This window comes from Variovorax sp. FG153, assembly GCF_057809595.1.
The window spans coordinates 1-56493 of sequence record NZ_JBMDKG010000044.1; the positions used below are offsets into that span (position 1 = coordinate 1).

Consider the following 56493-nt stretch of genomic DNA (forward strand, 5'->3'; position numbering starts at 1 on the left):
CCGCCGGTGGCGGGTGCCGGCGCGCCGGTCGCGCTGGTCGCCGGTGCGGAGGAAGCGGCGCTCGGCGCGGGCGCGGCGGATGCGGCCGCCGGCGCCGGCGCCTGCAAACCGCCCACCACCGCGGCGCCCACGCGCAGCTTCGCGACCTCCTGCAGCCCGGGCCCGTCGCGGTGGATCGAGGTGTCGGCCGCGTCGGGCCGCCACAGCACCGTGATCGCGCCCGGCGCGATGCCGCGGTTGGCCAGTGCCGAGGTCACGGCGGCGATGCGCTGGTCGGTGAGCTCGTCGCGCTTGCGCGCGTCCCAGTTCTCGGTGTCGCGCGCCACCAGCACGATGTCGGTGGCGCCCTTCTTCGCGGCCGCCGCCACCTGGTCGATCTGCGCCAGCGCGCTGCCGCCGAGCGTGGTGGCGCCGAAGTCGAAGGCCACCTGCAGCGCCGCGCCGGTCAGCCGCGCGCCGCCCGAGCCCGCGGCATTGACGGCCACGCCGGGGCTCGCCTGCACCACCGGCGGCGCGGCGCCGGCACCGGTGCTCGCGTCGGCCGGGTTCTGCACCTTGCGCAGCTGCTCGGCCGGCACCAGCGGGATCTGCTCGCCGCCACCGGGGCGCAGGGTCATGCAGGGCCGGTGGTCGACCTGCGTGACCGCGGCCATGAGCCGCACCACGCCTTCCTCGAGCGCGGCGCGCACGCCCATCTGCACCGGCTCCTGGCCCTTCGCGCCGATGTCGACGTCGTAGAGCCGGCTGCCGAAGAAGCGGAACACGTTGAGCCCGACCTCGTAGCCGTTGAACTGCTTGGTGAGGCTCACGGTGCGCACCACCATCAGCGAGCGCGTGTCGACGATGCGCAGGTCCACGCCCACCGACTGGGTGAAGGTGCGCGCCTTCACGCCGACCTGGTTCACCGCCACCTCGGCGCCGCCCGAGTTGATGTTGTAGTTGAGCTCGGTGATGCCGCCCACGATGAAGTAATCGGACTTGTTGATCGTGCCGCCGAAGTACGGCATCCACGGCACCACCTGCGCGCCGCCGCCCGGCCCGCCGCCGAGCTGGTGCGTGCGGCCGTCGCCGAGCTGGCGCCGGTCGGCGTAGGCCAGTTCTCGCTCGGCGATCACCGGGTCGAAGCGCTCGGCGATGCGCACCGCGCCGCCGAGCTTGCCGAGGGCCGAATAGACCATCAGCGCGCCGCCCTGCGTGATCGCGTTGCCTTCGTTGATGCTGTACTTGCCGGTGTAGTCCTTCACGTCGCCCACGCCGATCACCACCTCGGGCCGGCGCGTGGCCGCGATGTGGTCGGCGAAGCAGGCCAGCACCGGTTCCATCGGCGTGACGTTGTCGCGCACCGAGGGGCCGAGCACCACCGGCGCCTCGTTGGGCGCGAAGCGCTGCTGCGGCGCCGAGACGCAGCCGGCCAGCACCAGCACGCCGGCGAGAGGGCCCGCGAGAAAGACCGCCCGGCGGGCGTGGGGCGAGATGTGCTGCATGGCGCCCCCGTTCAGTTGAGCACGCCGAAGGCGCAGGCGGCGCTGCCGCTCACGCCCGCCGTCTGCGCACCGGTGTTGCCCTGGGCCGAGTTCAGCGCCTGCCAGGCCGCGCCCTGCACCTGCGTGCTGGTGCCGCCGACGACCGCCGAGCCCACTGTGCCCGCATTGGCCTGGTTGGTGCCCACCACCGCGGCGCCGAGCGTGCCGACCGCGCTGTTGCTGTCGTTGCCCGTGGCGCCCGAGCGCGCACCGGCATTCGCGGGCGAGTTGGCGACCGTGCTGTTGTTGCCGTCGTTGCCGGTCGAGGTCGCCGAGACGTTGCAGTTGTACTGGCGGCCGACCGTGGTGTTGTAGACCGGCGCCGCGTAGTAGCCGCTCTTCTGCTTGCGGATCATGTCCTGCACCGCGGCCTGGTTGACCTTGTCGGTGCTGGTCTGGAACTGCCAGGCGGCGTTCTCGCCGACGTTGTTGGCCTGCGCGCGCGGCGCCGCCACCAGCAGCAGCGCCACCATCAGGCCCACGTGCACCGTGGCGGCCCAGCGCGCACCACGGCGGAGATCGGGACACCGGGACACGGCGGCACGGATTGCACGAGGCATGGCAGCTCTCCTTTCAGGAGGAAGAACACTTAAACGGAAAGTGCTACTTCTTTGTAAAGAGAATGCTATGGATCGGGCCACCAGGCTGGCTATTCCGGAAACCAGTAGTACCTATGCGTACAAACCAGTGGTGAGCACTGGATGGCCGGACAGTACGGTCGCCCCGATTTTGTGCACCTCGCGGGGTGCCGATCGGGGGGGGCGCGCCCCCGTGGCGGGGGTGCGTCCGCGGCCCGTTGCGGGCCGCGGGAAAGACCAGGATCAGGCGTGCGCCTTGATCGAATCCGCCAGCGTGTTCACCAGCGTGTCGATGTGCGACTTCTCGACGATGTACGGGGGCGCGATCACCAGCACGTCGCCCGCGGGCCGCACCAGCGAACCCTTGTGGAAGCAGTCGAGGAACACGTCGTAGGCGCGCTTGCCGGGCGCGCCCGCGATCGGCGCCAGCTCGACCGCCGCGGCCAGGCCGAGGCTGCGGATGCCGATCACGTTGGGCAGGCCCTTGAAGGTGCCGTGGAAGGCGTCGCCCAGGAGCTTGCCCATCTCGCCGGCGCGCGGGAACAGGCTTTCCTTCTCGAACAGCTCGAGCGTGGCGATCGCCGCCGCGCAGGCCACCGGGTGGCCCGAGTAGGTGTAGCCGTGGAAGAACTCGACCACGTGCTCGGGCGCGTCGGTCTTCATCATCGCGTCGTAGAGCTTGTCGCGGCAGATCACGCCGCCCAGCGGGATCACGCCGTTGGTCACGCACTTGGCGAAGTTCAGCATGTCGGGCACCACGCCGAAGTAGTCCGACGCGAAGTTGGTGCCCATGCGGCCGAAGCCCGTGATGACCTCGTCGAAGATCAGGAGGATGCCGTGCTTGTCGCAGATCTCGCGCAGGCGCTTGAGGTAGCCCTGCGGCGGCAGGTACCAGCCGGCCGAGCCGGCCACCGGCTCGACGATGATCGCGGCCACGTTGCTCGGGTCGTGCAGCGGCAGGATGCGGGTCTCGAGCTCGACCAGCGGGTCCTCGGCCCACACCGGTTCCTGGTTGTGGATGTAGGCGTTGTTGACCGGGTCGTGGATGAAGCGCATGTGGTCCACGCGCGGCAGGAAGGCCGAGCCGAACACCTTGCGGTTGCCCGGGATGCCGCCCACCGACATGCCGCCGAAGCCCACGCCGTGGTAGCCGCGCTCGCGGCCGATGAAGACGTTGCGGTGGCCCTCGCCGCGTGCGCGGTGGTAGGCCAGCGCCACCTTCATCGAGGTGTCGGCGGCCTCGCTGCCGGAGTTGCAGAACAGCACCTTGTTGAGGTCGCCGGGGGCCAGCGCGGCGATCATCTCGGCCGCGCGGAAGGCCTTGTCGTTGCTGATCTGGAAGGCGGTGGCGTAGTCGAGCGTGTCGAGCTGCTGCTTGATCGCCTCGTTGATCGGCTTGCGGTTGTGGCCCGCGCCCACGCACCACAGCGACGAGATGCCGTCGATCACCTTGCGGCCGTCGTGGGTGGTGAACTCCATCCCGTCGGCCGCCACGAAGACCCGCGGGTCCTTCTTGAAGTGGCGGTTCGGGGTGAAGGGCAACCACTGGTTGTCCATGTTGAAGTCCTGGTAGGCCATGCGCGTGCTCCTGTGTGTCTCGTCGGGATGTGGAAGGCCCCGTCGCCGAACGGCCGGCGCCCCGGGAAAAAGGGACGTGGCGGACGGGGAGAACGGCATTCTGGCACCCCTGCGACAATCACGCCCCTGACCATGACCACCACCCCTGCCTACATCCTCACCCTCTCCTGCCCGGACCGCACGGGCATCGTGCATGCCGTCTCGGGCTTCCTGCTGGAGCGCGGCGGCAACATCGAAGAGGCCGCCCAGTACAACGACCACGACACGGGCCTGTTCTTCATGCGCGTGCGCTTCGCCTGCGCCGAGCACGGCGAGGCCGCGCTGCGCGAGCAGCTCGCCGCCTTCGCCCAGGGCTTCGGCATGACCCTGCAGCTGCAGGCCGCCGCCCAGCCGATGAAGACGGTGATCCTGGTCAGCAAGGAAGGCCACTGCCTCAACGACCTGCTGTTCCGCTGGAAGAGCGGCCTCCTGGCCATCGACGTGCGCGCGATCGTCTCGAACCACCGCGACTTCTACCAGTTGGCCGCCAGCTACAACGTGCCCTTCCACCACATCCCGGTGACGGCCGCGACCAAGGCGCAGGCCGAGGCGAAGCAGCTCGAGATCATCGAGGCCGAGGGCGCCGAGCTCGTGGTGCTGGCGCGCTACATGCAGATCCTCAGCAACGACCTGTGCCAGAGCCTGGCCGGCCGCGCGATCAACATCCACCACTCGTTCCTGCCGAGCTTCAAGGGCGCCAAGCCCTACTACCAGGCGCACGACCGCGGCGTGAAGCTGATCGGCGCCACCGCCCACTACGTGACGGCCGACCTCGACGAGGGCCCGATCATCGAGCAGGACGTGGCGCGCGCCGACCACACCGACACCGTCGAGGACCTCACGGCCCGCGGCCGCGACACCGAGAGCCAGGTGCTGGCGCGCGCGGTGAAGTGGCACAGCGAGCACCGCGTGCTGCTCAACGGGCATCGCACCGTCGTGTTCCGCTGAGCGGGCGCCGACCCGAAAGCAAAAGCCCCCGGCGCGGCCCATGCAGGCCGCCCCGGGGGCTTTTTCATGCCGGCCGCGTCAGTTGCGATTCGGATTGTTCGGCCGACGGTCGTAGCGGTTCGGCACGCCGTCGCCGTCGCGGTCCCAGCGGCCCGAGCTGTAGACCCAGCGGCCGCCGTCCTGGCGCCATTCGGGCGCGCGGTAGGCATAGCCCGGGCGGGCGCGCACCCAGACGCCGCCGATCCACACATGGCGGCCGCCACGCCACTCGTAGTGGCCCGGGGCCCAGACATAGCCGCGGCGCGGCGGCGGCACGCGCTCGTAGCGCGGCGGCGGCGGCGGCACCTGGATGGTCACCACCGGCTGCGCCTGGGCGGCCGTCGGCAGCGTGAGCGCGCCCACCGAGAACAGCGAGGTGGCGGCAACGGAAAAAGCGATGGCTGCGAGTTTCTTCATGGCTAGGCTCCATGAGTTGTTGGAGGAGCCTTCATGCTGCCGGTGCCTTGTGAACCGCCTGTAAGCGCCACGCGAAATCTTGTGTAGAGCTGTGACGCGCCGCCCGGCGCGCCGCCTGCAGGCGGCGGCCGACGCGCGTAGGCCTATTCCCGCAATTCCTGCAGATCGACCGCGCCCGCCATGGCCGTGAAGCCCGCGGCGTTGGGATGCAGGTGGTCGCCGCTGTCGTAGGCCGGCAGCAGCGCCAGCGGCTGCGCGGGATCGCGCAGCGCGGCATCGAAGTCGGCCACCGCGTCCACGTCCTGGCGGCCACGGATCCAGCGATTGACCGCGCCGCGCAGCGCCTCGGTGTGTTCGTTCCAGTACGACGAACCCTTGAACGGCGGGATGGTGCCCAGCAGCACCTTGAGCCCGCGCTCGCGCGCCTGCCGCACGAGCTGCTGCAGCCCGGCCTCGAGCTGCTCGGGCGTGGGGATCTCGCCGGCCGGCACGGCCTGCCCCGGCAGCCCGATGAAGGCGGTGCGGCCGATGTCGTTGGTGCCCATCAGCACGATCACGTGCGTGACGCCGCTCTGGCCCAGCACGTCGTCGCCGAAGCGCGCGAGGCCGCTGCGACCCGCGCCGCCGTAGAGCAGCCGGTTGCCGCCGATGCCGACGTTGAGCACCGCCACCTCGCGCGCCGAACCCGGTCCCTTGCGCAGCAGCGTCGCGAGCTGCTGCGGGTACGAATTGCCGCCGCCCTCGCCGTCGAGCCCGCCCGCGGTGATCGAATCGCCGAAGGCCACCACGGTGCGGATCGCGCGCGGGGCCCAGACGTCCACGCCCGTCACGAAGGCGTTGACCGGCACCCGCTGCACCTCGGGCAGCCGCGCCGCAGCCACCGCGTTGCCGTTCGACATCCAGGTGGCGTTGCTCGGCTGCAGGTGCACCGTCGACAGCGGCGTGGAGCGCTCGTAGTAGCTGCTGACCACCAGCGTCTGCCCGGCCTCGACCGCGAAGTCGACGCCGTCGCTCCAGGCCTCGGCGCCGGGCGCGATGACGATGCCCGGCCGGCCGTCGAAGCGCAGCGCGCGCAGCGAGGACGGCGAGATCGCGCCGCCGCCCGTGCCGCGCGCCACGCTCGCGGCCGTCACGCCCAGCGGCGCCGTGCCGAAGCGGTTGGAGAAACGCACGCGCAGCCGCTCGCCGCCCACGCTGGGCTGCAGCTGCTGACGCAAGGTGAGGCCGGGGAAGGCGCGGTCGTCGGGCGCGACCGGCGGCGGCGTGCCCAGCGGCGAGATCTGGCGGAAGTCCAGCGGCGCCGAGGCCCAGCTGCCGACCCAGTGGTCGGCCGCCACCGGCGAATGCGAGGCGGGCGCGGAGGCGGAAGATGCCGGGGCATCCCCCGACGGCGCCGCGCAGGCGGCGGTGGCGAGCAGCGCCAGGCACAGCGTGCCCGCCGCAAGCCTGGCGCCGATCCCGGCGAATCCATGTGAAACCAGCGTCGTGCTCCTCGGGCGAAAGCGCCAGAGTGTACGGAGCCGCCTTGTCACTGCGCGTGACAAGGTCTGCGCACGGGTTACCAGGTGTCGACGTAGGGCGCGACCGCCTCCTCGCGCCGCCCGGCGGCCGAGGCCAGCCCGCGCACCAGCCAGTCGCGCGTCTGCGCGGGATCGATCACGGCGTCGATCTCCAGCGTCTGCGCCATGTGGATCGCCTCGCCGTTCTCGTACTGCTGCGCCACCAGCTGCTTGAACAGCGCGTCGCGCTCGGCCCCTTCGGCGGCCGCGGCCAGCTCCTTGCGGAAGCCCAGCCGCACCGCGCCCTCGAGCCCCATCGCGCCGAACTCGCCCGTGGGCCAGGCCACGGTGAACACCGGCGCGTCGAAGCCACCGGCCGTCATCGCCTGCGCGCCCAGGCCGTAGCCCTTGCGCAGCACCACCGCGAAGAAGGGCACGCGCAGGTGCGAGGCCACCATGAACATGCGGCAGACATGGCGCACCTGCGCCTGCGCCTCGATCTCGGGGCCGACCATGAAGCCCGGCGTGTCGCACAGCGAGACGATCGGCAGGCCATGCGCATTGCACAGCTGCATGAAGCGCGCCGACTTGTCGGCCGCCTCCACGTCGATCGCGCCGCCCAGGTGGTGCGGGTTGTTGGCCATCAGCCCGACGGGCCTGCCCTCGATGCGCGCGAGCGCCGTCACGATGCCCGCGCCGAAGCCCGCGCGCAGCTCGAGCAGCGAGCCGGTGTCGGCCACGCCGCGCATCGCGGCGCGCACGTCGTACACGCGCAGCCGGTTCTCGGGCACCACGTGGCGCAAGGCGCGCGGGTCGGCGCACTGCCAGTCGGCGACCGGACCCTGGAAGTACGACAGGTACTGCTTCGCGGCCGCCACCGCCGCGGCCTCGTCCTCCACCAGGATGTCGATCACGCCGTTGCGCGACTGCACGCTGCTCGGCCCGATCTGCTCGGGCGCGAACGTGCCGAGGCCGCCGCCCTCGATCATCGCGGGGCCGCTCATGCCGATGTTGCTGCCCTTCGTGGCGATGATCACGTCGGCACAGCCCAGCAGCGCCGCGTTGCCCGCGAAGCAGCGGCCATGCACGATGCCGACCACCGGCACCTTGCCCGAGAGCGCGGCGAACTGGCTGAAGGTGTGGTTGTTGAGGCCCGCCACGATCGGCATGTCGGTATCGCCGGGCCGGCCGCCGCCGCCCTCGGCGAACAGCACCACCGGCAGCCGCAGCTGGTGCGCCACCGCGAGCAGCCGGTCGGTCTTGTGGTGGTTGCGCATGCCCTGCGTGCCGGCCAGCACCGTGTAGTCGTAGGCCAGCACGGCGCAGCGCGACTTCTCGGGGCCGAACTGCCTCGCGTTGATGCTGCCGATGCCGGTCACCATGCCGTCGGCCGGCGTGTTGGCGACCAGATCCTCGAGCGTGCGACGGCGCGTCTGCGCCGCGATGGCGAGCGCGCCGTACTCGATGAAGTTGCCGGGATCGGACGCGCTGTCGCAGAGGTCGGCGATGTTCTCGCGCGCGGTGCGCCCGCCCTGCGCATGGCGCTTGTCGACGGCGGCCCGGCGGTTCTCGTCGAGCGTGAACGCATGGCGGTCGATGACCTTCTTCAGGTCGGGCCGGATCGCGTCGAGGTCGTGCTCGGCGCGCGCCTCGTTGTGCACGGCCTGCGCGTCGACCGCCTCCAGCCGCAGCAGCGACTGGCCCTCGACCAGGTAGTCGCCGGGCGCGGCCAGCAGCGCCACCACGCGGCCCGCGGTGGGCGCGTGCAGCAGGTGTTCCATCTTCATGGCCTCGAGCACGCCGAGCTGCGCGCCCGCGGGCAGCACGTCGCCGACCGCGACCTCGAACTGCACCAGCTTCGCGGGCATCGGGGCCTTCACCGTCAAGCCATCGTCGGCTTCATCGATCGCGGGGGCCGCCGCCTGCGCGACGACCGGAGCCATCTCCTTCGCGCGCTTCTCGAGCGACGCAGCGGCCGCCAGCAGATCGCCCAGGTGCGCCTCGACGAAGCGCGTGTGCACCACCTGCGTCGCGAACTCGGGCCGCGCGGCGATCGCGCGCAGCAGCGGCAGGTTGGTGGCGATGCCCTCGATGCGGCACTCGTCGAGCGCGCGCAGCGAGCGGCGCAGTGCATCGGCGAAGCGCGCCGAGGGCGCATGCACGATCAGCTTGGCCAGCAGCGTGTCGTAGTGCGGCGAGGGCGCCAGGCCCGCATAGCCGTGCGTGTCGACACGCACGCCGGGCCCGGCGGGCAGCTCGAAGCGCGCGAGCGTGCCGCCCGAAGGCCGCGCCCGGCCCTGCGCATCGAGGGTCTCGGCATTGATGCGCCACTGCAGCGCGAAGCCGCGCTGCGCCGCGGTTCGGTCGGCCTCGATGCCGAGCGTGGCCAGCGACTCACCGGCCGCCACCGCGATCTGCAGCTGCACCAGGTCGAGCCCGGTCACGGCCTCGGTCACCGTGTGCTCGACCTGCAGCCGCGGATTGGCCTCGATGAAGACGAAGGGCAGCGTGGCCGAGGCCGCGTCGACCAGAAACTCGAAGGTGCCGAGCCCGCGATAGCCCACGGCCCGCGCCATGCGCAGCGCGGCCTGCGTGAGCTGCGCGCGCAGCGCCTCGGGCAGCGAGGGACTGGGCGCGATCTCCACCAGCTTCTGGAAGCGCCGCTGCAGGGTGCACTCGCGCTCGCCGAGACTGGCCACGGCCTGGCCGTCGCCGAGCACCTGCACCTCGATGTGGCGCGCATCGCGCATCAGCCGCTCGACGTACACGCCCTCGATGCCGAAGGCCGCGCGCGCTTCCGACATGCAGCGCGCATGCGCCTCGGCCAGCTCGCCGGCCTCGAGCACCGCGCGCATGCCGCGCCCGCCGCCGCCGCCGATGGCCTTGACCATCACGCCCGCGCCCTGCGCCTGCTGCTCGGCGAAGAAGGCCTGCGCCTGCGCGAGCGTCACCGCGCCCGCGCTGCCGGGCATCACGGGCACCTCGCAGCGCGTGGCCAGTTCGCGCGCGCGCGCCTTGTCGCCGAACAGCGCGAGCTGCTCGGGCGTGGGCCCGATGAAGACCAGGCCCGCATCGGCGCAGGCCTGCGCGAAGTCGGCGCGCTCGCTGAGGAAGCCGTAGCCCGGATGCACCGCGTCGCAGCCCTGCGCCTTCGCGGCCGCGATCAGCGCGCCGATGTCGAGGTAGGCCGCGGGCCCGGTCGCGTCGAGCGCGAGCGCCACGTCGGCCAGCTGCACGTGGAGGGCCGAGGCGTCGTCGCGCGCATGCACGGCCACGCTGGCGATGCCGAGGTCGCGCAGGGCGCGCACCAGGCGCACGGCGATCTCGCCGCGGTTGGCAATCAGGACTTTGGAAAACACGCGGGGTCTTTCAGTTCTTGTCTTTGAGCAGCCGGCGCAGCACCTTGCCGGCGCCGGTGGTGGGCAATGCGTCGATGAAGCTCACGAAGCGCGGCGCCTTGTAGCTCGCCATGTTCTCGCGCGACCAGGCGATCAGTGCCTCGGCCGCGACCTCGGCGCCGGGCTTGCGCACCACGAAGGCCTTGACCACCTCGCCCTTCTCGGGATCGGGCTGCGCGATCACGGCGGCCTGCGCCACGGCCGGATGCTTGATGAGGATGGTTTCCACCTCCTCGGGGAACACGCTGTAGCCCGAGACCTTGATCATCTCCTTGAAGCGGCCGATGAAGCTGAGGTAGCCGTCGGCGTCGAGCTTGCCCATGTCGCCCGTGTGCACCCAGCCGTCGCGCAGCGTGGCGGCCGTGGCCTCGGGCTTGTTCCAGTAGCCCTTGAACGAGCCCGGGCTGGTCAGCACGATCTCGCCGACCTCGCCGGTGGGCATGTCGGCCTGCGTTTCCGTGTCGACGATGCGGATCGTCACGCCCGGCACCGCCACGCCCTGCGTGCCCCAGCGCGGCGCATGGCGCGGCGTGTAGGTGTCGCAGGTGTGGGTTTCGCTCAGACCGTAGGCGGCCTCGAAGGAGGTGCAGTTCGGCGCATGCGAACGCCACTGCGCGGCCAGCGGCTCGGTGAAGGCGATGCCGAAGCTGGTGACCGGGTTCATGCGCAGGCTCGCGAGGTCGAAGCCCGCGATGTCGGGCAGCTGCATGCAGGCCACGTTCATCGGCGCGATGCTGTACCACCAGCTCACGCGGTGGCGCGCGATGGCCTGCAGCGCCGCGCGCGGATCGAAGCGGTGCAGCAGCACCGAGGCCGCACCCGTGAGCACCGGCACGTTGACGCCCATCAGCATGCCGGCGATGTGATAGAGCGGCGCGATCGACAGCAGCACGTCGTCGGGCCCGACACCGTTGCAGTCTGCCGCGGCGCGGGTCTTGAACAGCGCATTGCCGTAGCTGAGCATCGCGCCCTTGGGCAGACCGGTGGTGCCCGAGGTGTAGGTCATGAGCGCGACGTCGTCCATGGCGATCGCCACCGGCTGCGGCTTCGCATCGGCGTTCATGACGGCGAGGAAGTCCTCGCAGCCCGCGGGCATCGTGCGTTCGGTGTTGCGCTCGGCCGCGAGTTCGGCCGGCAGGTCGAGCGCGGGCGTCTCAGGCGTCTTGGGCAAGAGGTCGGCGTAGTGCACGACGAACACGTGTTCGAGCGCGCTGCCGGGCTTCACCTTCTCGACCACCGGCAGCAGCGGCGCGGCCGCGACGATCACGCGCGCCTTCAGGTCGTTGACCTGGTAGGCGAGCTCGTGCTCCTTGTTGAGCGGGCCGCTGGGGCAGACGATGGCGCCGATCTTCTGGATGCCGAAGTGCGCCACCAGGTACTGCGGGCAGTTGTTGAGGAACAGCACCACCGGCTCGCCCTTGCGCACGCCCAGGGCCTGCAGCCGCGCGGCGAAGGCATCGCTCGCGCGGTCCAGTTCGCGCCAGCTCATCGCATGGCCGTACCAGTGGCAGGCCGGATGCCCGCCGCGCTCGCGCGCATGGGCGCGCAGGTAGTCGTGCAGCGGTTGCTGCGCGCGCGGCGGGAGCGCGCGCAGCAAGGGTTCGTCGGTTGTCTCCATGGCGTCACTTTCTCAGGGTTATCGATAGCCGCTCGCGCCTGGCGGGCGCTTGCCATCGCCGGATGGTGCACGAACAATCCTACCCATGGGTATAACTTCCGCGACACGGCACAAACCCTCTGGGCGCAAGGCGCGCGCGGAGCAGGACGATCCCCCACGCGCGCCAGGCATGCAGGGCATGCACGAGGCGCATGCGACGGAGGCCGCGGCCCTCACGGCGCGCCCCGACCTGCCGCAGGGCACCGGCCGCCAGCGCGCCGCCACGCAGGGCACCGACCTGCAGCGCGAGCGCATCCTGCAGGCCGCCACGCAGCTGTTCGCGGCACAGGGCTACGCCAACACCACCATGGCGCAGATCGTGCGCGCGCTCGGCGTCACGAAGCCCTTCGTCTATTACTACTTCCGCGACAAGCAGGAGATCTTCGAGACCATCTCCTGGCGCCCCGCGGTCGACTGCTTCACCGCGCTCGACTTCGCGGCCGACGATCCGCGCCGCGCGAGCGAGAAGGTGCTCGAGGGCATCGAGCGGCTGATCCGCGCCACCGTCGCGCATCACCCCGCCGCCTTCTTCCCGTACCGCGAACCGCAGGTCTACCGGCCCGAATACCTGGCCGCGCAGAAGAAGCTCGCGCACCACTTCTACGACCTGCTGTGCCCGCTGCTCGAACAGGCGCGGCGCGACGGCGACCTCGATTTCGACGAGACCAAGATCACCGCGCTCGCGGCCTGCAGCCTGCCGGGCTTCCTCTACAGCTGGTACCGCCCGGGCGGACGGCTCTCGCCCGACGAAGTGGTGGCCGAGCTCACGAAGCTCGCGAGCCGCGTGATCGGGCTGCGCACCGGCCACTGACCACCCATCCCAGGAGACACACCATGAAGTTCCACCCGGCGCCCCTGGCGCGGATCGCGCTCGCCTGCCTGATCGCCACCGGTGCCGCCGGCACCGCGCAGGCCCAGCAGACCTACAAGCTCGCCTACATCGACCCGCTCTCGGGTCCCTTCGCCAACGTCGGCGAGCTGATGCTGATGCACACGCAGTACGCGATCGAGGAGATCAACGCGAAGGGCGGCGTGCTCGGCGGCACGAAGCTGCAGCTGCTGCAGTTCGACAGCAAGCTCTCGGCGCAGGAGAGCCAGAGCGCGCTGCAGGCCGCGATCGACCAGGGCGCCAAGGCCATCGTGACCGGCGGCTCGGGCTCCTCGGTGGTGACGGCGCTGGTGCAGGCGGTGGCGCGCTGGAACCAGCGCAACCCGGGCAAGGAACTGCTGGTGCTCAACCACTCGTCGATCGATCCCGAGATGACCGGCAAGGCCTGCAGCTTCTGGCACTTCCAGACCGAGGCCAACACGGCGATGAAGATGAAGGCACTGGCCAACTACATCAAGAAGACGCCCGAGGTGAAGAAGGTCTACCTGCTGAACCAGGACTATGCGCACGGCAAGCAGTGGGCCAGCTACGGGCGCCAGCTCGTGGGCCTGGCGCGGCCCGACATCCAGTTCGTGGGCGAGGCGCTGCATCCGATCGGCCGGGTCAAGGACTTCTCGCCCTACATCGCCAACATCAAGCAGAGCGGAGCCGACTCGGTCATCACCGGCAACTGGGGCCAGGACATGACGCTGCTGCTCAAGGCCGCGGGCGATGCCGGCTACGACCTGCGCTACTTCAACCACAGCGCGGGTTCGGTGCCGGGCACGGTCACGGCGGTGTCGCAGGCGAAGCTGGGCCAGCTCACCTGGGTCGCCGAATGGCATCCGGGCCAGGCCGGCACGCCGAAGGTCGATGCGCTGGCCAAGGCCTACAAGGCCAAGACCGGCAAGGACTTCCTCGCGCCGCGCATCGACATGACGCCGCGCCTGCTCGCGGCCGCGATCGAGAAGGCCGCGAGCACCGACACGGTGAAGGTGGCGCGCGCGCTCGAGGACCTGAGCTACGACTCGGTGGTGGGCCCGGTTCGCATGCGCGGCGAGGACCACCAGCTGCTGCTGCCGCAGGTGGTCAACACCATCGCGCCGGTCGACGGCAAGACGGTGAAGCTGGGCTGGGAAGGCACGAACTACGGCTTCCGCACCGACGCGGTCTACAGCGGCAACGAACTGGCGCAGGGTACCGACTGCAAGATGGTCCGCCCTTGAACGCTCAGCCGATGCGCGCGATGGGCGCGCCCGCCACCACCGGCGCCGCGCCCGCGGCCAGCCGCGCGAGCCGGCCCGCGCGGTGGGCCACGACCTGCACCTCCATCTTCATCGCCTCCATCACCGCGATCGGGTCGCCCTGCGCGACCAGCGAGCCTTCGTCCACGGTCCACGCCTGAAGCGTGCCCGTGATGGGCGCGGCCACGGCGGCGGGGTCTGCGGCCTCCTCGGGCTGCGGCGATGACGACGGTGCGGCGGGCGCATCGCCGATGCCGCGCAGCAGCGCCGGCGGCAGGCCCAGCGTCACGCGCCGGCCGTCGATCTCCACCGCCGTGCGCAGCAGCGCGGCATCGCGCACGGGCTCGGCGCGCACGGCCGCGGCCAGCGGCTGCGCGAAGTCGGTCTCGATCCAGCGCGTGTGGACCTTGAAGCCGTCCTCGGCCACGAAGTCGGGCGCCTCGACCACGGCGCGGTGGAACGGCAGCACCGAGGCCACGCCCTCGATGCGGAACTCGCGCAGCGCGCGGCGCGCGCGTGCCATCGCCTGCGCGCGCGTGGCGCCGGTGACGACCAGCTTGGCCATCAGCGAGTCGAAGCTGCCCGGCACGCTCGAGCCCGAGACCACGCCGGTGTCGACGCGCACGCCGGGGCCCGAGGGCGGCTCGAACAGGCGCACCGGTCCGGGCGTGGGCAGGAAGCCGCGGCCCGGGTCCTCGGCGTTGATGCGGAACTCGAAGGCATGGCCGCGCGGCGCGGGCGTCTCGCTGACCGACAGCGGCAGCCCGTCGGCGATGCGCAGCTGCTCGACCACGAGGTCGATGCCGGTCGTTTCCTCGGTCACCGGATGCTCGACCTGCAGCCGCGTGTTGACCTCGAGGAAGGAGATCGCGCCCGTCGGCCCGAGCAGGAACTCGACCGTGCCGGCGCCGACATAGCCGGCGCGCGCGCAGATGTCGTGCGCGGCGCGGTGGATGCGCTCGCGCTGCGCATCGCTCAGGAAGGGCGCGGGTGCCTCCTCCACCAGCTTCTGGTTGCGCCGCTGCAGCGAGCAGTCGCGCGTGCCGAGCACCACCACGCGGCCGTGCGTGTCGGCGATCACCTGCGCCTCGACATGGCGCGGCCGGTCGAGGAACTGCTCGACGAAGCACTCGCCGCGGCCGAAGGCGGTGACGGCCTCGCGCACCGCCGACTCGTAGAGCTCGGCCACCTCGTCGAGCCGCCACGCGACCTTGAGGCCGCGGCCACCGCCGCCGAAGGCCGCCTTGATCGCGATCGGCAGGCCGTGCGCCTCGGCGAAGGCCAGCACCTCCTGCGCATCGCGCACCGGCGCCGGCGTGCCGGCCACCAGCGGCGCGCCGACCTCGAGCGCGATGCGGCGTGCCTGCACCTTGTCGCCCAGGGCCTCGATGGCCGACGGCGGCGGGCCGATCCAGCACAGGCCGGCCTCGATCACGGCGCGCGCGAAGGCCGCGCTCTCCGAGAGGAAGCCGTAGCCCGGATGCACCGCGTCCGCGCCGCTGCGCGCGGCCGCGGCCAGCAGCTTGTCGATGGCCAGGTAGGTGTCGGCCGGGCGCGTGCCCTCGAGCGCATGGGCCTCGTCGGCCACGCGCGTGTGCAGCGCGTCGAAATCGGCGTCGGCATAGACGGCCACCGAGCGCACGCCGTAGTCGGCGCAGGCGCGCGCGATGCGCACGGCGATCTCGCCGCGGTTGGCGATCAGGACTTTCTTCATGGCGTGTCGGAGGAAGGAGCGGAAAGGCAGTGCGCGTCGAAGGCGCGCACCGGGTTGAAACGCAGGCGCGCGCCGACCGGGATCTGGCCGGCGCGATCGAGGTGGTGGGTGGCGACGGCGCCGATCACCGGGTAGCCGCCGGTCAGCGGATGGTCGGCGAGGAACAGCACGGGCTGGCCGCTCGGCGGCACCTGGATCGCGCCGAGCGCGGTGCCCTCGCTGGGCAGCTCGGCGGTGTCGAGGCGCGCCAGCGGTGTCTCGCCCGCGAGCCGCAGGCCGACGCGGTTGGATTGCGGCGTGACGGTCCAGCGCTGGCTCGCGAGCAGCGCGACCGCCTCGGGCGTGAACCAGTCGGTGCGCGGGCCCAGCACCACGTCGAGCACCACGTCCTCGTGCAGGCCGGGCAGCGCGGGCGGCGCCGCATCGGGCAGGCCGACGATGGCGCCGCGCGCCACCGGCCGCAGCGCCAGCCGGTCGCCGGCGGCGATCGGCGGCGGGCCGATGTGCGCCAGGGTGTCGGTGGCGGCGCTGCCGAGCACGGGCGCGACCTCGAAGCCGCCGCGCACCGCGAGGTAGCTGCGCAGGCCCGCGCGCGGTTCGCCGACCGTGAGGCTGTCGCCATCGGCCAGCGCGATCGCCTCGTGCGTGGGCACCGTCCAGCGCGCGCCGCCGGCGCTGCGCAGTTGCAGCGGCACGTCGGCACCCGCGAAGGCCACCACCGCATCGCCGCGGCAGCTGAAGCGGAAGCCCGCGCCGACGATCTCGATGCAGGCCGCGTCGCTGGCATTGCCCACGAGGCGGTTGGCCGCGCGCAGCGCGCCGCGGTCCATCGCGCCCGAGGCCGAGACGCCCTGGCCCGCGAGCCCGTGGCGGCCCAGGTCCTGGAACAGCGCCTGCAGGCCGGTGGCATGGACCTCGAGCGCCGGCCCTTCGTGCATGGCCGATGGCGCCGGAGCCGGAACGGGTGGCGCGATGGTTGGCGCGGCCTGCCCCGAGACATCGACGAAGCGCACCGTGTAGCCCGGCTGCAGCAGCGCCGGCTGCGCGCGGCCCAGGTCCCACATCGGCGTGGCGGTCACGCCGATGATCTGCCAGCCGCCGGGGCTGGCCTGCGGATAGACGCCGCTGAAGCGCCCCGCGAGCGCGACCGCGCCGGCCGGGATGCGGGTGCGCGGCGTGGCGCGGCGCGGCACGTCGAGGCTCGGGTGACCGCCGCTCAGGTAGGCGAAGCCCGGCGCGAAGCCGGTGAAGGCCACGGTGTAGTCGTGGCCGGTGTGGCGGCGGATCACCTCCTCGCGCGAGATCCCCAGGTGCCGCGCGACCTCGCCGAGGTCCTCGCCGTCGTAGTCGACCGGGATCTCGATGCGCCGGCCCGCGCGTTCGATGCTGCCGTCGAGGCGGCGCTCGCCGATGCGCCGCGCGAGCGCATCGCGCGTGACCGCGCCGGGACGGAAGCGGACCAGGATCGTGCGCGCGGCCGGCACCAGTTCCTCGATGCCCGCTATCGGCTCGGCCTGCAGCGAGGCCAGCAGCGCGAGCGTCTGCGCGAGGTCGTCGAGCTCGACCAGCAGCGCGTCGAGGTTGACCGGCAGGAAACGCATCATCGCGGCGCTCCCGCCGGCTCTTCTTCGTCGCGCGCGAAGGCCCGCACCGCGACGCCCGCGCGCTCGAAGGTGGCGCGCACCTCGCGTGCCATCTCCACCGCGCCGGGGCTGTCGCCATGCACGCAGACCGAATCGGCCTGCAGTCGCAGCGTGCTGCCGTCGATCGCCTCGACCTCGCCGTGCGTGGCCAGCCGCAGCATGCGCCGCGCCACCGCCTGCGCGTCGTGCAGCACCGCGCCCGGTTCGCTGCGCGGCACCAGCGTGCCGTCGGCGCGGTAGGCGCGGTCCGCATAGGCCTCGGAGACCGTGCGCAGCCCGCTCGCGCGCGCCCAGCCGAGCAGCGGCGAGCCGGCGAGGCCGACCAGCCAGAGCCGGTCGTCGATCGCGCGGATGGCGGCGATCACGTCGCGCGCCTGCCGCTCGTCGTGCGCGATGGCGTTGTAGAGCGCGCCGTGCGGCTTGACGTAGCGCACCGAGGTGCCCGCGGCGCGGGCCAGACCCTGCAGCGCGCCGATCTGGTAGATCACGTCGGCCACGAGTTCGGCGCTGCCCATCGCCATCGCGCGCCGGCCGAAGCCCGCGAGGTCGGGATAGGACACATGGGCCCCGACCGCCACGCCATGGGCCTTGGCATGGCGCAGCGTTTCGAGGATGCCGGCCGCGTCGCCGGCATGGAAGCCGCAGGCCACGTTGGCGCTGCTCACGATGCCGAGCATCGCCGCGTCGTCGCCCATGCGCCAGGCGCCGAAGCTCTCGCCCAGGTCGCTGTTGAGGTCGAGCGTGCTCACGTCGCTGTACCCGGACGAAGCGGACACCGGGCCGGGCGCGGGAGGGAGGGCTTCGGAAGGCGCATGAAGAACATGGGATCGACTCGAATCTGGCCGTTTTGTTGGAACGAAGTTTATTTTATTGTTGAACAATTCAATCAATCAGTTGAGCAATATGTATGCTGACTCTCAGGGGCAAACCCTGGTTCCGTGCCCGAGGCACCATGGCGCGAGGAACGGAATCTGCTACAACCCCTCACCCCTGGAATCCCCCATCCGCATGACCTCCCCAGCTTCCGAACCGCTGACTCCCCCCGCCCAGGCCCTGAGCGAGCGCATGGCCGAAGCGCTGCGGCAGAAGATCACGCAGGGCGAGTTCATGCCCGGCGAGCGCCTGTCCGAGCAGTCGCTGAGCGAGAGCCTCGGCATCTCGCGCAACACGCTGCGCGAGGTGTTCCGCATGCTCGCCAAGGACGGCCTCGTGAAGCACGCGCCGAACCGCGGCGTGTTCGTGGTCATCCCGAGCATCGCGTCGATCATCGACATCTACCGCGTGCGCCGCCTGATCGAGTGCCAGGCGCTCGCGCAGGCCTACCCGCGGCATCCCGCGAAGAAGAAGATGCGCGAGGCGGTCGATACCGCGAAGGCCTGCCGCGACGCGGGCGAGTGGCTCGGCGTCGGCACGGCGAACATGGCCTTCCACATGGCCGTGGTCGAGCTCGCCGACAGCGAGCGGCTCAACCTGCTGTTCGGCTCGGTGCTGGCTGAACTGCGGCTGGCCTTCGGCCTGCTGCGCGACGCCGAGTTCCTGCACGCGCCCTATGTCGAGATGAACGAGAACATCCTCGCGCTCGCGGAGGCCGGCGAATTCGCCCGCGCCGCCGCGGCGCTCAACGACTACCTGGTCCATTCCGAACGCATCGTGCTCGCGGTCTACGCGCGGCACATCAACGATTCGGGCTGGAGCGTCTGAGCCGCGCAGCGGCCCCGCAGCGCGGGGCCGTCGCGCAGCGACCTCAGCCCGGCAGGCGGATCTTGCAGTTCGGGTCCTCGTAAGGGCCCGACTGCTTGGTCCACTTGTCCGCGGGCATGTCGGGCTCGCAGACGGTCTTGCCCGTGCTGTTGTTCTTCCAGAGGTAGTACTCGCTGGGCTGTGCCATGGCGAGACCGGCCAGCAGCAGCGAGGCGGCGGCGAGGGTGAGCTTGAGTTTCATGGTGATGCTTTCGTGTGTTCGTGAAGATAAGCGAATGCCGTGCCCCGTCACTTGAGGTTGTTGCCGATCACCACCAGCAACTTCTTCGTCTGCGCGACGATCGCCGTGCGGTAGGCCTCGAAGCGGGCGTCGGTCATGGCGTTGTCGTCGGGCACCCCGCCGGTGGCGGCGGTGAAGAAGTTCGTCATCACCGGCACATGGATGTGGCCGGCAGGGATGTCGAGCTTGAAGGTATCGCGCAGCAGCGTGTTGCGGTAGGCGCTCTCGTTCGACAGGTAGTTGCCGCCGCCGCCGGACTGCGCGCAGGCGGTGGCTGGCGGGGCCTTCACCAGCGAGGGATCGGGCATGGCGTTCATCACGCCGTTCGAAGCCACAGTCGTACCCGCCTCGTTGTCGCAGTCCGCGAAGTACGAGTAGTTGGTGTGCCAGGTCACGTCGAAGCCCTCGGCGCCCTCGCTCGTGGCGCCCGGCGGACGCGGGATGCCGGCATTCGTCTTGCCGGTCACCATCGCGGCGATCGGCAGCGACGAGGTGGTGAACTGCGGCGGTGCTTCCTTCAGCCAGGCGCTGATGGCGTCGTAGCCCAGCCAGCGGGACTGCGGGTTGGTGTCGCAGCCCGAGCCCGGCATCGAGATCGGCGCGGTGTTCGGCACGGTGATGGTGCCGATTGGCAGCACATATTTCGGCAGCCTGTTGCCAACCGGGCAATAGATGATGCCGTCGTTGCCCGCCGAGGGACCGTGGTAGCGGGCGTTCCATTGCTCGAGATTGAAGACGTTGGCACTGCCCTGGCTCATGGTGATCGAGGCGTCGACGCGCTTCGGACCGGCCTTGAACCACGGGCCCAGCGTGTCCTCCTGCATGCCCGCGTGGAACGGGTCGTAGCTCACCGGCAGGATGTAGCTCTCCACGTGCAGCACGCTGCCGTCGTCGAGCGTGATCTCGCGGCCGTCCATCTCGAGCGCGGTCGCGCCCGAGGGGTTGCCGTTGCGCAGACCGGTGTTGGGCGTGCCCAGCGCGCCGAGCGTGAAGGTGTCGAAGCCGCTCACAATCATGCGACGGTACTTGCCGCCGCCCGGCGCATTGCCTTCAGGCAGTTCGATGTCGTACTGGCCGCGCGAGGCACGCTCGAACTCCCACTGGAGCGACGCCTTCTGTGCCTCCGAGAGCGCGAACTCGGGGGCCCACTGGCGCAGCACCTTGGTCATCTGCACGCGCGCCCAGTACAGCATGCGGTCGTCGCTGTTGGGCAACTGGCTGCCAGCGGGCGAGGCACGGCGGCCCTGCACCCGGTCGACGGCCGCGCGCCACAGGGCCGCGCCCTCCGACTTGACGAGCGTCACCGCCGCGTCGTAGCCGGCCACGGTGGTCGTGCCATCGCTGGCGCACAGCTTGGCCGAGAAGTTCGGCGCGAACTGGTCGAAGCCGGTGTCCTTCACGATGCGCTCGGCGAGCGGCCTCTCGTCGATGCCCACCACGGAGGCGGTGCTGTAGGGCAGCGGCGTCGCGAGCCGGCGCTCCTCGTAGGCCAGCTTGGCACTGGCATCCCAGCTGCATTTGGTCATGGAAGACGGTGGTGGATTGCCCGTGGCGGGCGGAACGATGGAGACGACGCTGTCCCCTCCTCCACCGCCGCCGCAGGCCGCGACCACGGCCGCAACGAGGACCGAAACGGCCGAAAGCTTCACTCTGTGTCGTGTCAACATGATTCGATTTCCTTCTGAAAACTGTCCGGGCATGGCGCACTGCGGCGCCTTCTCATTCCCTGGTCGTTCTGCGATGGGTCGTCGATGGCTTTCTCGATGGCAATCCCTCCGGCCTGGCCGCACCGCGCGGCGGTGCGTGAAACAGACTCCCTTTTGCTTTGCACTTTTTTCGGTGGCGCGGGACGAGCGCGTCCCGCACGCCGCCCGGGGGCGGGTGCTCGTCGTGGAGCGCGAGGATTCAGGACGCGGCGAACGCGGGCGGCGCGCGCTCCGCCGCATGCAGCTGCGCGACACGCAGGCGCCTGCGACCGGCGGTGCGAAGGAACGGGCAGCGGCGCATGGCGTGCGTCAGCGGGTCAGGGCGTCATCTGCTGCGGCAGCCAGGTCACGAGCTGCGGCACGAAGTAGACGAGCAGCACCGCGGCCACCATCAGGAAGAACATCGGCAGCGTCACGCGCGCGATGTACAGCAGGTCCTTGCCGGTCATGCCCTGCAGCACGAACAGGTTGAAGCCCACCGGTGGCGTGATCTGCGCCATCTCGACCACCAGCACGATGAAGATGCCGAACCAGATCGGGTCGATGCCCGCCGCGGTCACGGTCGGCATGATCACGCCCATGGTCAGCACCACCATCGAGATGCCGTCGAGGAAGCAGCCCAGCACGATGTAGAACAGCGCGAGCATCGCCACCAGCTGGAACTTCGACAGGCCCAGCGAGCCGATCCATTCGGCCAGGTGGCGCGGCAGGCCGATGTAGCCCATGGCCAGCGTGAGGAAGGCCGCGCCCGCGAGGATCAGCGCCATCATGCAATAGAGGCGCGTCGCGCCCAGCAGCGCTTCCTTGAAGGTCGTCCAGCTCAGCGCCCCCTGCGAAGCCGAGATGATCAGCGCGCCCACCACGCCCACGGCCGCGGCCTCGGTGGCCGTGGCGATGCCCGCGTAGATCGAGCCCAGCACGCCGAGGATCAGCAGCGCCACCGGGATCAGCGACATCGAGGCCTTGAGCTTCTCGGCGAAGGGCAGCCTGGCGTCCGCGGGCGGCACGCGCTCGGGATGGCGCAGGGCCCAGAACGCGATGTAGCCCGAGAACAGCAGCGCCAGCAGGATGCCCGGCACGATGCCCGCGATGAACAGCCGCGCGATCGACACGTCGGCGCTGACGCCGTAGACGATCATGATGATCGACGGCGGGATCAGCAGGCCCAGCGTGCCGGCGCCGGCCAGCGTGCCGATCACCATGTCGTCGGGATAGCCGCGGCGCTTGAGCTCGGGCAGGCTCATCTTGCCGATGGTGGCGCAGGTCGCAGCGCTCGAGCCCGAGACGGCCGCGAAGATCGCGCAGCCCACCACGTTGGTGTGCAGCAGCCGGCCCGGCAGGGCCTGCATCCAGGGCGCGAGGCCCCTGAACATGTCCTGCGACAGCCGCGTGCGGAACAGGATCTCGCCCATCCACACGAACAGCGGCAGCGCGGTGAGCGTCCAGCCCGAGGCCGAGCCCCAGATGGTGACCGCCATCGCGTCGCCCGCGGGGCGCGAGGAGAACAGCTGCATCGCGATCCACGCGACGCCCGAGAGCGTGAGGCCGATCCACACGCCGCTGCCCAGGATCAGGAACAGCGAGAGGATCAGGAGGCCGGCGATGGCGATGTCACTCATGGCGCAAGGCCTCCCCGTCGGCGCGCTGCGGGCGGCCGTTCCATTCGATGAAGAACTCGTCCACCGCCGCGACGGCGAACACCAGCGCGCCGAGCGCCATCGACAGCTGCGGAATCCACAGCGGCGTGGCGTCGTTGCTGGTCGACACGTCGTGGAAGGCCCAGGACTGCCACACCAGCCGCACGCAGTAGAAGGCGAACAGCGCCGCCAGCAGCGCACCGGCGCCCATGGCCCAGCGCTCGAGCCAGCGGCGCGCGCCGGCGCCGAGGCTGGAGAGCACCAGCGTCACGCGGATGTGCTCGCCGCGCTTGAGCGTGTGCGCCAGCGCGAGAAAGCCGCTGGCCGCCATCATGTAGCCCGCGTAGGCATCGATGCCGGGCACGTTGAAGCTCAGTTGCCGCCCGAGGATGGACAGCAGCACCATCACCAGCAAGGCGAACAGGAAGAACGCGGCCAGGGCGGCGGCGCTGTCGTAGAGGAAGTCCAGGGACCTGCGCATCGAGGCCGCCCCGGAGGCCGGCGCACTGGCCCGCATGGTGTTCGCATTCATCGGTGCAGCCCCGCGCGCTCACATCTTCCGGTAGGCGTCGACCACGGCCTGGCCCTCGGGGCCGGCCTTCTCGACCCATTCCTTGAGCATCGTGTCGCCGACCTTCTTGAGGTCGTTCTTGAGCTGTTCGGAAGGCGCGAGCACGGTCATGCCGTTCTTCTTGAGCAGGTCGAGGTACTCGACGTTCTTCTTCTTCGACAGCTCCCAGCCGCGCTTCTCGGCCTCGGCCGCCGCCTTCAGCAGGCCGTCCTGCACGGGCTTGTCGAGGGCCTCGAAGGCCTTCTTGTTCACCAGCACCGCGTTCTTCGGCAGCCAGGCCTGGGTGTCGTAGAAGTTCTTGATGTACTCGTAGGTCTTGGTGTCGTAGCCGGTGGAGCCCGAGGACATGTACGACTCGATCACGCCGGTGGCCATGGCCTGCGAGAGCTCGGCCTGCTGCACGGTGACGGCCTGCGCGCCGACCAGTTCGCCGATGCGCGCGGTGGCGGGGCTGTAGGCGCGCCACTTCACGCCCTTGAGGTCGGCGGCCGAGGCGATCGGCTTCTTCACGAAGATGCCCTGCGGCGGCCAGGCCACCGTGTAGAGCAGCTGGATGCCCTGCTCGGCGAGCTTCTTGTCGAGCACGGGCTTCTGCGCCTGGTAGAGCTTCCAGGCCGCGTCGTAGCTGTCGGCCAGGAAGGGAATGCCGTCGGTGCCGAACACCTGCCATTCGTTCTGGAAGTTCACCAGCAGGATCTCGCCGAGCTGCGCCTGGCCGCCCTGCACCGCGCGCTTGATCTCGGGCGCCTTGAACAGCGAGGCGTTCGAATGCACCGTGATCTTGAGCTTGCCGCCGGTCGCCGTGTCGACGTCCTTGGCGAACTGCGCGATGTTCTCGGTGTGGAAGTTGTTGGACGGATAGGCGGTGGGCAGGTCCCACTTGGTCTGCGCGAGCGCGGAAGCGGCCAGGCAGGAAAGCGCGACGGCGGCAAGAGACGTTCGGAACATGGAAAAAGATCCTCCAGGAAGTGGCATGGCCGGGTTGATGGAAAACGGTGCGACGTGATCCAGGCGCGGTCCCCCGGCCTGCCCACCCCGATGCAAGCCTCGTGCCAAATAGATGAACAATTTCAAACTATGGACGCATGCCGTTCACACGAATTGTTGAACAATGCTAGTGCGCATGCCCAACAATGATGCATGCTGAAAACCCGAATACGTGCGGACGGACCGCGGCGGCGCCTCGGCCGCGGCCCTGACATTTGCTAAGGGAAACCCCGTCCTGCCGCCGGGGGAGCCGCTTCGATACTCCAGTGGTCGTTCCCCCTCGGCGCGCCCCGCGGCCGCCTCCCGCAGCAGCACAACATCCAGACCCATGGCAGGCAAGAACTCGCTCCACCCGATCCCCCATCCCGCCAAGAAGCCCTTCGTGGGCAACCTGCTGTCGATCGGCTCCGACTCCCCGGTGCTGGACATGTGGAAGATCGCCCAGGAGCTCGGCGGCATCTACTGGCTGGACATGCCGGGCATGCCGGTGATCGTGGTGTCGTCGCCCGCGCTGGTCGACGAACTCTGCGAGGAGGCGCGCTTCGACAAGAGCACGCGCGGCGCGCTGCGCCGGCTGCGCGCCGCCTCGCACGGCCTGTTCACCTCCGACACCCACGAGGAGACCTGGTCGAAGCCGCACAACATCCTCTTGGCCAACTTCAGCCAGCGCGCGATGCAGGCCTACCACCCCATGATGCTGGACATCGCGGGGCAGCTCGTGACCAAGTGGGAGCGGCTGAACTTCGACGAGGAGGTCGACGTGGTGCGCGACATGACCGCGCTCACGCTCGACACCATCGGCCTGTGCGGCTTCGGCTACCGCTTCAACTCCTTCTACCGCGAGGGCTTCCATCCCTTCGTCGACGCGATGGTGCGCACGCTCGAGACGGTGCAGAACCGGCGCGGCCTGCCGCTCGAGGAGCTGATGCTCAAGAAGGAGCTGGCGCAGCAGCGCAAGGACATCCGCTACATGCACAAGATGGTGGAGGACATCATCGAGGAGCGGCGCGCGAGCGGTGCCGACATCGCGACCAAGCCCGACCTGCTGAGCTACATGATCGCGGGCGTGGACAAGAAGAGCGGCGAGCAGCTCACCGACAAGATGATCCGCGACGAGTGCATCGAATTCCTCATCGCGGGCCACGAGACCACCAGCGGCCTGCTCTCGTTCGCCATCTACTTCCTGCTGAAGAACCCCGAGGCGCTGGCCAAGGCGCAGGCCGAGGTCGACAACGTGTTCGGGCCCGACACCTCGCTCAAGCCCACCTACGCGCAGGTCAATAGGCTGCAGTACGTGATGCAGGTGCTCAAGGAGTCGCTGCGCATGTTCCCGACCGCGCCCGCGATCTCGATGCGCGCGAAGGAGGACACCCAGATCGGTGGCCAGTACACGATCAAGAAGAACAACATGGTCATCATGCATGCGCTGGCGCTGCATCGGGACAAGGGCATCTGGGGCGAGAACGCCGACCAGTTCGATCCCGACAACTTCAGCCGCGAGGCCGAGCGCGAGCGCCCGGTCAATGCCTTCAAGCCCTTCGGCAACGGCCAGCGCGCCTGCATCGGGCGCCAGTTCGCGCTGCAGGAGGCGGTGCTGACGCTGGGCATGATCCTGCAGCGCTTCACCCTGGTGGACCACACCGGCTACAAGCTCAAGATCAAGGAAGCGCTGACCATCAAGCCCGAGGGCTTCAGGATCAAGGCGCTGCTGCGCGACCCCGCGACGCGCCCGCGCGGCAACATCAACGACGCGGCGGCCGCGCCGGCGCAGCCCGTGCAGCCGGCGGCGCGCAAGCCGCAGGCCGCGCGCCACGGCACCTCGCTGCTGGTGCTGCAGGGCTCCAACCTCGGCACCGCCGAGGACCTGGCGCGCCAGCTCGCCGAGGCCGGCGAGGCGCGCGGCTTCTCGACCCAGCTGGCCTCGCTCGACGACTACGCCGAGCGGCTGCCGGCCAACGGCGCGGTGGCCATCGTCTGCGCCTCGTACAACGGCGTGGCGCCCGACAACGCGGCCGAGTTCCACCGCTGGCTCGACAAGGCCGACGACGCGCTCAACGGCGTGCGCTTCAGCGTGTTCGGCTGCGGCAACACCGACTGGGCCGCCACCTACCAGGCGGTGCCGCGGCGCATCGACGAGCGGCTCGAGGCGCTGGGCGCCACGCGCGTGCATCCGCGCGGCGAGGGCGATGCGCGCGAGGACATGGACGGCGCCTTCCAGGACTGGAGCGACGCGCTGTGGCCCGAGCTGGTGAAGGCCTTCGACATCAAGACCGGCGCCGACACGCCCGCGCAGAGCGAACCGCTCTACACGCTCGAGGAGCTGCCGCCGCCGCAGAACAACGCCATCGTCGACGCGCTGGGCGCGGTGGCGCTGCGCGTGATCGAGAACCGCGAGCTGCAGCACGCCGGCGGCGAGGCCGGCCGCTCCACGCGCCACGTCGAGCTGATGCTGCCCGAGGGCCTGGTCTACCGCGCCGGCGACCACCTGAGCGTGGTGCCGCGCAACAGCCCGAAGCAGGTCGAGCGCGCGATGGCGCGCTTCGGCTTCGACCGCACGGCCCACGTGCGGCTGCATGCGATCGCGGGCCGCAAGCCGGCGCTGCCGGTCGAGCAGGTGATCGCGGTCGACCGCCTGCTGGGCGACTACGTCGAGCTGCAGGACGTGGCCACGCGCAAGCAGATCGCCACGCTCGCGGCCTACACCGAATGCCCGTTCACCAGGCCGAAGCTGGTGGCGCTGTCGGGCAGCGACGAGGCCTCGCAGGCGGCCTACAAGGCCGAGGTGCTGCACAAGCGCAAGTCGCTGCTCGACCTGCTCGAGGAGCACCGCGCCTGCCAGGTGCCGTTCGCCGTGTTCCTCGAGATGCTGTCGCCGCTGTCGCCGCGCTACTACTCGATCTCCTCCTCGCCCACGATGACGCCCGGCAAGTGCAGCGTGACGGTGGGCGTGGTCAGCGGCCCGGCCAGGTCGGGCCTCGGCACCTTCGAGGGCGTGTGCTCCAACTTCTTGGCGCGCGCCGAGGCCGGCGACACGGTGCACGGCGTGGTGCGCGAGACCACGGCCGAGGGCTTCCGGCTGCCCGAGGACGCGCAGCGCCCGCTGATCATGATCGGCCCGGGCACCGGGCTGGCTCCGTTCCGCGGCTTCCTGCAGGAGCGCGCGGCGCAGGCCGAGGCCGGCACCGCGCTCGGCGAGGCGCTGCTGTTCTTCGGCTGCCGCCATCCCGAGCAGGACTTCATCTACGCCGAGGAGCTCAAGGCCTGGTCGCACCGCGGCCTGATGAAGCTGCACACCGCCTTCTCGCGCGCGGGCGAGCGCAAGGTCTACGTGCAGGACCTGATCCGCGAACAGGCGGCGCAGGTGTGGGCGCTGCTCGAAGCCGGCGCCGTGGTCTACGTCTGCGGCGACGGCTCGCGCATGGAGCCCGACGTGCGGCGCGCGCTGTCCGACATCGCGCGCGAGCACGGCCAGGACAGCGCCGCGTGGATGGACCGGATGATCGCGGACCAGCGCTACGTGCTCGACGTCTGGGCCGGCAGCTGACGCGCCCGTCGCCGCGCGAAAAAAGTTGGAGCAGTTGGACTAACTTTCCGCCGGTTCTGGTTTTTCACGCCTAGACCCTCCCGCTGAAGATCGAAGGCTCGCGACATTCGCGATCCGATCAACAACCGGGAGACATGGGGCATGCTCAGGGCAGACGAACCGCCGCGCGCGGCGGTGGTGGACGGCGATGCCGTCCGGGGCGCGGCGCTCGCGCAGCGCATGACGCGGCGCGGCTACGGCGCGATGCCGTTCCATGGCGCCACCGGCCTGCTCAAGGCATTGCGGGGCGGCTGGCGCTTCGACCTGCTGCTGCTCCATCCCGAACACGAAACCGCCTGGGCCGACCTCTCGGCCGCCTGCCGGTTGCGGCGCATGCCGATGCTGCTGCTCGCGGAAGATTCGGCCTGGCGTACGCCGCCCGCGGTCGAGGCGCTGTGCCATGGCCACGGCCTGGTCGACTTCGCGCCGCTGCCGCTGGCCGACCACGAACTCGAATGGCGCCTGCGCGCGCTGCTGTCGCGCTCGCGCACGCCGGCGCGGCCAGGCGCCGAAGCGCGGGAGCTGGTCTGCGGCGACTACCGCTTTCTCGAGGACGAACGGCTGGTGCTGCGGCGCGGGCGCGAGGTACGCCTCGATCCGCGCGAGTTCGACCTCGCGCTGATGCTGTTCCGCCACCTCGGCCAGCTGCTGACGCGCGAGTTCCTCTGGATCGCGCTGTGGAAGCGGCCGCCGCACGAAGGCGCCCGCGCGCTCAACATCGCGGCGGCCAGCGTGCGCAAGAAGCTCGCGCTGCAGGAGGATGGCGGACTGGTGCTGCGCGCCGCCTACGGGCGCGGCTACATGCTGCAGGAAGTGCGCTCGCAGGCGGCGTTCGCCTGCGAGCCGGCCAGCTACGCCGAGGCCTGAAGGCCCCGGCGGCGCACTTCAGTTCCGACGATCGGGATCCGGATAGACCAGCGGCCCCAGCAGGCCGCGGTCGAACGGCTTCCAGCCGCCCTCGGGCTGCGACAGCCGGTCGGCCAGCGCATAGAGCACCGCGGGATGCGCGCCCAGGCCCAGGTGGCTCGCGATGACCTCGATGTTCTCGGACTTCGGTCCGGTCTTCTCGATGCTGCAGCGCCAGGCCACGACGCCGTCGGTGCGGCTGAAGATCGAGGTGGTGGGCACCGAGGGCGTGGGCTGCACGAACTTCATGCGGCGCGGGTCGTGCGAGCTCTGGCCGCTCACGCCTTCGTAGACGCGCCAGGCATTGGTGGCACGCGGGCTGCCCGAGAACGGGCTGCCCAGCGTGACCACGCTGCGCACCACACCGGGATGCGCCGACGCCAGCAACCGCGCATACACGCCGCCCAGGCTCCAGCCGACCAGGCTGACCTTCTGCCCGCTGTCGTCGTGCAGCTTGTGCAGCAGCTCGACCATGCCGTCCTCCACGCCTTCGCGCGGACCGAAGTTGCGGCCCAGGCCCCAGCCGTGCGCGTCGTAGCCGCGGCTCGCGAGGTAGCGGCGCAGCACCAGCGTGGAGGCATCGCCGGCCACCAGGCCCGGCAGCACCAGCACCGGATGGCCGTCGCCGCGCGGCGTGAGCTGCAGCAGCGGCCACATGGCGAGGCCCGCGCCGGTTTCCCAGAGCGCGCGGCCTTCGGCCAGCAGCAGCAGGCGCGAAGGCGGCGAGATGTGTTCACGGGTGGCGGTGGTCATGAGCGGGTCCTTTCTTGCGTGTCTCTGCGCTTCTGTTGGTTCTTCGTTGCAGTCTGGGGTTCCGCCACGCGGCCCCCCGTCGGACGGTGTCGTCTGTTATCCGAGGTATTTGGCCCTCAGGTAATCGAGGTAAGCCCTCGATTCGCCCGAAACATACGGGGAAACCAGGGTCAGCGTGTAGAAGGCCGCCAGTCCCGGATCGGCCTGCGCCAGCGCGTCGCGGCCCGGCACCAGCCGTTCGAACGACAGCCAGCAGGTGGTGGTGAACACCATCTGCAGCGCGAGGATGCGCGCCTGCTCGGCGCTGGTCTCGATCACGCCCGAGGCCACCAGCCCTTCGCACAGCGACTGGGCCGCCAGCAGGTTCTGCGCGGTCAGGGCCTGCGCGCGCTGGCCCAGCACCGGGTACTCGCTCGCGAGGAAGGCCATGTCGCGATAGATGAAGCGGTACTCGTTGATCGCCTCGAAGCGCAGGTGCAGCGCCAGCCACAGGTCGTCGATGGCCGCGATGCCGGCCGAGGAGCCGTTGAGCGATTCGAGCCGCTGTTCGAAGCGCCGGAACAGCCACTCCACGATCAGCTGCTTGGCCTTGAAGTGGTAGTGCAGGTTGCCCGGGCTCATGCCGAGCTCGGCCGCGATCTTGTGGGTGGACACCGCCGCGAGCCCCTGCGCGTTGAACAGCGCGAGGCTGGTCAGCAGGATGCGGTCGCGCGTGGTGTTGGAGCCGGCCACTGGCGGTTCTGCGGGTCGTGCGGGGATCAGCGCTTGCCGCCGCGCGCGGCCTTCTCGAGCCGATCGAGCCGCTCGGCGAGCGCCGCGATCTGCGACTGCAGCGCCTGCACCTCCTCGGCCGTGGGCATGCCCAGGCGCTGCAGCGCGGTGGCCACGCGCTGGTCGAACACGTCCTCGAACTTGCGGATGCCGAAGCTGTCGAGGCCCGGGAAGCCGCGCGTCAGCACGGCCTTGGCGCCGCTCGCCTCCTCGCCGCCCTTGCCGCCGATGCCCAGCAGGCCTTCGATCACGTTGGTGACGCTGGCCTGCCGCTTGGCGACGTCGTTGCGCACGGTATCGAGCGCCTTGAGGCCGGCGCGCAGCAGGCCTTCGCCGGAGGATGCGGGCTTGGCCTTGGCGGCGGTGCGCTTGCGCGGCGCCGCCGTTTTTCTCGCCGCGGTCTTGGCGCCGGCGGTCTTCTTCGCGGGCGTCGCCTTCTTCTTCAGTTCTGCGGGTTCATCGCGGCGGGTCGCCATGCATCGCTCCAGGGGAACTCGGTACCTCGGAAGGTACCGCAAAAGAAAAAGGCGCCCGAAGGCGCCCGTGGAACTCAGGCCGCCTTGCGAGCGGCAGCGCGGCGAACCGGCTTCTTGACCGCGGCGGCCTTGGCCTTCACGGTGCGCACGGGCTTGGCTTCCTCGCTGCCCGCGACGCGGACTTCGATCTGCCTGGCACCGGCGGCGATGCGGTCGGCGATCTGCACCGACACGGTCGCGAAGGGCTGGTTCACGGCCGACAGGGCGTTGATCACCGAGGTGGCGACCGGCGACCCGACCTGGGCCACGCGGTTGGCAACCGATTCGATGCCGCTGGTGGTGCCGGTGGCGACACGGTCCATCACCGAGACGATGCGGCCGGTGTCGATCTCGAGGCGGTTGGCCAGGAAGCCGTTGACCTTGGCTTGCGCGCCGATCAGGTTGGCCTTGATCTTGTCGTTCACCAGCGGCAGCTCGCGCTGGCCGAGGAAGTCGCTGTAGCGCGAAGCGGCGCCGTCGAGCAGGCGCTGCACGCCGGTGCGGTAGGCACCGACCAGGGTCTTGCCGGCGTCGTTGTACTGGCCGATGACGTGGACGGCGGCGGAAGCGATGGAGGTTTGCGAGGTGGACATGGTTTGTTCCTGGAAGTTGATCGGTCGCGGGATTCGCGATGGGGTGATCTTCTTCCCGAGGGCCTAGGCCTGGAAAACTAGAAGCGTCGGAAAACTAGTCCAACTGCCCCAATTTTCCGGACCCGGGCGGTCCTCAAGCGGCGGCGGCCGCGGCGCGTGGCGCGCTCTTGCGCGCGGGAGCCTTGCGGGCGGGGGTCTTGGCGGCGGCCTTCGGAGCGGCCTTGGCAGCCGCCTTCTTCGCGGGCGCCTTCTTCGCCACCGGTGCCGGCGTCTTCTTCGCCGCGGCCTTGCGCGCCGGGGCCTTCTTCGCGGCAACCTTGACCGCGGGCTCCGCGTCGGCGGGCGCCTCGACGACGGCCGCGGGCTTCGGCGCCGGCGCACCGGCCACCGACGGATGCTTCTGCGTCAGCTCCATCAGCAGCTTGTGCTCGGCCAGCAGGTAGTCGCCGATCTCGGTGATGTCGGGCACGGCGCGGCGGCAGGCGATCAGGCCGTAGTCCATGCGGCCGTTGTAGCTCTGCACCGTGACGTTGAGCGCCGTGCCGTGGCTCGCGATCGACACCGGGTAGTAGCAGGTGACCAGCGCGCCCGCGAAGTACATCGGGAACGGCGCGCCCGCCACGTTGGAGATCGCCACGTTGGCGGCCGGCGGCAGCATGTTGACCAGGCCCGAGCGGCCCACCATCGACGCGATGCCCGACACCAGCCAGGGCGCGGCGAAGGTCGGGAAGTCGTCGAGGATCACGGCCTTGAAGCGGTTCATGGTCGACTTCGAGGCGGTCGACGAGGCATTGATGGCCTTGAGCCGCTGCAGCGGATCGGTGATGTCGGTGGCCAGGCTCACGAGGATCATGCTGGCCTGGTTGTTGGCCGTGTCGTCGCCGGCCTCGCGCAGGCTCACGGGCACGCCCGCCACCAGCGGCTTGGCCGGCAGCTCGTTGTTGTCGGCCAGGTAGTGGCGCAGCGCGCCGGCCACGGTGGCCATCACCACGTCGTTGAGCGACACGCCGAAGTGCTTGGCGATGTACTTGGTCTCGGCCAGCGAGATGGTGCGGCCCGCGAAGGTGCGCTGGTTGGTGATCGAGACGTTGAGCGAGGTGCGCGGCGCGAAGAGGTTGAACTTCTTCGGCGCCGTGGTCGTGAGCTTCTCGGCCGCCTTCTCGTCGGGCTTGGCGAGCCCGCTGATGGCGCGCACGATGGCCGGCGCCATCTTGAACAGCTTGACGTACTGCTGCGCCGTGTTGCGCAGCGCGGCGCTCGCGAGCTCGGCCATGCCGAGCTGGTAGCCGCTGCCGCGCGGACGCGAGCGCGGCGGCTTCACCACGCGGCCCGTGGCCTCGAGGTCGAAGATGGCCTTGCCCACTTCCACGCCTGCCTGCCCGTCGATGCCCGCGTGGTGCACCTTGGTGTAGAGCGCGACCTGGCCGCTCTTGAGGCCATCGATGATGTAGAACTCCCACATCGGCCGGCTGCGGTCGATCAGCGAGGAATGCAGCCGTGCGACGTACTGCTGCAGCTGCCGGTTGGTGCCGGGCCGCGGCAGCGAGATGTGGCGCACGTGGTAGTCGAGGTCGATGTCGTCGTCCTCCACCCACACCGGGTTGGTCATGTCGAAGGGCATCAGCGCGAGCTTGCGCGTGAACACGTCGGCCAGGTGGATGCGGCTGGCCATGAACTGCTTCGCGTCCTCGTAGAAGTCGCCCTTGTAGCCCTTGGGCAGGTCGAGCACGTTGAGCGAGCCCACGTGCATCGGCATCTCCGGTGTTTCCAGATGCAGGAAGGTGGCATCGAGACCGCTCAGGTGTTTCATGTGTTGTGTCTCCTAGGTCGTGGAATGCCGTCGCATTCGGCTTCGGCAGGATACCGTGCGGCCGCTGCGCCGGGGGGCCGCGCCCTTCAGTGTTTCCACCGGGGAGCGCACCCGGGTTTGCACCGAGCGATGTTCTGGGACCGGCCACGGGTAATGCGAAAGGTCCATCCGACCCGGGGCCTTCACGGTGCGTTCGTACACTGTGCCCATGACCTCTTCCCCCCGCCCGCAAGCGCAAGACCAAGACCCCTTCCTCTGGCTCGAGGACATCGACGGCACGCAGTCCCTCGACTGGGCCAAGGCCCGCAACGCCGAGACGGTGCAGCGCCACGCGCAGTCGGCGCGCTTCAAGCAGATCGAGCAGGGCCTGCTCGAGGTGCTCGACTCCGACGACCGCATCCCGATGGTCTACAAGGTCGACACCCTCTACTACAACTTCTGGCGCGACAAGGCCCATCCCAAGGGCCTGTGGCGCCGCACCACGCTCGCCGAATACCGCAAGCCGCAGCCGGCCTGGGAGACGGTGCTCGACCTCGACGCACTGGCCGCGGCCGAGGGCGAGAACTGGGTCTGGCACGGTGCCGACTGGCTCTACCCCGGCTATGGCCGCTGCCTGGTCTCGCTCTCGCGCGGCGGCGCCGATGCCGACGTGGTGCGCGAGTTCGACCCGGTGCGCAAGGCCTTCGTCGAGGGCGGCTTCGCGCTGCCCGAGGCCAAGAACACGGTGGCCTGGAAGGACATCGACCACCTCTACGTGGCAACCGACTTCGGCCCGGGCTCGATGACCACCTCGAGCTATCCGCGCATCGTGAAGGAATGGAAGCGCGGCACGCCGCTGGCCGAGGCCGTCACGGTCTACGAGGCCGACACCGAGGACCTCTCGGCCTCGGGCTGGCGCGATGCCACGCCGGGCTTCGAGCGCGACTTCGTCTCGCGCGCCATCGACTTCTACGACAGCGAGACCTGGGTGCGCGCGGCCGATGGCACGCTCGCCAGGATCGAGGTGCCCGACGACGCGGTGGTCGACGTCACGCGCGAATGGCTGCTGATCGAGCCGCGCAGCGACTGGGAGGTGGGCGGCGCCAGCTACAAGGCCGGCTCGCTGCTGGCCGCGAACTTCGACGCCTACATGGCCGGCGCGCGCGAACTCACGCTGCTGTTCGAGCCCACCGACACCAGCGCGCTCGACAGCCATTCATGGACGCGCCATCACCTGATCGTGAACGCGATGCATGACGTGGTGAACCGCATCGAGGTGCTCACGCCGCCAGCCGACGGCAAGGGCCCGTGGCAACGCGAGAGCCTGGGCGGCGCGCCCGCGCTGTCGACCATCGCGGCCGGCGCCATCGACGAGGACGAGAGCGACGACTACTTCCTCACCGTGAGCGGCTTCCTGCAGCCGACCACGCTCTACATCGGCACCCTGGGCCAGGGCGAGGCCGAGCCGCTCAAGCACAGCCCGGGCTTCTTCGATGCCTCGCGCTACACGGTCAGCCAGCACTTCGCGCGCTCGCAGGACGGCACGCGCGTGCCCTACTTCGAGATCGCGCCCAGGGACCTGGTGGCCAACGGCCGCAACCCGACCCTGCAGTACGCCTACGGCGGCTTCGAGATCTCGCTCACGCCCAGCTACAGCGGCGGCATCGGCCGCGCCTGGCTCGAGCAGGGCGGCGTGTACGTGGTGGCCAACATCCGCGGCGGCGGCGAGTACGGCCCGCGCTGGCACCAGGCCGCGCTGCAGCAGAACCGCCTGCGCAGCAGCGAGGACTTCGCCGCGGTATCGCAGGACCTGATCGCGCGCGGCATCACCTCGCCCGCGCACCTGGGCGCCATGGGCGGCAGCAACGGTGGCCTGCTGATGGGCAACATGCTCACGCGCCATCCGGAGCTCTATGGCGCGATCGTGAGCGAGGTGGCGCTGCTCGACATGCGGCGCTACACGCAGCTGTCGGCCGGCGCCTCGTGGATCGCCGAGTACGGCGACCCCGAAGTGCCCGAGGAGTGGGAATGGATCCGCCACTTCTCGCCCTACGAGAACGCGAAGCCCGGCGCCAAGTACCCGCCCTCGCTGTTCACCACCTCGACGCGCGACGACCGCGTGGGCCCGGTGCATGCGCGCAAGATGCATGCGAAGCTGGCCGCGCAGGGCCACGACACGGCCTTCTACGAGAACCTCGAGGGCGGCCACAGCGCGGCCTCGGACAACAAGCAGTCCGCCTTCATGGACGCGCTGGGCTACGCCTACCTCTGGGACCACATCGCCTGAGCGGCGACGCGCGTCAGCCGCTGTCGCGCGGCGACTCGCCCAGGCCGTAGGGCCGTTCGTCGCGCCACGGGGGCAGGCGCCGCTCGCGGCGGTCCAGCCGCTCGCGCAGCTCGGCGCAGGTCATCGGCCGGCCCGTGCTGTAGCGGCCATCCCGGCAGGGATCGCTGCGCCAGCGCTCGGAGCGGCGCAACGCCTCCTCGCGGTCGAGCTGGCGCAACAGCTCGCCGCAGCTCATCGCGCGGCCCTGGCTGTAGCGGCCATCGTGGCAGGGGTCGTGGACGGGCGGCGGCACGTCGAAACCCGACACCACCTCGGCCGCCGCGACCGAGGCGAGCATCAGCGACAGCGCCAGGACGATCGCCTCCGGCAGCAGGGTGGTCTGGACATGAAGGACATGCATGCGGTGCTCCTTGGCAGATGACCCGCGACCGCGGGCCTGACGCCAGCATCGGCCGCCAACATGGAGCCAGCATTGCGTCGCGCGGGGCGCGCGCACGCAACACTCGCGCAATCCAGCCTCCCTACAGTGCGGCACGCCGGAGCTCCGGCGCCGCCCTGAAAGGAACACGCGCGTGCGCATCCTGCTGCTGGAAGACGAACCCGAAATGGCCTCGGTGCTGCTCACCGCGCTGCACCGGCGCGGCATCCTGGTCGACCATGCCACGACGCTGGCCGACGGCGCGCGCCATGTCGAGGCCACGCCCTACGACGCGCTGGTGCTCGACCGCCGGCTGCCCGACGGCGACGGCCTCGCGCTGGTGGCGCGGCTGCGCGCCGCCGGCGATCCCGTGCCGGTGCTGATGCTCACGGCGCGCGATGCGCTCGACGAGCGCGTGCGCGGCCTCGACGCAGGCGCCGACGACTACCTGGGCAAGCCCTTCGCGGTCGAGGAACTGCTGGCGCGGCTGCGCGCGCTGCTGCGGCGCCCGGCCGAGACCCGGCAGGAGCTGCTGCAGGTCGCGCGCCTGCGCTTCGACCTCGCGCACCGCGAAGCCAGCGTGGCGGGGCATCGCATGGAGCTGCCGCGACGTGAGCTGCTGGCGCTGGAGCTGCTGATGCGCCGCGGCGGCCGCACCGTGCTGCGCGAGGCGCTGGAACGCGCGGTGTTCGGCTTCGACGTCGAGATCCAGTCGAACGCGCTGGACACCCACGTCTCGCGGCTGCGCCGGAAGCTCGCGGACACCGGCGCCGGCGTCGAGATCTGCGGCATCCGCGGCGTGGGCTACCTGCTGCGGGCCGTGCCATGAGCACAGCGGCGAACGCGGCGCCCTCCTCGCCCTCCTCACTCAAGCGCCGCCTGGTCCGCCGGCTGGTGCTGCTGCAGGCGGCGATCCAGCTGCTGGTGATCGGCGCCCTGGTGGCCACGGGACACCTGATCAACTTCAGCTCGCCCGAGAACACCGTCGAGATATTGCAGGAGGCGGTGATGCGCGGGGCCGACGGCCGCCTCTCGATGCGCGCGACGCAGCGGCTCGCCGCGCTGCGCGAGGCGCAGCCGCCGCTGTGGTTCTCGGTGCGCGACCGCCAGGGCGGCCGGCTGGTCGAGGGCCGCATCCCGGACGAATTCGCCGACATCGGCGCCACGCTCGACGGCGTGGGGCAGGCCCGGCTGGGCTGGAACATGGGCGATCCGCCGCGGCAGTCGGCGCGCATGCGCTGGGTCGACTCCGCCGCCGGCCCGGTGCAGATCCTCACCGGCGCCGACAGCCCGATCACCTGGCGCAACCTCGGCCTGTCGCTGCTGCTGGTGCTGCTCGAGGTGGTGCTGCCGATCCTGGCGATCACCGTGGCGGCCACGCTGCTGGCCAGCCACGTGGTGGTGCGGCGCACGCTCTCGGGCCTGCACGCCATCGTGGGGCGCGCCGGCCAGATCGACGCCGAGCAGCGCGGCGTGCGCCTGCCGCTGGCCGAGGTGCCGGCCGAGGTGGCGACGCTGGTGGGTGCCTTCAACGATGCCCTGCAGCGGCTGGACGACGGCCATGCGCGGCAGGAGCGCTTCCTGGCCGACGCGGCGCACGAGCTGCGCACGCCGATCGCGATCCTCCACACGCGCATCGAGAACCTGGCCGAGGGCGCCGAACGCACGCGGCTGCTGGCCGATGCCGCGCGGCTGTCGGTGCTGGCGGGACAGCTGCTCGACCTGCAGCGCATGAAGGCCCAGGGCACGGGACGCCAGCGCATCGAGCTGGTGGCGCTGGCGCGCGAGGTGGTGGCCGAGATGGCGCCGCTGGCGCTCGCCGCGGGCTACGAGGTCTCGTTCGAGCCGCTGGCCGCGCGCGTGGAGATCGAAGGCGACCGCGACGCGATCGCGCGCGCGCTGGCCAACCTGGTGCGCAACGCGATCGAGCACGCGGGCGGCATGGGAGCCGTGACGGTGCGGGTGATGCCGCCGGGCGACATCGAGGTCATCGACGACGGCCCCGGCATCCCGGCCGCGCTGCGCGAACAGATCTTCAAGCCCTTCCACCGCGGGCATGCGACCGGGCCCGGCGCCGGGCTCGGCCTGAGCCTGGTGCAGGAGATCGCGCGCCTGCATGGCGGCGAGGTCACGGTGCACGACGCGCCGGGCGGCGGCGCGCTGTTCCGGCTGCGGCTGCGGCCCGGGCGAAGCGGCGAGGCGCCGGCATGAAGGCCGCGCGCCGCTGGCTGCCGTGGCTGCTGTGGCCGGCGCTCTACGCCGCGGGCCTGCTGGCCGCGGCGGCGGCCTTCGCGAGCGCGGCGCCGCTGGCGTGGTTCAACGCGGCCTACCTCTCGCTCGCGCTGGCCATCGCGCTGCTCGAACGCTGGCTGCCGCACGAGCCGCGCTGGCTCGCGGACGACGGCCAGACGCCCTGCGACCTGGCCCACACGCTGCTGACCAAGGGCGCGGCCCAGGTCGTGGCCGCGCTCGCGGCGAGCCTGCCGCTGGCCGGTGCGATGGCGCTGCGGCCCTCGGCGCATGGCACGGCCTGGCCCGTGCACTGGCCGCTGGCCGCGCAGGTGGTGCTCGCGCTCGCGGTGGTGGAACTGGGCCTCTACATCGCGCACCGCGGCGCGCACGAATGGCCGCCGCTGTGGCGCTTCCATGCGCTGCATCACGGCGTGCGGCGGCTGTGGGTGGCGAACACCGGCCGCTTCCACGTGGTCGACAGCGCCTTCAAGGCCCTGCTCGGGCAACTGCCGCTGTACCTGCTGGGCGCGCCGCTCGCGGTGTTCCTGTGGGTGGGCGCGGTGACGGCCGTCACGGGACTGCTGACCCACTGCAACATCGAGCTGCGCACCGGCTGGCTCGACCGCGTCTTCAGCACGCCGGCGCTGCACCGCTGGCACCATTCGCGCTCGCCGGCCGAGGGCAACCGCAACTACGGCGAGAACCTGGTGCTGTGGGACCTGCTGTTCGGCACCTGGTACCGCCCGGCGCGGCGGCCGCCGGCGGACATCGGCATCGACGGCGAGATCGCGGCCGGCTTCCTGGCGCAACTGGCGCAGCCCTTCACCGCGTCGGGCACGCGGCGGATCATGGGCCTGTCACCGGTTCCTCGGCACAATGGTCCGCCGAGCCCCCCAGATGCCGGGGACCGGATCGGCAGGACATGAAGGCCCACGCATGAACCTCACCCTCGAACTGATCGGCGCTCCCACCGACGTCGGCGCCAGCGTGCGCGGCGCGGGCATGGGCCCCGACGCACTGCGCGTGGCGGGGCTGGCGGAGGCGCTGGTGCGCCAGGGCTTCGCGCTGGTCGACCGCGGCAACCTCGCGGGCCCGGCCACGCCCTGGGCGCCGCCGGCCAACGGGCTGCGCCATCTCGACGAGGTGATCGCCTGGAACCGCGCCGTGTACGCGGCGGTCGACGAGGTGCTGGGCGCGGGCCACGTGCCGCTGATGCTGGGCGGCGACCACTGCCTGGCGATCGGCTCGATCAGCGCGGTGGCCTGGCATGCGCGCAAGCGCGGCCGCAAGCTGCGCGTGCTGTGGCTCGACGCGCACTCCGACGTCAACACCGAGACCACCAGCCCCAGCGGCAACCTGCACGGCATGCCGGTGTCGTGCCTGCTGGGCCACGGGCCCGCGGTGCTGACCGGCTGGAGCGGCGAACGCGCGGCGCTGCCGCCCGAGGCGATCCGCTTCATCGGCATCCGCAGCGTCGATGCCGACGAGAAGGAGGCCATCCGCACGCTGGGCCTCCACGTGTTCGACATGCGCCACATCGACGAGCACGGCATGCGCACCACCATGACCGAGGCGCTGCAGGACGTGGACGAGGACACGCACCTGCACGTGAGCTTCGACCTCGACTGCCTCGACCCCAACATCGCGCCCGGCGTGGGCACCGGCGTGCGCGGCGGGCCGACCTACCGCGAGATGCAGCTGTGCATGGAGATGATCGCCGACACCGGCCGGCTCGGCTCGGTCGACGTGGTCGAACTCAATCCCGCGCTCGACGTGCGCAACCAGACGGCCGAGATCGCGGTGGAGCTGATCGAGAGCCTGTTCGGGAAGTCGACGCTGGTGCGTTAGGCCGCGGCGCGCGTGGCCTGCAGCGCGCGCAGGTCCTCGAGCAGCAGCGCGAGCGGCGCCGCCAGCAGCGGCCGGGCCGCTTCGTCGCGCGACGCATGGCGTGCCGCGAACCGCTCGAGCACCGACAGGTCGGGCGCCATGCCCTTGCCCTCGAGCGCATCCGCCAGCGCGGCGAGCGCGCCGGCCGAGGCGCGCGCGGCCTTCGCAATCTCTTCGTTCGATGCCGGCTGCTGCTGCCCGATGGCACGGCCGAGCAGCGCCACGTCCTGCATCAGCCGCGCCATGGTGCGCGCGCGCTGCCGGTGCGCGTCCTTCGGCGCACCGACCGTGCGATGGCGCCAGGGCCAGCGCGATTCGAGGTCGGCGCCGCCCGCCAGCACCGTGAGCCGCGCGAGCGCGGCGCGGGCGCGCTCGCCGTCGCCCTCGGCCGCGTCGCCCGCGGCCAGCGCCAGCAGCCGCTTCGCCATGCCGCGCAGCAGCGCCGCGCAGCCCGCGTCGAAGCGCGCGCCGGCCCGGTACTCGGCCGTCACCAGCGCCATCGCGAGCGCCACGCCCACGCCGATGCCCATCTGCGCCATGCGCAGCAGCGCCACCTGCAGTGCCGAATGGCCCGGCAGGCTGCCGGCCGAGAGAATGATCAGCGCCGCCACCGGCGCGCTGCGCAGCCCCGGCACGGCCGCGCCGACGAAGGCCAGCAGCAGCACGATCGCGAGCGCGTCGGCCTGCATCGGCACGCCATGATGCGCGAGCCACACGCCCGCGAGCCCGGCCAGCGCGCCCGCGAAGGTGCCGCGCACGCGGTCCCAGCCGGCCTCGAGCGTGGAGCCGGCGCTCGGCCGCATCACGATCAGCACGCTCATCACGGCCCAGAAGCTCTCGGGCAGCCCCACCAGGCGCGACACGCCCCAGGCGATGGCGACCGCCGCCGCGAGCTGCGCGCCCGCCCGCCAGCGGCCGGGCTCGCGCAGGAAGGCCAGGCGGTCCGTGAACGAGAGGGTGGCCATGGGTCAGCCGCGGTTGGGCGACGAGGGCACCGGAAAGGTGGTGGCCGGGCCCGGGGTAGCGGCGGGTGCCGGCGGCGCGGGTTCGGGCAGGTCCTCGGGCTCTTCCGCGCCCGGCTCCTGGCCTTCGAGGAAGCGGTCGAGCAGCGCGAAGAAGCGGTCGTAGAAGCGCTCGTCGGTCAGCGTCTGGCTGGCCACCTTGACCATCGCGTCGTCGCTGCCCGTCAGCGGCAGCGACAGCGAGCCGAAGGCGCCCACGCCCAGGCTCGCCGAGTTGTTGACCTTCTTGAGGCCGTAGCGGTCCTGCAGCGCGGTCGCGAAGGCCACCGTGCTCTTCGGCCTGGCGCCCTTGCCGCCCCGGCCGCCCTCGGCCGCGCAGACCACGCGGAACTCGACCTCCACATGCACCTCGGCCGCGGGCTGGAAGCTCTTGCGGGCCGTCACCAGGTCGGCATTGGCGGCCGTGACCATGTAGCCCTGGCTCAGCAGCGCGCGGCGCGCGGCCTCGCAGGTCTGGGCCTCGGTGGCCTCGTAGCTGCGCGTGTGGGTGGTGGTGGAGTCGAACTCCTCGGTGTCGTAGGAGACGCGGCGCGAGCCGCCGCTGCCGCAGCCCGCGAGCACCAGTGCCGACAGCAGCGCCAGGACGAGGACGGAAGGACGGGGGCGAAGGGAGATCGAAGGCAGGGTCGGCATGGCGTGGCGGATGCTAACCGGCGGGCTGCCGGCCCGGCTTCGAGCGCGATGAGCAGCCGCGCGTTCCCGGGGATCAGCCAGCGGTCAGGAAAGCACGACGACGTGGTGCGCCCGCGCGCGCGTGGCCGCGATCAGCCGCGCGTTCGGCGCATCGGTCTGCGCCACCCACGCGCGCGCCGCCTCGGCGCTGCGGCCGAACTGCTCGTGCCGGCGCACCAGCCGCGCCTCGCGCAGCGCATCGTCGATGTCCACGTACCAGACCTCGTCGAGCAGTGCGGCCGCGCCGGCCCAGGGCCCGCCCTCGTGCAGCAGGTAGTTGCCCTCGGTGATCACGAGCTGCGTCTCGGGCAGCACCGCGATCGCGCCCGCCACCGGCTCCTCGATCTCGCGCCGGAACTCGGGCGCATAGACGATGTCGCCACCGGGCCGCTGCGCGCGCAGCCGCTGCAGCAGCGCCACGTAGCCGGCGCTGTCGAAGGTGTCGGGCGCGCCCTTGCGGTCGGCGCGGCCGAGCCGGCGCAGCTCGACGTTGGCGAGGTGGAAGCCGTCCATCGGCACCACCTGCGCGCGCCCGGCGCCGAGCGCGTCGCGCAGCAGCGCCGCGAGCGTGGACTTGCCGGCACCGGGGGCGCCGACCAGGCCGAGCAGCTTGCGCTGGCCGCCGGCCGTGAGGGACCGCAGACGCGCGAGGCTGTCGGCGGGAAGCGAGAGAGGAGACTGCGGGGGAGAAATGCTCATCCCCCGAGCGTAGCCGCGCGCGCCGTCAAAAAAACATCAGGGGTACAGACCGCGCTCCTGCCGCGCCATCAGGATCCGCTCGCAAGCCACCGCGTAGGTCGCGGTGCGCAAGGTGATCTTGTGCTTGTCGGCCGTGTCCCAGATCTGGTTGAGGGCGTTCATCATGATGCGATCGAGGCGCACGTTGATCTCGTCCTCGTCCCAGAAGAAGGACGAGAAGTCCTGCACCCATTCGAAGTAGCTGACGGTCACGCCGCCGGCATTGCAGATCACGTCGGGCACCACCAGCACGCCGCGCTCGGCGAGGATGTCGTCGGCCTGCGGCACGGTGGGGCCGTTGGCGCCCTCGAGCACCAGCTTGGCGGTGGTCTTCTTCGCGCGCTCGGCCGTGATCTGGCCTTCGAGCGCGGCGGGGATCAGGATGTCGCAGCCGACGCTCCAGAAGTCCTCGTTCGGCACGATGTCGCCGCCGGCCTTGAAGCCGACCACGCCGTCGGTGCGCGAGATCGGCACCAGCTTCGCGAGGTCGAGACCCTTGTCGTTGACGATGGTGCCGGTGTGGTCCTGCACCGCGACGATCTTCGCGCCGGCCTCGGCGAACAGTTCGGCCGCGACCGAGCCCACGTTGCCGAAGCCCTGCACCGCGATGCGCGCGCCGCGCAGGTCGAGGCCGAGGCGGCGCGCGGCTTCGCGGCCGGTGACGAACACGCCGCGGCCGGTGGCCTTGACGCGGCCCAGCGAACCGCCCAGGTGCAGCGGCTTGCCGGTGACCACGCCGGTGGCGGTGCCGCCGACGTTCATCGAGTACGTGTCCATCATCCACGCCATGATCTGGCCGTTGGTGTTGACGTCGGGCGCGGGGATGTCGGTGTGCGGGCCGATGATGATGCCGATCTCGCTGGTGTAGCGGCGCGTGATCTTCTCGAGCTCGTTCTGCGACAGCTTCTTCGGATCGACGCGGATGCCGCCCTTGGCGCCGCCGTACGGCAGGTTGACGGCGGCCGTCTTGATGGTCATCCAGGCCGACAGGGCCATCACTTCCTCGAGCGTGACGTCGGGGTGGAAGCGCACGCCGCCCTTGCCCGGGCCGCGGCTCATGTTGTGCTGCACGCGGTAGCCCTCGAAGTGGGCGATGGTGCCGTCGTCCATCTCGATCGGCACGTCGACGATCAGCGCGCGCTTGGGACGCTTGAGGGTTTCGACCCAGCGGGCGAGCGGGCCCAGGTAGGGCACCACGCGATCGACCTGCGACAGGTAGGTGCCCCAGGGGCTGTTGGCCGTCGGCGCGACGAAGGAGAGTTTTTCGCTCATGAGAGTCCCTTGGTTGGAATGATGGGCGAACGATAGTCCCGTCCCGCGCGCCGCGCCATGGCTTATGCATGCCGCGACGGGCGGTTATGCAAGAGTCGCTTGACGCCCCCGCGCAGGGCTTTCCTGCTGCGGTGCGGCAGATGACGAAATCGTCATCAACGGGTTATCGATCGCCGGTTTGCGTTCCCTAGAGTCGGTGGCAAGGAAAGACGAAGACCACGCGGCCCACCGGCCCGCTTCGCTCCCACCGGGTTCAACCACCACGTCCCACCACTGAAAGGAACGACGACATGAAGACTTCGCAACACCGCACCGCCCGCACCACCCGCCTGCTGGGCACCGCCGCCTTCGCCGCGCTGCTGGCCGCCGCCGCCGCGCCGAGCTTCGCGGGCAACTACGCCGAGGGCGATCCGCGCCCCGCATCGTTCAGCTCGTCGACGACGCGCGAAGCCGTGACGGCCGAAGCGCGCCAATGGCTCAAGACCGCGCCCACGCAGGGCTACACCGACGGCACGCCGCAGCAGCAGGTGGCCACGGTGTCGGCCAACAGCCGCGCCGCGGTGGCCGCCGACACGCGGCTGTGGATGCAGTCGGGCCTGGCCGCGAAGCAGTCGGGCGAAGCGGGTGCCGACCCGACCCGCGCGGGCTATCGCCAGGCGCAGGCCGAATACACGCGGCTGCGCGCCAGCCCGGCCTACGGCGCGCTGATCGAGCAGCTCGATCGCCAGGCCGCCGCGCACGGCCAGAGCACGGTGCGCTGAGGTCGCGCGGTGGCGTGGCGCGACGGCGCTACGCCACCGTGCTCAGCAGGGCCGCATTGCCGCCCGCGGCCGCCGTGTTGACCGTCACGGTCTGCTCGGCGCAGAAGCGCGGCAGGTAGTTCGGCCCGCCCGCCTTGGGCCCGGTGCCGCTGAGCCCTTCGCCGCCGAAGGGCTGCACGCCGACCACCGCGCCGATGATGTTGCGGTTGACGTAGACATTGCCCACGTGGGCGCGCACGGCCAGCGCCTGGGCGCGCGAATCGATGCGCGTCTGGATGCCGAGCGTGAGGCCATAGCCGAGCGCGTTGATACGCTCGATCACCTCGGCCGGATCGCTCAGCGCGCCCGAGCCCCAGCGCACGATCTGCAGCACGGGGCCGAAGATCTCGCTGCGCACGTCCTCGATGGCCCCCACTTCATAGGCCGCCGGCGCGATCAGGGTGGACGATGCATCGTCAGTCGCAGCGGGCGCCAGCACGCGCTTTCCTTCGCGGTCCAGCCGCGCCAGATGGCGGCGGATGTTGTCGGCCGCCTCGCGGTCGATCACCGGGCCGACATCGGTCGCGAGCAGCGCGGGGTCGCCGGCCGACAGCTCGGCCGCCGCGCCGCGGATCATCTCGATCGTGCCGTCGGCGATGCCCTCGTGCAGCACCAGGAGCCGCAGCGCCGAGCAGCGCTGGCCGGCCGAGCGAAAGGCGCTCTGCACGACGGCATCGGCCACCTGCTCGGGCAGCGCGCTCGAGTCGACCAGCATCGCGTTGATGCCGCCGGTCTCGGCGATCAGCGGGACGATCGGACCGTCCTTGCCCGCCAGCGCGCGATGGATGATCTTCGCCACCTGCGTCGAGCCGGTGAACACCACGCCGGCCACGCCGGGCGCGGCCACCAGCGCGGCACCCACGGTCTCGCCGGGGCCGTGCAGCAGCTGCAGCGCGTCGGCCGGAATGCCCGCCGCATGCAGCAGCGCGACCGCTTCGCGCGCGATGGCCGGCGTCTGCTCGGCGGGCTTGGCGAGCACGGTGTTGCCGGTCGCGAGCGCGGCCGCGACCTGGCCCGTGAAGATGGCCAGCGGGAAGTTCCACGGGCTGATGCAGACCCAGGGTCCGCGCGCGGTGAGCCGCAGCTCGTTGCGCTCGCCGGTCGGGCCGGGCAGCAGCACGGGCTGCATCAGGCGCTCGGCCTCGTCGGCGTAGTAGCGCAGGAAGTCGATCGCCTCGCGCACCTCCGACACCGCGTCGCCCCAGGTCTTGAAGGCCTCCTTGACGAGCAGCGCGCACAGACGCGGCAGTTGCGCCTGGAAGGCATCGGCCGCGCGGCGCAGCGCGACGGCGCGCGTTGCCACCGGCGTGTTGCGCCAGGCGCGGAAGGCCGTCGCGCTCGCGGCCACGGCGCGCGCGGCGCTCGCGGGATCGGCCTCGGGCACGACCGGCACCGCGGTCGCGGCCAGCGCCGCGAACAGCGGCGCGCGCATGGCGTCGACCGTGAGGTCGAGCCCGTCGCTGTTGCGCCGCGCGGGCGCCGGGCCGTAGAGCAGCGGCGGCAGCGGCAGTTGCGGGCTCTCGCGCTCCAGCCACAGCGGCGAGACCAGCAGCGTGGCGATGGGCACGCCGGGGTCGCCGAGCTGGTTGACGAAGGAGGAGTTGGCGCCGTTCTCGAGCAGGCGGCGCACCAGGTAGGCCAGCAGGTCCTTGTGGCGGCCGACCGGCGCATACACGCGCACCGAGGCGCCGGTGTGCTTCATGACCTCGCGGTAGACGCCCTCGCCCATGCCGTGCAGCCGCTGCAGTTCGAACGGCGCGCCCTGGCGCTGCGCCATCTGCAGGATGGCCGCGATGGTGCCCGCGTTGTGGGTGGCGAACTGCGGATAGATCGCGTCGGGCGCGGCCAGCAGCGCCCGGGCGCAGGCCAGGTAGCTGACGTCGCTGTGGTGCTTGTGGGTGAACACGGGGTAGTGCGGCAGGCCGAGTTCCTGCGCGCGCTTGATCTCGGCATCCCAGTAGGCGCCCTTGACCAGCCGGCACATCAGCCGCAGGCCGTAGCGGCGCGCGATCGCGGTCACGTGCTCGATCAGCTCGAGCGCGCGCGTCTGGTAGGCCTGCAGCGCGAGGCCGAAGCCACGCCATTGCGGATGCTCGGCGGCGACACGGGCCGCGAGCGCGTCGAACACGTCGAGCGAGAGCTCGAGCCGGTCGACCTCCTCGGCATCGATGGTGAGGTTGAGGTTGGCCGCGGCCGCGCACTCGCACAGCAGCCACACGCGCGGCACCAGCTCGCGCAGCACGCGCTCGCGCTGCGCGTCCTCGTAGCGCGGATGCAGCGCGCTGAGCTTGATCGAGATGCCGTCGTTGCGCTCGGGCGCGGCGGTGGGATCGGCGCCCTGGGCGATCGCGGCGATGGCGCGGGTGTAGCTCTCGAGGTAGCGCAGGGCGTCCTCGTCGGTGCGCGCGCCCTCGCCGAGCATGTCGTAGCTGAAGCACAGGGCGGACTGCTTGCGGTGCGCGGCACGGGCCTCGTCCATCGCCTCGGCGATGGTCTGGCCCAGCACGAACTGCCGGCCCAGCAGTTGCACCGCGCGCAGCGTGGCGGCGACCACGGTGCGCGCGCCGAGCCGGGCCATCAGGCCCGGCGGATGGTCGGCCTCGGGCAGGAAGCGCTTGGACATCGCGATCGCGGCCGACGACAGGCGCGACAGCGTGGAATCGGCCGCGCCCTCGAAATCGGCGCGGCCGAGCTGGTCGGCCGTGAGCGCGATGGCGGTCTCGGCATCGGGCACGCGCAGCAGCGCCTCGGCCAGCCGCATCAGCGCGAGGCCTTCGGCGCTCGAGATCGGGTATTCGCGCAGCAGGCTCTCCATGGCCCAGAACGGCGGCGGATGGTCGCGCACCGCCTGCACCCAGGGCGTGGCGACGGTCGAGGCCGCGGTCCAGTCGAGCGCACCCTCGAGCAGGGCGAGTCGATGGGCGACGACCTCGGTCTCGGGTCGGTAGGGGTCGGGCAGGCGCATGTCTTCTCCTTGGTTGGATTGGCTATGGTCCATGCCTCGATGGCGAATCTTTCACCAAAATTCGATGGTATTTCCGGATAATTCACCAGATCCCCTGCCATCCCACATTCCATGACCGACCTGGACCGCGTCGATCTCCGGCTGCTGAAGATTCTTCAGGAAGACGGCCGCATCACCAACCTCAAGCTGGCCGAGGCGGTGGCGCTGTCGCCGACGGCGGTGCTCGCGCGCGTGCAGCGGCTCACGCGCGAGGGCTTCATCCAGGGCTACGAGGCGCGGCTCGACGCCGAGCGGCTGGGTCGCGGCTTCACGGTCTTCGTCGAGGTGCTGCTGGACCGCACCACGCCCAACGTGTTCGACCAGTTCAAGGCCGCGGTGCAGGTGCGCGAGGAGATCGTCGAATGCCACATGGTGGCCGGCGGCTTCGACTACCTGCTCAAGACGCGCATGGCCGACATGGCGGCCTACCGCGACTTCGCGGGCACGGTGCTGTGGCAGTTGCCGGGCGTGCGCGAAACGCGCACCTACGCGGTGATGGAGGAAGTGAAGAGCAGCGCGCGGATCCCGCTCGGGATCTGAGCGCGGCCGCTCAGGCCGCCTTCTTCGGCCGGCCGCCGAAGATCGCCGTGCCGATGCGCACCATCGTGCTGCCCGCGCTGACCGCCGCCTCGAGGTCGGCGCTCATGCCCAGCGACAGGGTGTCGAGCGCGATGCCCGCGTCGCGGATCTGGTCGAACAGCGCGGTCGCGCGCAGGAACAGCGCGCGCTGGGCCTCGAAATCGGGCGCCGGCTCGGGGATCGCCATGAGCCCGCGCAGCACCAGCTGTGGCAACGCCGCCACAGCGCGCGCCAGCGGCAGCGCCTCCTCGGGCGTCACGCCGGACTTGTTGGCGCCGCCGTCCACGTTGACCTGCAGGCAGACCTGCAGCGGCGGCAGGTGGGCCGGGCGCTGGGCCGAGAGACGCTCGGCGATCTTGAGCCGGTCGACGCTGTGCACCCAGTCGAACTGCTCGGCCACGGGCCGCGTCTTGTTGCTCTGCAGGGGGCCGATGCAGTGCCACTCGAGGTCCGCGCGCAGGTCGGCCAGCGCGGCGATCTTGTCCAGGCCTTCCTGCACGTAGTTCTCGCCGAAGGCCGCCTGGCCGGCGGCATGCGCCTCGCGCACCGCCTCGGGCCCGAAGGTCTTCGATACCGCCAGCAGCCGCACCGCGCCGGGCGCGCGGCCGGCGTCGGCGCAGGCCGTCGCGATCCGCTGCCGCACATGCTGGAGGTCGTCGCCAATCATCGTCATAATCGTCCAAATTCGTATCAAAACGTCACCGAAACCCGTTCGAGGAGCCCCGTGGACATCACCCAACTGCTCGCGTTCAGCGTCAAGAACAAGGCCTCCGACCTGCACCTGTCGGCCGGCCTGCCGCCGATGATCCGCGTTCACGGCGATGTGCGCCGCATCAATGTCGATGCGCTGGACCACAAGGCGGTGCACGCCATGGTCTACGACATCATGAGCGACACCCACCGCAAGCACTACGAGGAGTTCCTGGAAGTCGACTTCTCGTTCGAGATCGACGGCCTGGCGCGCTTCCGCGTCAACGCCTTCAACCAGGCGCGCGGGGCGGCCGCGGTGTTCCGGACCATCCCCTCGAAGATCCTCACGCTCGAGCAGCTGAATGCGCCGAAGATTTTCGGCGAACTCGCGCTCAAGCCGCGCGGCCTGGTGCTGGTGACCGGCCCCACGGGCTCGGGCAAGTCGACCACGCTGGCCGCGATGATCAACTACCTCAACGAGAACGAGTACGGCCACATCCTCACGGTGGAAGACCCGATCGAGTTCGTGCACGAGTCGAAGAAGTGCCTAATCAACCAGCGCGAGGTCGGGCCGATGACGCTGTCGTTCTCGAACGCGCTGCGCTCGGCGCTGCGCGAGGACCCCGACGCCATCCTGGTCGGCGAAATGCGCGACCTCGAGACCATCCGCCTCGCGATGACCGCGGCCGAGACCGGCCACCTGGTGTTCGGCACGCTGCACACCTCGTCGGCCGCCAAGACCATCGACCGGATCATCGACGTGTTCCCGGGCGAGGAGAAGGAGATGGTCCGCGCGATGCTGTCGGAGTCGCTGCAGGCGGTGATCTCGCAGACCCTGTGCAAGACCAAGGACGGGATGGGCCGCGTGGCGGCGCACGAGATCATGCTGGGCACGCCGGCCATCCGCAACCTGATCCGCGAGGCCAAGGTGGCGCAGATGTACTCCACCATCCAGACCGGCCAGGGCCAGGGCATGCAGACGCTGGACCAGAACCTCACGGACCTGGTGCGGCGCAATACGATCTCCGCCGCGGAAGCCCGCAGCAAAGCGAAGATCCCCGAAAACTTCCCCGGCTGACCCCCCAGCCCTCCGGAGCCCCCATCATGGAACGCGATCAAGCCAGCCAGTTCATCAACGACCTGCTCAAGCTCATGGTGAGCCGCAACGGCAGCGACCTGTTCATCACGGCCGACTTCCCGCCCGCGATCAAGGTCGACGGCAAGGTCACCAAGGTCTCGCAGCAGGCGCTGGGCGCGCAGCACACGCTGGCGCTCACGCGCTCGGTGATGAACGACCGCCAGACGGCCGAGTTCGAGCGCACCAAGGAGTGCAACTTCGCGATCTCGCCGACCGGCATCGGCCGCTTCCGCGTCAACGCCTTCGTGCAGCAGGGCAAGGTCGGCATGGTGCTGCGGACCATCCCGGCCAAGCTGCCGACCATCGACGACCTAGGCATGCCGCAGGTGCTCAAGGACGTGTCGATGACCAAGCGCGGCCTGTGCATCCTGGTGGGCGCCACCGGCTCGGGCAAGTCGACCACGCTGGCCGCGATGATCGACTGGCGCAACGAGAACTCCTTCGGCCACATCGTCACGGTGGAGGACCCGGTGGAGTTCGTGCACCCGCACAAGAACTGCGTGGTGACGCAGCGCGAGGTGGGCATCGACACCGACAGCTGGGAGGCGGCGCTCAAGAACACGCTGCGCCAGGCGCCCGACGTCATCCTGATGGGCGAGATCCGCGACCGCGAGACCATGGAGCACGCGGTGGCCTTCGCCGAGACCGGCCACCTCTGCATGGCCACGCTGCACGCCAACAGCGCCAACCAGGCACTCGACCGGATCATCAACTTCTTCCCCGAGGAACGCCGCGCCCAGCTCCTGATGGACCTGTCGCTGAACCTGCGCTCGCTGGTCTCGCAGCGCCTGGTGCCGACCGAGGACGGCCTGGGCCGCGTGGCGGCGGTCGAGATCCTGCTGAACACGCCGCTGATCTCCGACCTGATCTTCAAGGGCGAGGTCGGCGAGATCAAGGAGATCATGAAGAAGAGCCGCAACCTCGGCATGCAGACCTTCGACCAGGCGCTGTTCGACCTGTTCGAGGGCCACGCGATCAGCTTCGAGGATGCGCTGCGCAACGCCGACTCGGCCAACGACCTGCGGCTGCAGATCAAGCTCAACAGCCAGCGCGCGCGCAGCACCGACCTGGCCGCGGGCACGGAGCACTTCGCGATCGTCTGAATTCGGGATCGGACAGCCGAACGCACGAGAAGGACAAAGCGCGCAGAAGTCGCAAAAGGAGAACCAAAAATTCTGGCTGTTCCTTCTGCGACTTCTGCGTAACCTTCGCGCCCTCTGCGTCCGGCTGTCCGCTTCCGCTTCGGTCAGTCGATCTGCCGCTGCCAGGCGGCGAACACGCCCGCCGCGAGCGCGACCACCGCGATCGCCGTGAAGCCGTCGAGCGAGGCCATGAAGGTGGCCTGCTGCTCGAGCGTGCGCCACAGGGTGCCGAGCGCCATCGCATGCGCCTCGCCGGCCGCATGGCCGAGCGCCGCGAAATTCCGCGTCAGCCCCTCGAGCGCCTGCATGAAGCCCGCGTTGCCGGCGTTGGCCGATTCGGCGAGCCGGGTCTCGTGCAGCGCGAGCCGGTGCTGCTGCAGCGCGATCACGCTCGAGGTGGCGAAGGAGATCGCGAGCTGCCGCACCAGGTTCTTGAGCCGGTAGCCGTGCGCGAAGTCCTCGGCCGCGAAGGGCCGGAAGGTGAGGTTCGCGACCGGCAGCACCACGAACAGCATCAGCAGGCCGCGCAGCAGCAGCGGGCCGACCAGCGCCTCGCGCCCCGACTGCGGCGTGACGCGCGCGAGCCAGGCGGACGCCAGCGCGGCGATCGCGAAGCCCGCGACGATCAGCCACTTCTTGCGCGCGAGGCGCGCCGAGTAGCGCAGGTAGACGAACACCAGCAGCCCGGTGGCGAGCGACATCGCGCCCGTGAAGTAACCGGTGTTGCCCACGCTGAAGCCGAGCCCGCCCTCCATCAGCCGCGGCAGCAGGTAGCTGAAGCCGGTCGACAGGTAGTAATAGACGACGTAGAGCGCGAGCCCGACGCGAAAGCCCGGCTGCCGCAGCGCATGCAGCCGCACCAGCGGCGCGGGATGGTGCCACTGGTGCCAGCCGAACCAGGCGAGCCCCGCGAGGCCGGCCAGCGCCAACCCCACGAGCGCGGGCGAACCGGTGAACAGCTCGAAGTGGGTGCGCGTGAGCACCACCTGCAGCGCCGCCTGCGCCAGCGCGAACACCAGGTAGGGCGCATGGTGCGGCGCGGTGCGCTCGTGCGGCTCCACGTCGCCGAGGTCGGGCAGCGCCCACAGCACCAGCAGGCCGATCAGCACCGCCGCCGGCACGGTGCAGCCGAACAGCCAGCGCCAGTCGAAGTTCGAGACCATGAAGGCACCCGCCACCGGCGCCAGCGCGCCGCCGAAGACGATCAGCACCATGAAGGCCTTGAGCGCCCTGGCGCGGCGCTCGGCCGGCATGCCGATCTGGATCAGGATGCGGCAGGCGCCGAGCATAGGCCCCACGAAGTAGCCCTGCGCGCCACGCGCCAGCGCGAGCTGGGTGGAACTGTCGGACCAGGCGGCGCCGAGGCCGCCCGCGGCGAAGGCGAACATGCACAGCGCGAGGTAGCGGCGGTAGCCGAGCCGCTCGATCCATGCATGCTGCTGCAGGATGCCGAGCACCGCGCCCAGCGCGTAGGCGCTCGAGGCCCACACCAGTTCGTCGGGCGAGGCGTTGACGCCGCCCGCGATGTAGCTGGCGAAGAACGCGAACAGCGCGTTGTCGAAGTAGTCGACCGCCGTGACCAGCCCGATCGCCCAGGGCATCCACGCCATGGCCGAGAGGCCGTGCGGTTGCCGGGCGAGGGCCGGTGCGTTCATGACGCCGGGCGCTCCGCGCGCCGCTGCGCGAGGGCCTCCTCCACCGGTTCGCCGGCCAGCCGGCGTTCGACGTAGTCGAGGTCGCGGCGCAGCTGGGCCTGGAGGGCCGCGGCTTCCTTGAGCTCGCGGCGCACCTGGGCCACGCGCGCATCGAGCGTGGCGAGCTGCGCGCCCAGCGTCTCGCGCAGCGACTTGAGCGAGGCATTCGACAGCCGCGGCCGGCCGCCCTCGGCCGGCGCCTCCATCGGCTGGCGCAGCATCTCGGTGATGGTGGTGAGCGAGAAGCCCAGCGAGCGCATGCGCAGCACGCGCGCCAGCCGCTCGAGGTCGGCCGGTTCGTAGAGCCGGTAGCGGCCCTCGCTGCGCACCGGCACCACGATGCCCAGTTCCTCGTAGTACTTGAGCGTGCGCGGCGTCACGCCGAGCTGCGCCGCGGCATCGCGAACGGTGAGGGACTTGGGCGGGGTGGCCGGGGAGGTCATGGGGCGATTCTACTCCAACGTGTACGTTCACGTACAGGTTTGGGCCGGCACGGCCATGTCCCCCGAGTGCAGGCTGTCGCCGAATGGCTTTAAGCTCGGGTCCATGAGCAGCATCAACCCCCGCACCTACGAATCCGTTCCCGCGCAGACCGTCGCCTTCCTGGGCCTCGGCGTCATGGGCGGGCCGATGGCCGGCCACCTGGCCAAGGCCGGCCACGGCGTCACGGTCTACAACCGCACCGAGGCCAAGGCCCGGGCCTGGGTCGACGAATTCGGCGCCCCCGGCCGCCATGCCGCCACGCCGCGCGAAGCGGTGGCCGGCGCCAGCATCGTGTTCTGCTGCGTCGGCAACGACGACGACCTGCGCTCGGTGGTGCTCGGCGACGACGGCGCCTTCGCCGGCATGGCCAAGGGCGCGGTCTTCGTCGACCACACGACCGCCTCGGCCGACGTGGCGCGCGAGCTCTCCAAGGCCGCGCTCGAACGCGGCCTGCAGTTCATCGACGCGCCGGTGTCGGGCGGACAGGCCGGCGCCCAGAACGGCGCGCTCACCGTGATGTGCGGCGGCGACGCGGCCGCCTTCGATCGCATCAAGCCGGTGGCCGCGGCCTTCGCGCGCGCGGTCACGCTGCTCGGCGAGAGCGGCGCGGGCCAGCTCGCGAAGATGGTCAACCAGATCGCGATCGCGGGCCTGGTGCAGGGCCTGTCGGAGGCCATTGCCTTCGGCCAGCGCGCGGGGCTCGACATGCGGGCGGTGCTCGAGGTCATCGGCAAGGGTGCCGCCCAGAGCTGGCAGATGGACAACCGCGGCAAGACCATGATCGAGGGCAAGTTCGACTTCGGCTTCGCGGTCGACTGGATGCGCAAGGACCTGGGCCTGGTGCTCGACGAGGCCAAGCGCAACGGCGCGCGCGTGCCCGTGACCGCGCTGGTCGACCAGTTCTATGCCGACGTGCAGCAGTCGGGCGGCCAGCGCTGGGACACCTCGAGCCTGATCACGCGGCTGAAGTAGCAAGCCCCTGGCTCACCCGGAAACGAACAAGGCCCCGTCGAGGGGCCTTGTTCGTTGGTGGGCGGAAAGACTTCAGCGGATCGGGCTGGTCGTCACGCCACCGGCCGGCGCGGGCGCCGGTGCCGGCAGCGGCTCCATCGGCGGCAGCGGCACGCGCGACGAGGTGCCGGGCTGCGGCTGCGAAGCCGGCGCCACGGGCGCGGGCGCGGACACGCCGGTGCCGCCGCGCTGCGCGCCGCTCAGGTCGGCCTCGCTCACCACCTCGACCACGCGCACCACCTTCTGCACGCCGGTCACGCTGCGCACCACCTCGGTCGCGCGGTCGGTCTCGCGGCGCGTGGCGATGCCCATCAGGTAGACCGTACCGCGCTCGGTCACGACCTTGAAGGAGTTGGCGAAGATGTCCTTGGCATCGAGCAGCGAGGCCTTGACCTTGCCGGTGATGTAGAGGTCGTTGGAGCGGTCCTGGAAGGTGCTGGGCGCGCCCAGCGTGATTTCGTTGACCACCGAGCGCACGTTGTCGGCGCCGCGCACCACCTCCTCGACGCGGCGGCGGTCGGCCTCGTTGCCCACCGCGCCGGTCAGCAGCACCTGGCGGTTGTAGCTGGTCACGCTGACGTACATCTGGTCGTTGGCGATGTCGCGCACGCGGGCCGCGGCGCGCAGTTCGATGCCCTGATCGTCGAGCTGCGCACCCGAGCTGCGGCGGTCGGTCGCCACCATGCCCACGCCCACCGCCGCCGCGCCGCCGACCACCAGCGGCACGCAGGCCGAGAGGCCCGCGACCAATGCCGCACCCGAGGCGAGTGCGAATACGAGGCGGTGCATGGCGCGAGGCGTCGAGGCGGTCTTCTGCATGTGTGATTTCCCTGGAATGGAGGTGCGAGACGGGCGCTGCCGCGAGGCCCTGGCCCGGGTTCGCGGCGAGTTTAGCCCAGCGGATTTGCCGCTCCGTTACGGCTTGTTGGTAGAAATGAAGACGGCCGCGGAGTTCCCGAGGGAACGCCGCGGCCCGCGCCGGATGCGGCCGCCGCCGCTTCTTCAGTTCGTCTTCAGCTCACGGCTTCGCGAGCGACAGCAGGAACACCTGCTGCGTCGGATCGCGCTGCAGCCGCTGCGCGTTGCGCGTGCTGGCGAACGCCACCTGCCCGCCCGCGGTCACGGGCCAGGTGTTGTTGCCGCGGGCCATCAGCAGGGTGCCGGGCTCCCAGCCGCTGTCGGGGCGGAACACCGCGGTCATCACGCGCCAGCGCCAGTCGGCCGAGCGCGAGTCGTACCAGACCGCGCGCACCGCACCGTCGGCATCGACGCCCAGGCGCGGCCGCTCGCTCATGGTCTTGTCGTCGGCGCCGACCACCACCGGCGCCGCGAAGGACCTGCCGCCGTCGCCCGAGACCGCGGCGCGCACCGAGAGGTTGCGCCCGCTCGCGGCGAGCTCCTTGCTCTCCCAGACCGCGACCAGCTCGCCCTTGGCGCCGAACGCGATCTGCGGATGGCGATCGGCGCGGTCCGAGGTGCCGATCTCGGCCGGCTTCGCGGCCCAGGCGCCACCGGCTTCGCGCACCAGCACCTGCACCTGCCAGTCGTCGGGCGTGGTGCCCTCGCCGTAGCTCGCGGCGCCGGTCCACAGCGGATCCTTGTCGCTGCGGTCGTCCTGCCAGGCCACGGCGACGCGGCCGTCGGCCGCCACCGCCACCGAGGGCAGCACCGAGGCCGGATAACGCGGGGTGCGCGTGTCGCTGGCGATGCCCGGATCGGTCACCTTGCCGGCGGCCGACAGGTTGCGCGGCTGGACATCGGTGCCGATCTCCTGCGCCAGGATGTCGAAGGCCTGATGGGCCGCGATCTCCTGCCATGCGAGCACGGGCTTGCCGCCGGCCGACAGCGCGATCGCCGGATGCTCGGCGCGTCCCTCGACCGCGCGCACGGTCACGGTGGCGTCCCAGTTGGCGCCGCCGTCGGCCGAATGCCGCAGCTTGATCTCGGGCCGGTGCGGCACCTGCACCGCGTCCTCCTCCCAGGCCACCCAGACCTCGTTGCCGCGCGCGGCCACGCGCGGAAAGCGCGCCTGGCCCTGGCCGCTGAGCGTGCGGCCCGCGTCGCGCCACACGCCCTTGGCGTCGCGCTGGCGATAGACCACGGTGCTGCTCGAGGCGCCATGCAGCTCGGCCACGAAGTGCAGCGCGCCGTCGGCGACCGCGATGTCGGGGAAGCCCGCGAAGCCGCCGCGCGCACCCGCCACGCGCAGCGCGCCGTCCTCGGTGCCGGCATCGGCGGGAATCGGCGTCGCGGGCTTGGCCTCGACCGGCGCGGGCGAGACGAAGATCGGCGACACGGTGGCCTTGACCTCGTCGACCGACACCGGCGCCCAGGGCTGCGGCGTGCTCATGCCGCGCACCTCGGCGCGGTACCAGTCGGGCTTGTCGCCGGCAGCGATGTCGACGATGAAGCTCTCGGCATCGGTCTTGGGCTTGAAGCTCTTGAGCGGGCCGGCGCTCTTGCCGGGCGCGCGGTAGACGAACACGT

At 71.0% G+C, this 56493-nt stretch carries 47 protein-coding genes (1 of these 47 only partly in view); 16 read left to right on the top strand and 31 right to left on the bottom strand.

Going from position 1 to position 56493, the window contains the following annotated elements:
- The 3 genes from ACODT0_RS32950 to aptA form a co-directional block, all read right to left on the bottom strand.
- Positions 1 to 1484: CsgG/HfaB family protein (locus ACODT0_RS32950; RefSeq protein WP_489043186.1), on the bottom strand; the 1484-nt coding region annotated here is incomplete at its 3' end.
- A gap of 11 nt (positions 1485 to 1495) precedes the next feature.
- Positions 1496 to 2083, bottom strand: coding sequence for a hypothetical protein (locus tag ACODT0_RS32955; RefSeq protein WP_479670952.1), 588 nt, complete (start codon positions 2081 to 2083; stop codon positions 1496 to 1498).
- Positions 2084 to 2344: 261 nt separating this feature from the next.
- Positions 2345 to 3679 carry an omega-aminotransferase AptA gene (gene aptA / locus ACODT0_RS32960; protein ID WP_057594449.1) on the bottom strand — a complete coding sequence of 445 codons (1335 nt, stop codon included), beginning with the start codon at positions 3677 to 3679 and terminating at the stop codon, positions 2345 to 2347.
- A gap of 132 nt (positions 3680 to 3811) precedes the next feature.
- On the opposite strand from aptA, the gene purU reads away from it, so the two are divergent.
- Complete coding sequence (gene purU, locus ACODT0_RS32965; RefSeq protein WP_296740757.1) at positions 3812 to 4666, top strand: formyltetrahydrofolate deformylase; 855 nt, start codon at positions 3812 to 3814, stop codon at positions 4664 to 4666.
- A gap of 78 nt (positions 4667 to 4744) precedes the next feature.
- On the opposite strand, the gene ACODT0_RS32970 is transcribed toward purU, so the two are convergent.
- The 4 genes from ACODT0_RS32970 to ACODT0_RS32985 form a co-directional block, all read right to left on the bottom strand.
- Positions 4745 to 5122, bottom strand: a complete 378-nt coding sequence (locus tag ACODT0_RS32970; protein WP_057594447.1) for a YXWGXW repeat-containing protein — start codon at positions 5120 to 5122, stop codon at positions 4745 to 4747.
- 143 nt (positions 5123 to 5265) lie between these two features.
- Positions 5266 to 6459, bottom strand: a complete 1194-nt coding sequence (locus ACODT0_RS32975; protein WP_413762201.1) for an SGNH/GDSL hydrolase family protein — start codon at positions 6457 to 6459, stop codon at positions 5266 to 5268.
- 221 nt (positions 6460 to 6680) lie between these two features.
- Positions 6681 to 9980 (bottom strand): carboxyl transferase domain-containing protein, encoded by a 3300-nt coding sequence (locus ACODT0_RS32980; RefSeq protein WP_489043187.1) that lies wholly within the window; start codon positions 9978 to 9980, stop codon positions 6681 to 6683.
- A 10-nt stretch (positions 9981 to 9990) separates the two neighbouring features.
- The gene (locus tag ACODT0_RS32985; protein ID WP_489043188.1) at positions 9991 to 11637 is read right to left on the bottom strand and encodes an AMP-binding protein; all 1647 of its coding nucleotides are present in this window, start codon (positions 11635 to 11637) and stop codon (positions 9991 to 9993) included.
- 178 nt (positions 11638 to 11815) lie between these two features.
- Here ACODT0_RS32985 and ACODT0_RS32990 point away from each other — a divergent pair, with 178 nt between their 5' ends.
- Positions 11816 to 12487 carry a TetR/AcrR family transcriptional regulator gene (locus ACODT0_RS32990; RefSeq protein WP_409976512.1) on the top strand — a complete coding sequence of 224 codons (672 nt, stop codon included), beginning with the start codon at positions 11816 to 11818 and terminating at the stop codon, positions 12485 to 12487.
- A 23-nt stretch (positions 12488 to 12510) separates the two neighbouring features.
- The gene (locus ACODT0_RS32995) at positions 12511 to 13770 is read left to right on the top strand and encodes a branched-chain amino acid ABC transporter substrate-binding protein (protein ID WP_057594443.1); all 1260 of its coding nucleotides are present in this window, start codon (positions 12511 to 12513) and stop codon (positions 13768 to 13770) included.
- A gap of 4 nt (positions 13771 to 13774) precedes the next feature.
- On the opposite strand, the gene ACODT0_RS33000 is transcribed toward ACODT0_RS32995, so the two are convergent.
- The 3 genes from ACODT0_RS33000 to ACODT0_RS33010 are packed head-to-tail and all read right to left on the bottom strand — an operon-like array spanning position 13775 to position 17921.
- Positions 13775 to 15502, bottom strand: a complete 1728-nt coding sequence (locus tag ACODT0_RS33000; RefSeq protein ID WP_413762198.1) for an acetyl/propionyl/methylcrotonyl-CoA carboxylase subunit alpha — start codon at positions 15500 to 15502, stop codon at positions 13775 to 13777.
- Positions 15499 to 17103: a 5-oxoprolinase subunit B/C family protein gene (locus tag ACODT0_RS33005; RefSeq protein WP_489043211.1), complete on the bottom strand. Its 1605-nt coding sequence runs from the start codon at positions 17101 to 17103 to the stop codon at positions 15499 to 15501. The genes ACODT0_RS33000 and ACODT0_RS33005 overlap by 4 nt, the downstream gene beginning before the upstream one ends.
- Complete coding sequence (locus tag ACODT0_RS33010) at positions 17103 to 17921, bottom strand: LamB/YcsF family protein (RefSeq protein ID WP_489043189.1); 819 nt, start codon at positions 17919 to 17921, stop codon at positions 17103 to 17105. Before ACODT0_RS33010 ends, ACODT0_RS33005 begins: the two co-directional genes overlap by 1 nt.
- Positions 17922 to 18153: 232 nt before the next feature.
- Here ACODT0_RS33010 and ACODT0_RS33015 point away from each other — a divergent pair, with 232 nt between their 5' ends.
- Positions 18154 to 18846, top strand: a complete 693-nt coding sequence (locus ACODT0_RS33015; protein ID WP_057594441.1) for a GntR family transcriptional regulator — start codon at positions 18154 to 18156, stop codon at positions 18844 to 18846.
- Positions 18847 to 18889: 43 nt separating this feature from the next.
- Here ACODT0_RS33015 and ACODT0_RS33020 read toward each other — a convergent pair whose 3' ends face one another.
- The 5 genes from ACODT0_RS33020 to ACODT0_RS33040 form a co-directional block, all read right to left on the bottom strand.
- Positions 18890 to 19087 carry a hypothetical protein gene (locus ACODT0_RS33020; RefSeq protein WP_057594440.1) on the bottom strand — a complete coding sequence of 66 codons (198 nt, stop codon included), beginning with the start codon at positions 19085 to 19087 and terminating at the stop codon, positions 18890 to 18892.
- Positions 19088 to 19134: 47 nt separating this feature from the next.
- Complete coding sequence (locus ACODT0_RS33025) at positions 19135 to 20652, bottom strand: hypothetical protein (protein ID WP_216087426.1); 1518 nt, start codon at positions 20650 to 20652, stop codon at positions 19135 to 19137.
- Between the two features lie 497 nt (positions 20653 to 21149).
- Entirely contained in the window at positions 21150 to 22451 is a 1302-nt protein-coding gene (locus tag ACODT0_RS33030) for a TRAP transporter large permease (protein WP_489043190.1), read from the bottom strand.
- The gene (locus ACODT0_RS33035; RefSeq protein ID WP_057594036.1) at positions 22444 to 22950 is read right to left on the bottom strand and encodes a TRAP transporter small permease; all 507 of its coding nucleotides are present in this window, start codon (positions 22948 to 22950) and stop codon (positions 22444 to 22446) included. Before ACODT0_RS33035 ends, ACODT0_RS33030 begins: the two co-directional genes overlap by 8 nt.
- 69 nt (positions 22951 to 23019) lie before the next feature.
- Entirely contained in the window at positions 23020 to 23988 is a 969-nt protein-coding gene (locus tag ACODT0_RS33040) for a TRAP transporter substrate-binding protein (protein WP_057594033.1), read from the bottom strand.
- A gap of 367 nt (positions 23989 to 24355) precedes the next feature.
- Here ACODT0_RS33040 and ACODT0_RS33045 point away from each other — a divergent pair, with 367 nt between their 5' ends.
- Positions 24356 to 27571 carry a bifunctional cytochrome P450/NADPH--P450 reductase gene (locus ACODT0_RS33045; protein ID WP_489043191.1) on the top strand — a complete coding sequence of 1072 codons (3216 nt, stop codon included), beginning with the start codon at positions 24356 to 24358 and terminating at the stop codon, positions 27569 to 27571.
- A gap of 141 nt (positions 27572 to 27712) precedes the next feature.
- Positions 27713 to 28477, top strand: coding sequence for a winged helix-turn-helix domain-containing protein (locus ACODT0_RS33050; protein WP_489043192.1), 765 nt, complete (start codon positions 27713 to 27715; stop codon positions 28475 to 28477).
- Positions 28478 to 28495: 18 nt separating this feature from the next.
- Here ACODT0_RS33050 and ACODT0_RS33055 read toward each other — a convergent pair whose 3' ends face one another.
- From ACODT0_RS33055 to ACODT0_RS33075, 5 genes are all read right to left on the bottom strand, one after another.
- Positions 28496 to 29269 carry an esterase/lipase family protein gene (locus ACODT0_RS33055; protein ID WP_413762191.1) on the bottom strand — a complete coding sequence of 258 codons (774 nt, stop codon included), beginning with the start codon at positions 29267 to 29269 and terminating at the stop codon, positions 28496 to 28498.
- Between the two features lie 96 nt (positions 29270 to 29365).
- Positions 29366 to 30001: a TetR/AcrR family transcriptional regulator gene (locus ACODT0_RS33060; RefSeq protein WP_057594029.1), complete on the bottom strand. Its 636-nt coding sequence runs from the start codon at positions 29999 to 30001 to the stop codon at positions 29366 to 29368.
- Between the two features lie 26 nt (positions 30002 to 30027).
- Positions 30028 to 30516: a phasin family protein gene (locus tag ACODT0_RS33065; RefSeq protein WP_489043193.1), complete on the bottom strand. Its 489-nt coding sequence runs from the start codon at positions 30514 to 30516 to the stop codon at positions 30028 to 30030.
- A gap of 74 nt (positions 30517 to 30590) precedes the next feature.
- Entirely contained in the window at positions 30591 to 31148 is a 558-nt protein-coding gene (locus tag ACODT0_RS33070; protein ID WP_489043194.1) for a hypothetical protein, read from the bottom strand.
- A gap of 133 nt (positions 31149 to 31281) precedes the next feature.
- Positions 31282 to 32958, bottom strand: a complete 1677-nt coding sequence (locus ACODT0_RS33075; protein WP_261212439.1) for a WS/DGAT/MGAT family O-acyltransferase — start codon at positions 32956 to 32958, stop codon at positions 31282 to 31284.
- A 208-nt stretch (positions 32959 to 33166) separates the two neighbouring features.
- On the opposite strand from ACODT0_RS33075, the gene ACODT0_RS33080 reads away from it, so the two are divergent.
- Complete coding sequence (locus ACODT0_RS33080) at positions 33167 to 35224, top strand: prolyl oligopeptidase family serine peptidase (protein WP_489043195.1); 2058 nt, start codon at positions 33167 to 33169, stop codon at positions 35222 to 35224.
- Between the two features lie 13 nt (positions 35225 to 35237).
- Here the strand turns inward: ACODT0_RS33080 and ACODT0_RS33085 are convergent, their stop codons facing one another.
- On the bottom strand, positions 35238 to 35624 hold the full coding sequence (locus ACODT0_RS33085; protein ID WP_413762187.1) for a hypothetical protein: 387 nt from the start codon (positions 35622 to 35624) through the stop codon (positions 35238 to 35240).
- Positions 35625 to 35796: 172 nt separating this feature from the next.
- On the opposite strand from ACODT0_RS33085, the gene ACODT0_RS33090 reads away from it, so the two are divergent.
- From ACODT0_RS33090 to rocF, 4 genes are read left to right on the top strand one after another with little or no spacing between them, the layout of a single operon-like run.
- A complete protein-coding gene (locus ACODT0_RS33090) occupies positions 35797 to 36471 on the top strand; it encodes a response regulator transcription factor (protein ID WP_057594023.1) in 675 nt (224 codons plus the stop codon).
- The gene (locus tag ACODT0_RS33095; protein WP_489043196.1) at positions 36468 to 37853 is read left to right on the top strand and encodes a sensor histidine kinase; all 1386 of its coding nucleotides are present in this window, start codon (positions 36468 to 36470) and stop codon (positions 37851 to 37853) included. The genes ACODT0_RS33090 and ACODT0_RS33095 overlap by 4 nt, the downstream gene beginning before the upstream one ends.
- The gene (locus ACODT0_RS33100) at positions 37850 to 38800 is read left to right on the top strand and encodes a sterol desaturase family protein (protein WP_413762185.1); all 951 of its coding nucleotides are present in this window, start codon (positions 37850 to 37852) and stop codon (positions 38798 to 38800) included. Before ACODT0_RS33095 ends, ACODT0_RS33100 begins: the two co-directional genes overlap by 4 nt.
- 10 nt (positions 38801 to 38810) lie before the next feature.
- The gene (rocF, locus tag ACODT0_RS33105; RefSeq protein WP_261212427.1) at positions 38811 to 39722 is read left to right on the top strand and encodes an arginase; all 912 of its coding nucleotides are present in this window, start codon (positions 38811 to 38813) and stop codon (positions 39720 to 39722) included.
- On the opposite strand, the gene ACODT0_RS33110 is transcribed toward rocF, so the two are convergent.
- The 4 genes from ACODT0_RS33110 to ACODT0_RS33125 all read right to left on the bottom strand — a co-directional run bounded on the left by ACODT0_RS33110 (position 39719) and on the right by ACODT0_RS33125 (position 43465).
- Entirely contained in the window at positions 39719 to 40726 is a 1008-nt protein-coding gene (locus ACODT0_RS33110) for an FUSC family protein (RefSeq protein ID WP_489043197.1), read from the bottom strand. The two genes, rocF and ACODT0_RS33110, sit on opposite strands and share 4 nt — an antisense overlap.
- Before the next feature lie 3 nt (positions 40727 to 40729).
- The gene (locus ACODT0_RS33115; RefSeq protein ID WP_057594019.1) at positions 40730 to 41416 is read right to left on the bottom strand and encodes a DUF2242 domain-containing protein; all 687 of its coding nucleotides are present in this window, start codon (positions 41414 to 41416) and stop codon (positions 40730 to 40732) included.
- Positions 41417 to 41500: 84 nt separating this feature from the next.
- Positions 41501 to 42154 (bottom strand): nucleoside/nucleotide kinase family protein, encoded by a 654-nt coding sequence (locus ACODT0_RS33120; RefSeq protein ID WP_489043198.1) that lies wholly within the window; start codon positions 42152 to 42154, stop codon positions 41501 to 41503.
- A 36-nt stretch (positions 42155 to 42190) separates the two neighbouring features.
- A complete protein-coding gene (locus ACODT0_RS33125) occupies positions 42191 to 43465 on the bottom strand; it encodes a Glu/Leu/Phe/Val family dehydrogenase (RefSeq protein WP_057594017.1) in 1275 nt (424 codons plus the stop codon).
- Positions 43466 to 43755: 290 nt separating this feature from the next.
- Between ACODT0_RS33125 and ACODT0_RS33130 the strand changes: the two genes are divergently transcribed.
- On the top strand, positions 43756 to 44226 hold the full coding sequence (locus ACODT0_RS33130) for a hypothetical protein (RefSeq protein WP_422098340.1): 471 nt from the start codon (positions 43756 to 43758) through the stop codon (positions 44224 to 44226).
- Between the two features lie 28 nt (positions 44227 to 44254).
- Here the strand turns inward: ACODT0_RS33130 and ACODT0_RS33135 are convergent, their stop codons facing one another.
- A complete protein-coding gene (locus ACODT0_RS33135) occupies positions 44255 to 47230 on the bottom strand; it encodes an L-glutamate gamma-semialdehyde dehydrogenase (protein ID WP_489043199.1) in 2976 nt (991 codons plus the stop codon).
- Positions 47231 to 47341: 111 nt separating this feature from the next.
- Between ACODT0_RS33135 and ACODT0_RS33140 the strand changes: the two genes are divergently transcribed.
- On the top strand, positions 47342 to 47809 hold the full coding sequence (locus tag ACODT0_RS33140) for an Lrp/AsnC ligand binding domain-containing protein (protein WP_057594014.1): 468 nt from the start codon (positions 47342 to 47344) through the stop codon (positions 47807 to 47809).
- Positions 47810 to 47819: 10 nt separating this feature from the next.
- Here the strand turns inward: ACODT0_RS33140 and ACODT0_RS33145 are convergent, their stop codons facing one another.
- Positions 47820 to 48521, bottom strand: coding sequence for a YggS family pyridoxal phosphate-dependent enzyme (locus ACODT0_RS33145; RefSeq protein ID WP_057594013.1), 702 nt, complete (start codon positions 48519 to 48521; stop codon positions 47820 to 47822).
- A gap of 51 nt (positions 48522 to 48572) precedes the next feature.
- Here ACODT0_RS33145 and ACODT0_RS33150 point away from each other — a divergent pair, with 51 nt between their 5' ends.
- Positions 48573 to 49616: a type IV pilus twitching motility protein PilT gene (locus ACODT0_RS33150; protein ID WP_057594012.1), complete on the top strand. Its 1044-nt coding sequence runs from the start codon at positions 48573 to 48575 to the stop codon at positions 49614 to 49616.
- Between the two features lie 26 nt (positions 49617 to 49642).
- On the top strand, positions 49643 to 50779 hold the full coding sequence (locus tag ACODT0_RS33155) for a PilT/PilU family type 4a pilus ATPase (protein WP_057594011.1): 1137 nt from the start codon (positions 49643 to 49645) through the stop codon (positions 50777 to 50779).
- Positions 50780 to 50922: 143 nt separating this feature from the next.
- On the opposite strand, the gene ACODT0_RS33160 is transcribed toward ACODT0_RS33155, so the two are convergent.
- Complete coding sequence (locus tag ACODT0_RS33160) at positions 50923 to 52473, bottom strand: MFS transporter (RefSeq protein WP_057594010.1); 1551 nt, start codon at positions 52471 to 52473, stop codon at positions 50923 to 50925.
- On the bottom strand, positions 52470 to 52955 hold the full coding sequence (locus ACODT0_RS33165) for a MerR family transcriptional regulator (protein WP_489043200.1): 486 nt from the start codon (positions 52953 to 52955) through the stop codon (positions 52470 to 52472). The genes ACODT0_RS33160 and ACODT0_RS33165 overlap by 4 nt, the downstream gene beginning before the upstream one ends.
- 103 nt (positions 52956 to 53058) lie before the next feature.
- Between ACODT0_RS33165 and ACODT0_RS33170 the strand changes: the two genes are divergently transcribed.
- Complete coding sequence (locus tag ACODT0_RS33170) at positions 53059 to 53967, top strand: NAD(P)-dependent oxidoreductase (protein WP_489043201.1); 909 nt, start codon at positions 53059 to 53061, stop codon at positions 53965 to 53967.
- 72 nt (positions 53968 to 54039) lie between these two features.
- Here ACODT0_RS33170 and ACODT0_RS33175 read toward each other — a convergent pair whose 3' ends face one another.
- Positions 54040 to 54825 (bottom strand): BON domain-containing protein, encoded by a 786-nt coding sequence (locus ACODT0_RS33175; RefSeq protein ID WP_261212414.1) that lies wholly within the window; start codon positions 54823 to 54825, stop codon positions 54040 to 54042.
- A gap of 199 nt (positions 54826 to 55024) precedes the next feature.
- A protein-coding gene (locus tag ACODT0_RS33180) for a CehA/McbA family metallohydrolase (protein ID WP_489043202.1) crosses the window boundary here: on the bottom strand, positions 55025 to 56493 show its 3' portion. 1354 nt of this gene lie beyond the right edge of the window; only the last 1469 of its 2823 coding nucleotides appear in the window; its start codon lies beyond the right edge, outside the window; its stop codon occupies positions 55025 to 55027.

What these genes read in the sequence shown, in the direction of transcription:
- ACODT0_RS33035 (WP_057594036.1), bottom strand. Translation starts at nt 22,950, where the DNA reads ATGCGCAGGTCCCTGGACTTCCTCTACGACAGCGCCGCCGCCCTGGCC.
- ACODT0_RS33160 (WP_057594010.1), bottom strand. Translation starts at nt 52,473, where the DNA reads ATGAACGCACCGGCCCTCGCCCGGCAACCGCACGGCCTCTCGGCCATG.
- ACODT0_RS33125 (WP_057594017.1), bottom strand. Translation starts at nt 43,465, where the DNA reads ATGAGCGAAAAACTCTCCTTCGTCGCGCCGACGGCCAACAGCCCCTGG.
- ACODT0_RS33110 (WP_489043197.1), bottom strand. Translation starts at nt 40,726, where the DNA reads ATGGCCACCCTCTCGTTCACGGACCGCCTGGCCTTCCTGCGCGAGCCC.
- ACODT0_RS32970 (WP_057594447.1), bottom strand. Translation starts at nt 5,122, where the DNA reads ATGAAGAAACTCGCAGCCATCGCTTTTTCCGTTGCCGCCACCTCGCTG.
- ACODT0_RS33165 (WP_489043200.1), bottom strand. Translation starts at nt 52,955, where the DNA reads ATGACCTCCCCGGCCACCCCGCCCAAGTCCCTCACCGTTCGCGATGCC.
- ACODT0_RS33135 (WP_489043199.1), bottom strand. Translation starts at nt 47,230, where the DNA reads ATGCGCCTGCCCGACCCCTACCGACCCGAGACCGAGGTCGTCGCCCAT.
- ACODT0_RS33025 (WP_216087426.1), bottom strand. Translation starts at nt 20,652, where the DNA reads ATGACCAAATGCAGCTGGGATGCCAGTGCCAAGCTGGCCTACGAGGAG.
- ACODT0_RS33070 (WP_489043194.1), bottom strand. Translation starts at nt 31,148, where the DNA reads ATGTCCACCTCGCAAACCTCCATCGCTTCCGCCGCCGTCCACGTCATC.
- ACODT0_RS33020 (WP_057594440.1), bottom strand. Translation starts at nt 19,087, where the DNA reads ATGAAACTCAAGCTCACCCTCGCCGCCGCCTCGCTGCTGCTGGCCGGT.
- ACODT0_RS33045 (WP_489043191.1), top strand. Translation starts at nt 24,356, where the DNA reads ATGGCAGGCAAGAACTCGCTCCACCCGATCCCCCATCCCGCCAAGAAG.
- aptA (WP_057594449.1), bottom strand. Translation starts at nt 3,679, where the DNA reads ATGGCCTACCAGGACTTCAACATGGACAACCAGTGGTTGCCCTTCACC.
- ACODT0_RS33065 (WP_489043193.1), bottom strand. Translation starts at nt 30,516, where the DNA reads ATGGCGACCCGCCGCGATGAACCCGCAGAACTGAAGAAGAAGGCGACG.
- ACODT0_RS33080 (WP_489043195.1), top strand. Translation starts at nt 33,167, where the DNA reads ATGACCTCTTCCCCCCGCCCGCAAGCGCAAGACCAAGACCCCTTCCTC.
- ACODT0_RS33005 (WP_489043211.1), bottom strand. Translation starts at nt 17,103, where the DNA reads ATGCGTTTCCTGCCGGTCAACCTCGACGCGCTGCTGGTCGAGCTCGAC.
- ACODT0_RS33155 (WP_057594011.1), top strand. Translation starts at nt 49,643, where the DNA reads ATGGAACGCGATCAAGCCAGCCAGTTCATCAACGACCTGCTCAAGCTC.
- ACODT0_RS33140 (WP_057594014.1), top strand. Translation starts at nt 47,342, where the DNA reads ATGACCGACCTGGACCGCGTCGATCTCCGGCTGCTGAAGATTCTTCAG.
- purU (WP_296740757.1), top strand. Translation starts at nt 3,812, where the DNA reads ATGACCACCACCCCTGCCTACATCCTCACCCTCTCCTGCCCGGACCGC.
- ACODT0_RS33120 (WP_489043198.1), bottom strand. Translation starts at nt 42,154, where the DNA reads ATGAGCATTTCTCCCCCGCAGTCTCCTCTCTCGCTTCCCGCCGACAGC.
- ACODT0_RS33075 (WP_261212439.1), bottom strand. Translation starts at nt 32,958, where the DNA reads ATGAAACACCTGAGCGGTCTCGATGCCACCTTCCTGCATCTGGAAACA.
- ACODT0_RS33030 (WP_489043190.1), bottom strand. Translation starts at nt 22,451, where the DNA reads ATGAGTGACATCGCCATCGCCGGCCTCCTGATCCTCTCGCTGTTCCTG.
- ACODT0_RS33015 (WP_057594441.1), top strand. Translation starts at nt 18,154, where the DNA reads ATGACCTCCCCAGCTTCCGAACCGCTGACTCCCCCCGCCCAGGCCCTG.
- ACODT0_RS33055 (WP_413762191.1), bottom strand. Translation starts at nt 29,269, where the DNA reads ATGACCACCGCCACCCGTGAACACATCTCGCCGCCTTCGCGCCTGCTG.
- ACODT0_RS33170 (WP_489043201.1), top strand. Translation starts at nt 53,059, where the DNA reads ATGAGCAGCATCAACCCCCGCACCTACGAATCCGTTCCCGCGCAGACC.
- ACODT0_RS33050 (WP_489043192.1), top strand. Translation starts at nt 27,713, where the DNA reads ATGCTCAGGGCAGACGAACCGCCGCGCGCGGCGGTGGTGGACGGCGAT.
- ACODT0_RS33040 (WP_057594033.1), bottom strand. Translation starts at nt 23,988, where the DNA reads ATGTTCCGAACGTCTCTTGCCGCCGTCGCGCTTTCCTGCCTGGCCGCT.
- ACODT0_RS32985 (WP_489043188.1), bottom strand. Translation starts at nt 11,637, where the DNA reads ATGGAGACAACCGACGAACCCTTGCTGCGCGCGCTCCCGCCGCGCGCG.
- ACODT0_RS32990 (WP_409976512.1), top strand. Translation starts at nt 11,816, where the DNA reads ATGCACGAGGCGCATGCGACGGAGGCCGCGGCCCTCACGGCGCGCCCC.
- ACODT0_RS33175 (WP_261212414.1), bottom strand. Translation starts at nt 54,825, where the DNA reads ATGCAGAAGACCGCCTCGACGCCTCGCGCCATGCACCGCCTCGTATTC.
- ACODT0_RS33130 (WP_422098340.1), top strand. Translation starts at nt 43,756, where the DNA reads ATGAAGACTTCGCAACACCGCACCGCCCGCACCACCCGCCTGCTGGGC.
- ACODT0_RS33085 (WP_413762187.1), bottom strand. Translation starts at nt 35,624, where the DNA reads ATGCATGTCCTTCATGTCCAGACCACCCTGCTGCCGGAGGCGATCGTC.
- ACODT0_RS32955 (WP_479670952.1), bottom strand. Translation starts at nt 2,083, where the DNA reads ATGCCTCGTGCAATCCGTGCCGCCGTGTCCCGGTGTCCCGATCTCCGC.
- ACODT0_RS32995 (WP_057594443.1), top strand. Translation starts at nt 12,511, where the DNA reads ATGAAGTTCCACCCGGCGCCCCTGGCGCGGATCGCGCTCGCCTGCCTG.
- rocF (WP_261212427.1), top strand. Translation starts at nt 38,811, where the DNA reads ATGAACCTCACCCTCGAACTGATCGGCGCTCCCACCGACGTCGGCGCC.
- ACODT0_RS33095 (WP_489043196.1), top strand. Translation starts at nt 36,468, where the DNA reads ATGAGCACAGCGGCGAACGCGGCGCCCTCCTCGCCCTCCTCACTCAAG.
- ACODT0_RS33145 (WP_057594013.1), bottom strand. Translation starts at nt 48,521, where the DNA reads ATGACGATGATTGGCGACGACCTCCAGCATGTGCGGCAGCGGATCGCG.
- ACODT0_RS33100 (WP_413762185.1), top strand. Translation starts at nt 37,850, where the DNA reads ATGAAGGCCGCGCGCCGCTGGCTGCCGTGGCTGCTGTGGCCGGCGCTC.
- ACODT0_RS33115 (WP_057594019.1), bottom strand. Translation starts at nt 41,416, where the DNA reads ATGCCGACCCTGCCTTCGATCTCCCTTCGCCCCCGTCCTTCCGTCCTC.
- ACODT0_RS33000 (WP_413762198.1), bottom strand. Translation starts at nt 15,502, where the DNA reads ATGAAGAAAGTCCTGATCGCCAACCGCGGCGAGATCGCCGTGCGCATC.